Origin of the sequence: Runella aurantiaca, assembly GCF_003339505.1 — a bacterium.
Lineage (GTDB): Bacteria > Bacteroidota > Bacteroidia > Cytophagales > Spirosomataceae > Runella > Runella aurantiaca.
This window is the reverse complement of record NZ_QPIW01000003.1, coordinates 115343-173013: the sequence shown is the minus strand read 5'-3', so window position 1 is coordinate 173013 and position 57671 is coordinate 115343. Positions and strand designations below refer to the sequence as shown.

54 protein-coding genes (2 of these 54 running past the window's edge) are annotated in these 57671 nt (G+C 45.4%); 26 read left to right on the top strand and 28 right to left on the bottom strand.

Annotated features, from left to right (window positions below; translation table 11 throughout):
• The 6 genes from DVG78_RS06125 to DVG78_RS06100 form a co-directional block, all read right to left on the bottom strand.
• Nucleotides 1–1578 carry the 5' portion of a ferredoxin-like domain-containing protein gene (locus DVG78_RS06125; RefSeq protein WP_114460180.1) on the bottom strand. 597 nt of this gene lie to the left of the window's left edge, so only the first 1578 of its 2175 coding nucleotides appear in the window; it begins with the start codon at nucleotides 1576–1578; its stop codon lies off the left edge, out of view.
• A 258-nt stretch (nucleotides 1579–1836) separates the two neighbouring features.
• Complete coding sequence (locus DVG78_RS06120; RefSeq protein WP_114460179.1) at nucleotides 1837–4215, bottom strand: M43 family zinc metalloprotease; 2379 nt, start codon at nucleotides 4213–4215, stop codon at nucleotides 1837–1839.
• Nucleotide 4216: 1 nt separating this feature from the next.
• Complete coding sequence (locus tag DVG78_RS06115) at nucleotides 4217–4708, bottom strand: lipocalin family protein (RefSeq protein ID WP_114460367.1); 492 nt, start codon at nucleotides 4706–4708, stop codon at nucleotides 4217–4219.
• Between the two features lie 41 nt (nucleotides 4709–4749).
• A complete protein-coding gene (locus DVG78_RS06110; protein WP_147277004.1) occupies nucleotides 4750–5622 on the bottom strand; it encodes a hypothetical protein in 873 nt (290 codons plus the stop codon).
• Nucleotides 5623–5673: 51 nt separating this feature from the next.
• Nucleotides 5674–7074, bottom strand: coding sequence for a RagB/SusD family nutrient uptake outer membrane protein (locus DVG78_RS06105; protein WP_229598148.1), 1401 nt, complete (start codon nucleotides 7072–7074; stop codon nucleotides 5674–5676).
• A 45-nt stretch (nucleotides 7075–7119) separates the two neighbouring features.
• Nucleotides 7120–10170: a SusC/RagA family TonB-linked outer membrane protein gene (locus DVG78_RS06100; protein WP_114460176.1), complete on the bottom strand. Its 3051-nt coding sequence runs from the start codon at nucleotides 10168–10170 to the stop codon at nucleotides 7120–7122.
• Nucleotides 10171–10346: 176 nt separating this feature from the next.
• On the opposite strand from DVG78_RS06100, the gene DVG78_RS06095 reads away from it, so the two are divergent.
• The 19 genes from DVG78_RS06095 (at nucleotide 10347) to ruvA (ending at nucleotide 26621) form a co-directional block, all read left to right on the top strand.
• On the top strand, nucleotides 10347–10892 hold the full coding sequence (locus DVG78_RS06095) for a redoxin domain-containing protein (RefSeq protein WP_114460175.1): 546 nt from the start codon (nucleotides 10347–10349) through the stop codon (nucleotides 10890–10892).
• On the top strand, nucleotides 10889–12124 hold the full coding sequence (locus DVG78_RS06090; RefSeq protein ID WP_199563207.1) for a glycosyltransferase family protein: 1236 nt from the start codon (nucleotides 10889–10891) through the stop codon (nucleotides 12122–12124). Before DVG78_RS06095 ends, DVG78_RS06090 begins: the two co-directional genes overlap by 4 nt.
• A 95-nt stretch (nucleotides 12125–12219) precedes the next feature.
• A complete protein-coding gene (gene nadE / locus DVG78_RS06085) occupies nucleotides 12220–14244 on the top strand; it encodes an NAD(+) synthase (protein ID WP_114460174.1) in 2025 nt (674 codons plus the stop codon).
• A gap of 68 nt (nucleotides 14245–14312) precedes the next feature.
• Nucleotides 14313–14762, top strand: coding sequence for a methylglyoxal synthase (locus DVG78_RS06080; protein ID WP_114460173.1), 450 nt, complete (start codon nucleotides 14313–14315; stop codon nucleotides 14760–14762).
• Between the two features lie 44 nt (nucleotides 14763–14806).
• Complete coding sequence (locus tag DVG78_RS06075) at nucleotides 14807–15373, top strand: anthranilate synthase component II (protein WP_114460172.1); 567 nt, start codon at nucleotides 14807–14809, stop codon at nucleotides 15371–15373.
• Between the two features lie 85 nt (nucleotides 15374–15458).
• Nucleotides 15459–16451 carry a bifunctional heptose 7-phosphate kinase/heptose 1-phosphate adenyltransferase gene (locus DVG78_RS06070; RefSeq protein WP_114460171.1) on the top strand — a complete coding sequence of 331 codons (993 nt, stop codon included), beginning with the start codon at nucleotides 15459–15461 and terminating at the stop codon, nucleotides 16449–16451.
• A 26-nt stretch (nucleotides 16452–16477) separates the two neighbouring features.
• Nucleotides 16478–17401 (top strand): hydroxymethylbilane synthase, encoded by a 924-nt coding sequence (hemC, locus tag DVG78_RS06065; RefSeq protein ID WP_114460170.1) that lies wholly within the window; start codon nucleotides 16478–16480, stop codon nucleotides 17399–17401.
• A gap of 21 nt (nucleotides 17402–17422) precedes the next feature.
• Nucleotides 17423–18412: an anthranilate phosphoribosyltransferase gene (trpD, locus tag DVG78_RS06060; RefSeq protein ID WP_114460169.1), complete on the top strand. Its 990-nt coding sequence runs from the start codon at nucleotides 17423–17425 to the stop codon at nucleotides 18410–18412.
• 1 nt (nucleotide 18413) lies between these two features.
• Nucleotides 18414–19013, top strand: coding sequence for a Uma2 family endonuclease (locus DVG78_RS06055; protein ID WP_114460168.1), 600 nt, complete (start codon nucleotides 18414–18416; stop codon nucleotides 19011–19013).
• Nucleotides 19013–19816, top strand: a complete 804-nt coding sequence (gene trpC, locus DVG78_RS06050) for an indole-3-glycerol phosphate synthase TrpC (protein ID WP_114460167.1) — start codon at nucleotides 19013–19015, stop codon at nucleotides 19814–19816. Before DVG78_RS06055 ends, trpC begins: the two co-directional genes overlap by 1 nt.
• Nucleotides 19817–19835: 19 nt before the next feature.
• Complete coding sequence (locus tag DVG78_RS06045; RefSeq protein ID WP_114460366.1) at nucleotides 19836–20483, top strand: phosphoribosylanthranilate isomerase; 648 nt, start codon at nucleotides 19836–19838, stop codon at nucleotides 20481–20483.
• A gap of 57 nt (nucleotides 20484–20540) precedes the next feature.
• Nucleotides 20541–21737, top strand: a complete 1197-nt coding sequence (trpB, locus tag DVG78_RS06040) for a tryptophan synthase subunit beta (protein WP_114460166.1) — start codon at nucleotides 20541–20543, stop codon at nucleotides 21735–21737.
• A 1-nt stretch (nucleotide 21738) separates the two neighbouring features.
• A complete protein-coding gene (locus DVG78_RS06035) occupies nucleotides 21739–23013 on the top strand; it encodes an AAA family ATPase (protein WP_114460165.1) in 1275 nt (424 codons plus the stop codon).
• The gene (locus tag DVG78_RS06030) at nucleotides 23000–23665 is read left to right on the top strand and encodes a hypothetical protein (protein WP_114460164.1); all 666 of its coding nucleotides are present in this window, start codon (nucleotides 23000–23002) and stop codon (nucleotides 23663–23665) included. The genes DVG78_RS06035 and DVG78_RS06030 overlap by 14 nt, the downstream gene beginning before the upstream one ends.
• A 6-nt stretch (nucleotides 23666–23671) precedes the next feature.
• Nucleotides 23672–24325, top strand: coding sequence for a DUF2306 domain-containing protein (locus tag DVG78_RS06025; protein WP_114460163.1), 654 nt, complete (start codon nucleotides 23672–23674; stop codon nucleotides 24323–24325).
• Nucleotides 24326–24369: 44 nt separating this feature from the next.
• Nucleotides 24370–25236, top strand: a complete 867-nt coding sequence (locus tag DVG78_RS06020) for a hypothetical protein (protein ID WP_114460162.1) — start codon at nucleotides 24370–24372, stop codon at nucleotides 25234–25236.
• Between the two features lie 74 nt (nucleotides 25237–25310).
• Nucleotides 25311–25511 carry a hypothetical protein gene (locus DVG78_RS06015; RefSeq protein WP_114068849.1) on the top strand — a complete coding sequence of 67 codons (201 nt, stop codon included), beginning with the start codon at nucleotides 25311–25313 and terminating at the stop codon, nucleotides 25509–25511.
• A gap of 51 nt (nucleotides 25512–25562) precedes the next feature.
• Nucleotides 25563–25937, top strand: a complete 375-nt coding sequence (locus DVG78_RS06010; protein ID WP_114460161.1) for a Dabb family protein — start codon at nucleotides 25563–25565, stop codon at nucleotides 25935–25937.
• Nucleotides 25938–26030: 93 nt separating this feature from the next.
• Nucleotides 26031–26621 carry a Holliday junction branch migration protein RuvA gene (ruvA, locus tag DVG78_RS06005; protein ID WP_114460160.1) on the top strand — a complete coding sequence of 197 codons (591 nt, stop codon included), beginning with the start codon at nucleotides 26031–26033 and terminating at the stop codon, nucleotides 26619–26621.
• Between the two features lie 23 nt (nucleotides 26622–26644).
• Here the strand turns inward: ruvA and DVG78_RS06000 are convergent, their stop codons facing one another.
• The 5 genes from DVG78_RS06000 to DVG78_RS05980 all read right to left on the bottom strand — a co-directional run bounded on the left by DVG78_RS06000 (nucleotide 26645) and on the right by DVG78_RS05980 (nucleotide 32393).
• Nucleotides 26645–27217 (bottom strand): Uma2 family endonuclease, encoded by a 573-nt coding sequence (locus tag DVG78_RS06000; RefSeq protein WP_114460159.1) that lies wholly within the window; start codon nucleotides 27215–27217, stop codon nucleotides 26645–26647.
• 36 nt (nucleotides 27218–27253) lie between these two features.
• The gene (locus DVG78_RS05995; protein ID WP_114460158.1) at nucleotides 27254–29587 is read right to left on the bottom strand and encodes an ATP-dependent helicase; all 2334 of its coding nucleotides are present in this window, start codon (nucleotides 29585–29587) and stop codon (nucleotides 27254–27256) included.
• 127 nt (nucleotides 29588–29714) lie between these two features.
• Complete coding sequence (gene recG / locus DVG78_RS05990) at nucleotides 29715–31826, bottom strand: ATP-dependent DNA helicase RecG (RefSeq protein WP_114460157.1); 2112 nt, start codon at nucleotides 31824–31826, stop codon at nucleotides 29715–29717.
• Between the two features lie 16 nt (nucleotides 31827–31842).
• Nucleotides 31843–32166 carry a type II toxin-antitoxin system RelE/ParE family toxin gene (locus DVG78_RS05985; RefSeq protein ID WP_114460156.1) on the bottom strand — a complete coding sequence of 108 codons (324 nt, stop codon included), beginning with the start codon at nucleotides 32164–32166 and terminating at the stop codon, nucleotides 31843–31845.
• On the bottom strand, nucleotides 32157–32393 hold the full coding sequence (locus DVG78_RS05980; protein ID WP_114460155.1) for a hypothetical protein: 237 nt from the start codon (nucleotides 32391–32393) through the stop codon (nucleotides 32157–32159). The genes DVG78_RS05985 and DVG78_RS05980 overlap by 10 nt, the downstream gene beginning before the upstream one ends.
• 98 nt (nucleotides 32394–32491) lie before the next feature.
• On the opposite strand from DVG78_RS05980, the gene DVG78_RS05975 reads away from it, so the two are divergent.
• From DVG78_RS05975 to DVG78_RS05965, 3 genes are all read left to right on the top strand, one after another.
• Entirely contained in the window at nucleotides 32492–33349 is an 858-nt protein-coding gene (locus tag DVG78_RS05975; protein WP_114460154.1) for a sugar phosphate isomerase/epimerase family protein, read from the top strand.
• Complete coding sequence (locus DVG78_RS05970; protein WP_229598147.1) at nucleotides 33318–34322, top strand: sugar phosphate isomerase/epimerase family protein; 1005 nt, start codon at nucleotides 33318–33320, stop codon at nucleotides 34320–34322. Before DVG78_RS05975 ends, DVG78_RS05970 begins: the two co-directional genes overlap by 32 nt.
• Nucleotides 34323–34399: 77 nt before the next feature.
• Nucleotides 34400–35026 carry an ABC transporter ATP-binding protein gene (locus DVG78_RS05965; protein ID WP_114460153.1) on the top strand — a complete coding sequence of 209 codons (627 nt, stop codon included), beginning with the start codon at nucleotides 34400–34402 and terminating at the stop codon, nucleotides 35024–35026.
• Nucleotides 35027–35105: 79 nt separating this feature from the next.
• Here the strand turns inward: DVG78_RS05965 and rhaT are convergent, their stop codons facing one another.
• The gene (gene rhaT, locus DVG78_RS05960) at nucleotides 35106–36158 is read right to left on the bottom strand and encodes an L-rhamnose/proton symporter RhaT (protein ID WP_114460152.1); all 1053 of its coding nucleotides are present in this window, start codon (nucleotides 36156–36158) and stop codon (nucleotides 35106–35108) included.
• A gap of 151 nt (nucleotides 36159–36309) precedes the next feature.
• On the opposite strand from rhaT, the gene DVG78_RS05955 reads away from it, so the two are divergent.
• Nucleotides 36310–37743 carry a Gfo/Idh/MocA family oxidoreductase gene (locus tag DVG78_RS05955; RefSeq protein WP_114460151.1) on the top strand — a complete coding sequence of 478 codons (1434 nt, stop codon included), beginning with the start codon at nucleotides 36310–36312 and terminating at the stop codon, nucleotides 37741–37743.
• A 95-nt stretch (nucleotides 37744–37838) separates the two neighbouring features.
• On the opposite strand, the gene DVG78_RS05950 is transcribed toward DVG78_RS05955, so the two are convergent.
• From DVG78_RS05950 to DVG78_RS05910, 9 genes are all read right to left on the bottom strand, one after another.
• Nucleotides 37839–38588, bottom strand: coding sequence for a LytR/AlgR family response regulator transcription factor (locus tag DVG78_RS05950; RefSeq protein ID WP_114460150.1), 750 nt, complete (start codon nucleotides 38586–38588; stop codon nucleotides 37839–37841).
• 3 nt (nucleotides 38589–38591) lie between these two features.
• The gene (locus DVG78_RS05945) at nucleotides 38592–40391 is read right to left on the bottom strand and encodes a sensor histidine kinase (protein WP_158549977.1); all 1800 of its coding nucleotides are present in this window, start codon (nucleotides 40389–40391) and stop codon (nucleotides 38592–38594) included.
• A gap of 253 nt (nucleotides 40392–40644) precedes the next feature.
• A complete protein-coding gene (locus DVG78_RS05940) occupies nucleotides 40645–41868 on the bottom strand; it encodes a peroxiredoxin family protein (protein WP_114460148.1) in 1224 nt (407 codons plus the stop codon).
• Nucleotides 41869–42075: 207 nt separating this feature from the next.
• Complete coding sequence (locus DVG78_RS05935) at nucleotides 42076–42753, bottom strand: carbonic anhydrase (RefSeq protein WP_114460147.1); 678 nt, start codon at nucleotides 42751–42753, stop codon at nucleotides 42076–42078.
• Nucleotides 42719–44293, bottom strand: coding sequence for a SulP family inorganic anion transporter (locus DVG78_RS05930; protein ID WP_114460146.1), 1575 nt, complete (start codon nucleotides 44291–44293; stop codon nucleotides 42719–42721). Before DVG78_RS05930 ends, DVG78_RS05935 begins: the two co-directional genes overlap by 35 nt.
• 59 nt (nucleotides 44294–44352) lie before the next feature.
• The gene (locus tag DVG78_RS05925) at nucleotides 44353–45036 is read right to left on the bottom strand and encodes a carbonic anhydrase family protein (RefSeq protein WP_114460145.1); all 684 of its coding nucleotides are present in this window, start codon (nucleotides 45034–45036) and stop codon (nucleotides 44353–44355) included.
• A gap of 78 nt (nucleotides 45037–45114) precedes the next feature.
• Nucleotides 45115–46668, bottom strand: a complete 1554-nt coding sequence (locus DVG78_RS05920) for a SulP family inorganic anion transporter (protein ID WP_114460144.1) — start codon at nucleotides 46666–46668, stop codon at nucleotides 45115–45117.
• A gap of 239 nt (nucleotides 46669–46907) precedes the next feature.
• The gene (locus DVG78_RS05915) at nucleotides 46908–47225 is read right to left on the bottom strand and encodes a hypothetical protein (protein ID WP_114460143.1); all 318 of its coding nucleotides are present in this window, start codon (nucleotides 47223–47225) and stop codon (nucleotides 46908–46910) included.
• Nucleotides 47226–47392: 167 nt separating this feature from the next.
• A complete protein-coding gene (locus DVG78_RS05910) occupies nucleotides 47393–48130 on the bottom strand; it encodes a lysophospholipid acyltransferase family protein (RefSeq protein WP_114460142.1) in 738 nt (245 codons plus the stop codon).
• A 135-nt stretch (nucleotides 48131–48265) separates the two neighbouring features.
• Between DVG78_RS05910 and DVG78_RS05905 the strand changes: the two genes are divergently transcribed.
• A complete protein-coding gene (locus DVG78_RS05905) occupies nucleotides 48266–49249 on the top strand; it encodes an acyl-ACP desaturase (RefSeq protein WP_199563206.1) in 984 nt (327 codons plus the stop codon).
• An 89-nt stretch (nucleotides 49250–49338) separates the two neighbouring features.
• Here DVG78_RS05905 and DVG78_RS05900 read toward each other — a convergent pair whose 3' ends face one another.
• Nucleotides 49339–50961, bottom strand: coding sequence for a SulP family inorganic anion transporter (locus DVG78_RS05900; RefSeq protein ID WP_114460141.1), 1623 nt, complete (start codon nucleotides 50959–50961; stop codon nucleotides 49339–49341).
• 168 nt (nucleotides 50962–51129) lie between these two features.
• On the opposite strand from DVG78_RS05900, the gene DVG78_RS05895 reads away from it, so the two are divergent.
• Together DVG78_RS05895 and DVG78_RS05890 are read left to right on the top strand one after the other, a co-directional pair.
• Entirely contained in the window at nucleotides 51130–52341 is a 1212-nt protein-coding gene (locus tag DVG78_RS05895; protein ID WP_114460140.1) for a DUF1343 domain-containing protein, read from the top strand.
• An 81-nt stretch (nucleotides 52342–52422) separates the two neighbouring features.
• Nucleotides 52423–53313 (top strand): SAM hydrolase/SAM-dependent halogenase family protein, encoded by an 891-nt coding sequence (locus DVG78_RS05890; protein ID WP_114460139.1) that lies wholly within the window; start codon nucleotides 52423–52425, stop codon nucleotides 53311–53313.
• A 3-nt stretch (nucleotides 53314–53316) separates the two neighbouring features.
• Here the strand turns inward: DVG78_RS05890 and DVG78_RS05885 are convergent, their stop codons facing one another.
• The 6 genes in view from DVG78_RS05885 to DVG78_RS05860 are tightly spaced (at most 33 nt apart) and all read right to left on the bottom strand, a layout consistent with a single transcriptional unit that may run on beyond the window.
• The gene (locus DVG78_RS05885; protein WP_114460138.1) at nucleotides 53317–54039 is read right to left on the bottom strand and encodes an outer membrane beta-barrel protein; all 723 of its coding nucleotides are present in this window, start codon (nucleotides 54037–54039) and stop codon (nucleotides 53317–53319) included.
• Nucleotides 54036–54791, bottom strand: coding sequence for a hypothetical protein (locus DVG78_RS05880; protein WP_114460137.1), 756 nt, complete (start codon nucleotides 54789–54791; stop codon nucleotides 54036–54038). The genes DVG78_RS05885 and DVG78_RS05880 overlap by 4 nt, the downstream gene beginning before the upstream one ends.
• Nucleotides 54792–54821: 30 nt before the next feature.
• Entirely contained in the window at nucleotides 54822–55763 is a 942-nt protein-coding gene (locus DVG78_RS05875; RefSeq protein ID WP_114460136.1) for a DUF4097 family beta strand repeat-containing protein, read from the bottom strand.
• 11 nt (nucleotides 55764–55774) lie between these two features.
• Nucleotides 55775–56362 (bottom strand): hypothetical protein, encoded by a 588-nt coding sequence (locus tag DVG78_RS05870; RefSeq protein WP_114460135.1) that lies wholly within the window; start codon nucleotides 56360–56362, stop codon nucleotides 55775–55777.
• 33 nt (nucleotides 56363–56395) lie between these two features.
• A complete protein-coding gene (locus tag DVG78_RS05865; RefSeq protein WP_229598146.1) occupies nucleotides 56396–56983 on the bottom strand; it encodes an RNA polymerase sigma factor in 588 nt (195 codons plus the stop codon).
• 3 nt (nucleotides 56984–56986) lie between these two features.
• A protein-coding gene (locus DVG78_RS05860) for a glycoside hydrolase family 10-like protein (protein ID WP_114460134.1) crosses the window boundary here: on the bottom strand, nucleotides 56987–57671 show its 3' end. Its footprint extends 881 nt past the window's final position; the window shows 685 of its 1566 coding nt (coding positions 882–1566); its start codon lies beyond the right edge, outside the window; the stop codon is at nucleotides 56987–56989.

Sequence of the window (57671 nt, the reverse complement as noted above, 5' to 3'; positions counted from 1 at the left end):
ATAATCGTTCAACAACGTCCGTAAAGCCGCAGGGCCACGTTTAGTGGGAAGTTTGATGACTTTGTCGCCCATCATTCCTTCACCCGCGCCGTTGAAGCCTCCACCCAGCAAAACCTGCAATGCGGGCAAAACGAGTTTGCCGTTTTTGATGGAACTGCCATGAAAACCAATGTTGCAGGCACTGTGTTGACCACAGCCATTCATACAACCGCTGATTTTGATTTTGATGTCGTTGTTGTAAATAATATCAGGAAACTCTTCCTTCATCATGGTTTCCAACACCCGGGTAATACCGTAGCTGCTCGAAATCGCCAGATTACAAGTATCGGTGCCCGGGCAGGTGGTAATGTCGGCCGTGGTATCAAAACCAGGTTCAGCCAAGCCCAATTCATTGAGTTTTGCATAAATAGCGGGCAAATCTTCGGCTTTCACAAAACGAAGAATATATCCCTGATTGACCGTCACCCGAATGTCATCGGCGGCGTAATCACGTACGATGTCTGCCAATTTACGCGCGGTGGATGAGTGCATATCACCCAACAACACCCGCAATTGTACCGCGTACCAGCCTTTTTGTTTTTGTTCAAAAACGTTGGTTTTAAGCCAATGCACGTAAGGGGCATTTTGTTCGGACTCGGCCGCAATCAAATCTTCGCGGGTTAGCTTGCTTTCATTTGCCTTCAATAAATCATTTGCCGCAAAGGCCAAAGGCTCAATGGCATATTCTTTGTTTTTAAGGGCCTTTTGCTCCTCTTCTACCCGTTTCAAAAACTCCTCCAAACCAATATCAGCCAACAAAAACTTCATGCGTGCTTTGTGACGACGCACGCGCTCACCATAACGGTCAAATACCCGAATCACCGATTCGATAAACGGAATCACGAATTGCTCCTCCAAAAACTCATGGGCAACCTTGGCCAAAAGCGGTTGCGCGCCTAATCCACCGCCTACCAACACTTTAAAGCCGTTGATTTGGGTACCATCTTCGGCAAACTTGGCTACTGGAATCAAGCCTACATCGTGCATAAATGCATAGGCCGAATCTTTCGCAGATGATGAGAGCGCAATTTTAAACTTACGACCCATGTCCTGACAAATCGGATTCCGCAAGAAATACTCAAAAATAGCATGGGCGTGGGGCGTAACATCAAACGGCTCTTCGGGGTCAACCCCCGCCCGTGCAGAGGCTGTTACGTTACGAACGGTATTGCCGCAGGCTTCGCGCAAAGTAATATTGGCATCTTCCAACTCAGCCCAAAGGGCGGGGGAATCGGCCAGTTTCACAAAGTGAAGTTGAATGTCCTGACGCGTGGTGGCGTGCAGGTTTCCAGTAGCATATTTATCGGAGCAATCAGCAATGCGCACCAGCTGGTCGGCCGTAATGCGCCCGTAGGGCAGTTTGATGCGAATCATCTGCACCCCCGGCTGACGCTGTCCGTATACCCCACGGGCTAGACGAAACTTACGAAACGCTTCTTCGGGTACTTCACCGCTGCGAAATACACTAATTTTACTTTCCAGCTCCAATATATCGCGACGGGCGGCTTCGCTAACGTTTGGTGAGAATGGGATTGTCATAGTACCTATATTCTATCGACTTAATATTTTTATTTTTAAACGTAAAAAGGCTTTTGGAGCCTTTGGAGTGATAGTTTTGAAGATTCCCTATAGTTATATTTTAAAATTATAGGTAACTCAATCCTATTGAATTACTATTGTTATGCAAATTTGGTTGATGCTCAGCTAAAATCCTAATCAAGAATCATAAAAAAAAGAATAGGCCATAACCGAAAGTTATATCTTTTCGTTATGGCCTATTCTACAAGGTGCTATTCTTTAATACTTCACAAGCCGTTTTCGGTCAACGAAGTCCCCTAATTGCAGGTCAATAAAGTAAGAACCTGCGGGGTACGTGCGAACATTGATAGACTGTCGGAATAAATCGCTGGTTTTTTCAAATTCGCCCCGCCAAACTTCCTGCCCAGTGATGCTACGCAGTCGAAGCGTAACCTTTCCTCTCAACCCATTGGTAAAACTGACCTCGGCTACTCCATCTGTAGGATTGGGGCTGATGACAAAATCTTTTTCGGGCAATGTCTCATTAGATAAAATCTGGACATTGCGCACGTAGATAGTTGCACTGGCTGAATCCAAGCACACGTCAGAGCCTGTTCCTTTAACTAGATACGTAAGCGTACGATTTGGACGGGCAGTCACCTGTGGCCCGAGCGTAGCACTAAGCCCTTCCGAAGGCGACCAATTAATGACTGATGCGCCCCGGGCTTGCAGAGTTACGGCTTCGCCGGGATTGATAAACTGCGCCGAAGCCTGTATTTGAACCGAAGCTTTCATTCCTACTTCAGCCGTAATGTTATGCGCCACGTTGAGACCCGTACGGACAATGTAGCGATCCCAGTTTCCACTTGAATTCCGCTCCCACGAGGTGGCATTGAGCGACTCCCCATTGAGGGTAGTCGTGAGGGCAACGGTATCTCCCGCTACGTAATCCAATTCAATACCAATCAAGAATGACAGGTTGTTTTGACGCGACAAATCAATGTTTTGGTCAAACACCACGGTGGTAGCACGGTTGTTTCGAACATCGTCCAAAATCCGTCGAAGCGGAACCTCCTTGGTCGTTAGTTCAGAACCTGGTCCTCCCTGAAAACCGCGTGCGTTCCATACTTTCACCCGCACAACCGCTTCCGTTTCATTTCCTCTGGCGGCTTTTGCCACGCCAAATTTAAGCGAAGCCCCCCGCAAATTGGTATAGCCAAGCGTATTGGGAAACAGTTCGGCCACGGCCTGTGTCCGTCTACTATTGTGCCCCGATACATATCCCGTGCCCGTCGATTGTCGAATGACCGTGCCTGCACCCGTAAAATTGGTAGCAGTAGCGCATAACCCTGCATTTACAACTTCAATGTACTGCGTTTTTGTCAATGGAGCAGAAGCCCCCGACGCATTGGAAACCGTCAGCGTCACCCTAAACTTGCCCGCAGTTCGGTACGTTACTGTTGGATTTTGCTCAGTAGCAACCGCTGGGTCTCCACCTTCAAACTCCCACTGCCAAGCCGTTGGGAAGTTGGTAGACAAGTCCGTAAATTTAACTTGTGCCCCCAACAATACGACCCGGTTCTCTGCTTCAAAATTTGGCGTAGGCCGTCCCACCACCAACTGACCGCACACATTAGAAGTCAATAAACTGGCGCGGCGGGGGCTTATTTCCATCACTGCCCGCATACGCGTTTTTTGATCTCTGGTAAAGATATTAAAACACGCATCATCTGAATAATCCATGTAGTTTTCCACCATATTGGCGCTTCCGCAACTCATCCGACCTTTCTGACAACCACGGCTTTCGGAAGCCTGCGAGGGTGTATCCGCACAAAAATCATCTCCACAGTTGGAATCTCCCCAAATATGACGCAGACCTAACCAGTGTCCAGTTTCGTGCGTGAGCGTACGCCCTAAATTATAGGGTGCTCGCAGAAGGGAGAAATTCCCTTTTTGGGCATTTCCAAAATTAGCATAATTAACCACTACCCCATCGGTACTGGCAGCGCCACCGCTTCCCGGAATCCCCGAAAGGTTGGAATTGCTCGGAAACTGGGCATAACCGAGGAGGTTGTCATCCTGAGCGGCAAAGTCCAGAACCCAAATGTTGTAGTACTTGTTGGGGTCCCAAGAAGTGGTTGGTTTCAGCGAACCTTCAATATCATTCCGCACCCAGTTTGCACGATTGCCGTTTACGCGGTCAATGCCCGGCTCGGCCATGCGCTGCCCCTGAGGGTTAAATTGAGCCAAGCAAAACTCAATTTCAATATCTGCTCCGCGCGAGTCGCTGTTAAAACCATTGGTATTGACCCGACGTCGAAAATCCTCGTTAAGGGTTTCTATTTGGGCCTGTACCTGCGCCTGACTTATATTTCGACCCGTCCCGATGGCTTCCCCGCTGTGAATCACGTGCACAACAATCGGAATGGTAATAATCTCAGCCGCTCCCCTTCCAGAAGCCATACGGGCTTTGATTTGAACCATTTTTCGCTGCAAATCCCGCTCAAACTCATCTAGCGAGCCTTCCGAAGGATTCCGCAGTCGCAGCAAACTGTCCATTTCCATCGTAGCGCAGGGTTCTGTTCGGCGCTGCGCTTGGGCAAAAAAAGATAAAAGCACAAACAGGCTTAAAAAGGCGCGAGTACATATTTTCAACATGCTACTTACTGCTTGAAGTGAATGAGAAACGGTAACTGGCATCAATATCTCCAAAATAATACTCCAGTACCAGTGAATTTTCGGTCAACGTTTTGATAACAAAAGGCAGTTTAAATCCGCCGAATATACGCGGTATCCCTATCTCAAGGGTAGCGTTGGCATTGGTCAATTGCCATACATCCGTGATTAAAATTTCGGGCTCAGTCGTGCGGCACTTGGTGGCACCGTTGCTGTATTCCATTTTTTTCTCCTCGTTGGCATAAAAAATAAATTGGTCATCCAACTCGCACGGATCCAACACTTGATTCCCAGGCAACTCAAACGGGTCTTTTTCATCAATGATGGTGAGCGAGCTCAGCACCCAAGCTTTCTTTTCGGTTCCTGTCAGCAATTGCGAATACGTCAACGGCTTAGGTTCTATTTTTTCAGAACAACTACTGCTCAACACAGCCAGCAGGCCAAAAATGGCAGTATAGCGAATATAGGTTTTCATTTTTTTGCGATTTTCAGAGAACAATTCAGTTAAAATCCACACTATTGCGGCACATAAATCAATGGTAGATTAACGATACTGTCTCGGCCATTGCTTAATTTATAGATTTTCATTCTAATGCTGAGGCTGATTTGCTTATTGACTGGATTCCACACACCCGTTCCAGAGAGTGTATCGTAGCCACTCGCAAACTGCGGAATCACTTGTTGCGGAATGGTAAGTGTGTTGTTTCCATTGTCAATAAAATCTAGCGTAGGGCGCTCCGCTTGAAACCCAACGGGGCTGTCCCAATTGAAAAACTGCGGGAAGCCCAACAAACCTACGTTGATATTGGAAATCGTGTACCGCTTGCAATCTGCGCTAGAAATTTCAATATCTGCCAACTGAAAGGCCTGATTTCCCACGGGCAGTCGGCCCGTATAAATGCCATCCATAATACAGGCATCACGAATGGTAAAAACCATCTTACTCCCTAAACCTCCCTCGCCAAATCCAACCTTGATTTTATCGCTGGGCGAAACTCCCGCAATGGTAAACTCAATGGTGCTGGATTCCAGAATATTATTGGCATTGTTGAGAAGGTACAGCGTAATCTCGCCAAAACTCTGATTTACGGGAATAATCACGGTGCCTTTGTTTCCTTCAATGCGATAATCGCGGCCTTCGCGCGCGGTTCCACCGATGGTATATTGAACATTGATGGACTCGTTAAGTACTTTGCCCCCGTTATGCACTCGAACTTTGATTGCCTTAGAATAGCTCTCCTTAAAACTCAATGTGGAATCCGTAAACCGTACGAAATTTGCTCCTTCGTAAATGATTCTTTGTTCTTCACAGCCCGATAGCCAAAGCCCCGCCAAAAGAGTCACTACCAACGCCGCTAAATGAGAAAATGTGTATTTAGTATTTTTCATATTCAATTTTTTTTCCGAAAACGTCATATCAAATCAAGCCTTCTGTTTGGCTTAATAGCCAGGATTTTGCTGTCCTACCAACGAAGGGTTGCGTTGGATTTCGGTCTGAGGAATAGGCCACAGTTCGTATTTTGAGGTCCAGTTTGGCGAAAAGGCCGACATAACCACCTGCGCACGCCCAGTACGTACCAAGTCATACCAGCGGTGGCCTTCAAAAGCCAATTCGTACAATCGCTCCCGCTCAACCAATAAAAGCGCTTCTGCCTGCGTAGCCGTTGTAAGTAGCGTAGGCTTATCGGCGGTGGCGGCGGTATTTTTACCGGCTCTCGTCCTTAAAACATTCAGGTCACTGAGGGCACCTGTTGCCCCCGTAATTCTCCCCTGTTGTGCTCTTGCTTCGGCACGAATAAGGTACATTTCGCCCAGTCGGAAAATCACAATATTGTTGTTATCTTCGTCGGGAGTGCCGTATTTACGAACACTCCAGCCGTTGTCTCCCCCTCCCTGCTCGTTAAAATCAAAATCTACGGTTGCTTCTCTTTCGCCCGCATCGCGTGAGATGATTTGGGTAATAAACTGGTTGGAAGGAATTACTTCCCGGCGCCCCACCAACAGATTGTTGAGGCCAAAAGCACTCGTACCAGGGTCGTCGGAAGCGGTATAGCCTACTTCAAAAATAGATTCATTGTTAAAGTCTTCAGAGACAACATCCGAATAATTGACCAATTCATAAGCAGTGGAATTAATCAGGGTCGTAGCCGAGGCCTCCGCCTGAACCCAGTTTTTTTGGTACAGATAAAAACGCGCCAAAGCGGCCCGTGCCGCATTTTTAGTAGCATAACCTGCAAAAACAGGACGTCCATCAGTGGGACTGCCATCGGGCAAATCGGTCAGGGCGGCCTGAAAATCAGCCAAAACACTTTCCATGATGGTCTCCTTACTTGCTTTCGAAACAATTTTATTGGCGTCGATGTCGGTAGAAGTGACATTCGGAATTCCCCCAAAAGTTGTAGCCCCAATAAAATTAGCCATGCCACGCAAAAAACGGGCTTCGGCCGTAACCGTTTTACGCTCTGCTTCGCGCACGCCGGGCACAGTAGGCAGTTTTTCAAGCAAAAAATTACAGACGTAAATCGTGTTAAAAACACCGCCCCACAGCGCCCCAGCTACACCATTGGCAGAGGTAATCTGCTTGTTGCCCAACTCCTGATAATCCGTAAACGTACCGTTGTGCTGAATATAATCTGCGGTAAAATCTCCTACAATTACTTTTGGCGCGGCGGTTCCTCTAAAGGCTGCATACGCTCCCAAACGTACCGTAGCAACATCACTGGCTTGGTTTAGCACAAACTGGTCGGCCAAGATGTCTATCGGTCGCGGCTCCAGAACTTCCCTGCAACTGCTTAACCATAAACCCACCGCCATAACCAAAGAAATATGATATTTATTCATTTTTGACACCATTGAAACATTGTGTGAAGAAATCGGATGTGTGTTTTAGAAACCAATTGTTAACCCTACCGTTATGTTGCGGGTTTGGGGTAACGTAAAAAAGTCAATACCCTGCGCTGAAGTAGAGCCATCCAGCGTACTTACTTCAGGATCGGCACCCGAGTAAGCCGTTAAGGTCCAAAGATTGATGGCCGAAGCGTACAAGCGGGCCGTTCTGACTTTGACTTTATTCAGCCACCGCGAAGGGAAATTATACCCCACCGCCACATTTTTGAGGCGTAGATAAGACCCGTCTTCCAGAAAACGACTGCTGTGAAAGTTATTGTAAGTATTGCCCAACTCGTAGCGCGGCACGTCCGTCACATCGCCGGGTTTTTGCCATCGTCTCAGGGCCGCTCTTACCTGATTGTTTTCGAGGTTGGCTCCGTTGTCGAGCAGCGTTACATTAGAAAAATTCAGGATTTTATTGCCGTACATAAATTGGAGAAATACGCTCAAATCAAAATTTCCCCACGTAACGCGGTTGGTAAGCCCTCCCACCAGCAGGGGCTGGGCGTTGCCAATCACCTGAGCGTCGTCAGGGCTGATTTTTCCATCCTTATTAAAGTCTTCGTAGAGGGCGTCGCCGGTGGCTACATCTACCCCCTGAAATTTAAGTCCCCAGAAAGTTCCGAGCGGCTGGCCAGGCAAAATCACGTTGGTTGCACTGACTCCGTTGGCGGTATATCCCCGGAAGAGTGGTTGATCATCGACCAGTTCCAATACTTTGTTTTGGTTATGCGAGATGTTAAAGTCGGTATTCCAACGAAGTCCTTGGTTGGCACTACGGTCGATGTTGACCGTCGAAATCGTCAGCTCTAATCCACGGTTAGAGATAGAGCCGATGTTTCCCTGAAAGCCGCCAAAACCAGTGGTAAGCGGTAGCGGCTGATTGAACAAAAGATTGTCCGTAACGTTATCATAAGCTTCCATAATCACACTCAATCGACCACTCCACAGCGAAACATCCAAGCCTACGTTGGCTTCGCGGGTACGTTCCCATTGCAAAAGCGGGTTGTTGAGGTTGTTGGGACTCACCCCCGTGGCACCACTGTATGTAGATGCCGCCCAAGTACCAAGGTAAGTAAAGTTTCCAATGCGTTCGTTACCCGTGTATCCATAGCTTCCTCTCAGCTTTAAATCCTGAATAAATTCCAATGATTTCATCCAAGGCTCTTCCGAAACCCGCCATCCGAGCGAAAGAGAAGGAAAATATCCGAAACGACGATTAGGCCCAAAACGCGATGAACCATCGTAACGAGAGGTAAACGTAAACAAGTACTTTTCCATGTAATCGTACCGAACTTCGCCAAAACCCGAGATAAGGCCATTTTGGGCAAAGCCAGAGCCCGCCGCATCCTGTACCCCCGATGAATTGATATAGGTAAAATCGTCGCTTGGAAAAATACGACCAGAAGCAAAAGAACTCCGATTTTTAGTCTGGAGAATTTCCGTTCCGAGCATGGTATTGAAGTGGTGCTTACCCCCCAAATCAAAAAGATAGGTAAGCGTGTTGGAGTTCAAAATCGTAAAAAGCGTATTGGTAATATACACACCATATCCCTGACCGCCGATGGCGGGCAAAAAGCCTCCGATAGCCGTAGCAGATGACTCGTACTGGTCTTCTTCAGAGTTGTTATAATCCAAACTCAGCTTACTATTGAGTTTTAAGTTTTTGATAATTTCGTATTGCCCGCTGACCCCCGCGAGGATTTTGGTGCCGTAGGTGCGGAAACGCGGCAACAACGCCTGCGCAACTGGATTAAAATTAGGAAACCCTGCATAATTTGGGCTGCCCGGTGTATAAAGTTTTCCTTGCTCATTGTAAGGTGCGAAGAAAGGCAAACTTTTGATAGCTCCCGAATAAACACCGTCCAAGAAATTGTCCCCTTTTACCCGGTCATTGGTCGTAAAGCCCAACGACATATTGGTGCTGATGGTTAATTTTTGGCTGGCTTTGTGGTCTACATTGAGCGCACCTGAGTAGCGGGTAAAACGGTTGTTGAGCTGAACGCCTTCTTCATCCCGTAGACCGCCGCTAAGATAAAAACGCGTTTTGTCGTTTCCTCCCGTGGCCGAAATTTGATACTGCTGATAAATTCCACGGCGCAAGATGGCATCCAACCAATCAGTGTTAACACCGTCGGTAACGCCCGAAATCAGCCCGCGTTGGTCGGGGTCTTGACCCGCATTGATAACGGCTTCCCGCTGCAACTGCAACAACTCAGACGAATTCAGCAAGTCCACTTTCTTTATAATATCTACCACCCCGCGCTGGGCGTCGAGCGTAATGGTGGTCCGTGAGTTGGCTTTTCCGCGCTTAGTCGTAATCAATACCACTCCGTTGGCGGCCCGTGAACCATAAATCGCTTTGGCGGAGGCATCTTTCAGGACTTGAATTGATTCGATATCGTTGGGATTCACAAAAGTAAGGGTGTTGTCATTTTGGCCCCCAAAACTTCTTCCCGACACCGACTCATCCATCACTGGAATTCCATCCACCACAAACAAAGGTCGGTTGGAGGCAGAAATGGACGTATTTCCCCGGATTCTGACCGCTACCCCTCCCCCGGGAGTACCCGACGATTGGGTCACCTGTACACCAGCGGCCTGTCCTTGCAATGCCTGATCAAATCCTGCAATCGGAATATCCTTAAATTTGGCGGCGGAAATGGAGGTAATAGACCCCAGAATATCTTTCTTTTGGGTAGAATTATAGCCCGTTACGACTACTTCATTGAGTTGAGTAGGGTTTTCGGCGAGTTCGACATTGATGGTTGTGCGGTTATTGACGTTGACCTCCTGGCTCAGCATTCCAATAAATGAAAATACCAACGTAACTTTGCCGGCAGGAATACTGATACGGTAGCTGCCGTCCGCGTCTGTATTGGCCCCCGAAGGTGCCCCTTTGAGCGTAACATTTACGCCGGGCATGGGCTGGCCGTCTGTTGCCGAAGTAACTTTTCCAGTCACGGTACGATTCTGGGCAAACACCCCCGCACCGAGTAGAAAAAGGCAAAAAACAATAAGTAAAGACTTGCGTAACAAATGGTTCATGTAAAAGTATTTTGAAATATAGGAATTTTCGGACGGGTTACTGGTTTGCTGTAGATATAAGGCCAAAATTTAGATAAAAAATTTGGGTCAAAACACGCTTCACCAAATTATTTATAATTTTAAAAACGAAACATCAGGGCGAATGTTTTACAACTTCATTCATCTAATTTTGAATCATGGAAAAATACAATAAAATGTTGATTGGGATATTTCTTGTGTTCATTGCGGGCTTTGGTTTACTGCATAATGAAGTACGGGCGCAAAGTTCTCTTTATATTTTTTATGACACCGAATGCCCGATTTGCCAAAAATCCAGCAAGCGACTACAGGAGATGTACGTTAAATTCGGCCAAAACGTTGCGTTTAAGGCAGTTTTTCCCACTAAATCTATCAAGAAATCAGCGATTCGCCAATTTAACAAAGAATATAGTTTTACCATTCCTTACGTCATCGACAAAAACCATACGCTTGTTGAGCGCTATGACGCAAAAACAACCCCTGAGGTGGTACTGCTTGATAAAAATGGCGTGGAAGTTTACCGAGGTGCCATAGACAATCAGTTTTTTGGTTTAGGCAAATATCGCCCCAAAACCACCGAATTTTACCTCCAAGAAGCGCTCGAAGCATTGGCCGCCAATCAGCCCGTGTCGCCCAACCGCACCGAAGCCGTGGGCTGTCTGATTAACCGCAAAAAAAGAGAAAGCGTAAGCCAATCATTATGAATTCAACAAAAAAAACACCGCTTTCCCTCACTATTATCAATCGGCATTATCCTCCCAACCCTGGTATCACGGGTGAATCGGCGTGGGATTTGACCAAATACCTGATTGAAAATCACGGCATTGACGTCCGAATCGTCCACGTAAAACGCAGTGATTTAGGCGGTGGGCAAGTTCGTTTACCGATCGGAAAAACGTTTCAAATCTCTACCCTTTATAAAGGAAGCAAAGGAATTCTAAAGTTAGCTGCTGGTTTTTTTGACGGCTTATTCTTGCTTCTCAAAACACTACGCGTGCGCCAGGGACCCGTGCTGTGCATGACCAGCCCGCCATTGTTGCCTTTTTGGGCTTCTTGGTTGCTACCTTTATTCGGAATTCGGTGGGCATTGTGGTCCATGGATTTATTTCCCGAAGGCTTTGTCGCCGATGGCGTCATCAAAAAAACGAACCCTATTTATCGTTTTGTTGAGTGGGTAACCTACCGATTTGCGCCTGCTCAACTTTTTGCACTGGGGCCAAATCAGGCCGCCTACATCCAAAAAAAATACCGTAAATCACTCCCTACCACAATTCTCCCCTGCGGCGTATTGCTCGACCAACCCCGCGACCCAACGCCGCCCGAATGGCGCAAAGCAGACGGAAAAATTTACTTTGGATACGCTGGAAACCTCGGAGATGCGCACTCGGCTGATTTCCTGTTGGCTTTTATAAATCACTTTGACCCTCAAAAACACCACCTTATTTTAGCCGTTTATGGTACTAAATCTGCCGACATCTTGACCGTTGCAGGTACAAAAAAAGGCATTACGATTCTCAAAAATGTACCAAGGAGCCAATTACCCTACATTGATATTCATTTAGTTAGTTTGCTCACAAAATGGACCCATATTGCGGTACCCTCCAAGGCAATCAGCTCGGTATGCGCGGGTGGAGCCATTTTATTTTGCGGAAATAAAGAAGCCGATACGTGGGCATTATTGCAACGAGCAGGTTGGCACATTGACGAAGAAAATGCCATTATTCCGCAAATAACCCACTTTTTAGCACAACTCACCCCAGAAGAAGTAACCCTCAAAAAGAACGAGGCGGCTTCTCTTACTACAGCATTGAAGCAGATGCTGGTATCCGCATACGAAGACATAGCCGTTTTTAGTGGTCTCTTATTCAATGCGAAAAAAAAAATTACCCCAAAGAGTGACTTATATATCAATACATCGTCTAAGCCGCAAAAATGACACGAGATTGTCAAAACACTTTCGGTTTTCTTCGTTTCCCATTGGCTTTCTCGTTCGGAAACCTCATTTTTGCATAAATCAATAACCTATTCAACATGCCACTTCTTAAAGTAGCCGCCGGAACCATCAACACCACCCCCTTGGCGTGGGAAGAGAATAAAAAACACATTATAGAATCTATAGAAGAGGCTAGAAACCAACATATTAGTTTATTATGTCTTCCTGAGCTTTGTATTACGGGTTATGGCTGCGAAGACGCCTTTTACAGCCCCAATACCCTCGCCCAAGCCATCGAAAGTCTTCATGAAATCGTGGCGCACACTTCGGGCATTGCGGTGTCGGTAGGATTGCCAATGCAATTCAACAGCAAAATCTACAATACGGCCTGTCTTATTGTCAACAAACGGATTCTAGGCTTTGTGGCCAAACAGCATTTACCCAACTACGGTGTTTTCTACGAAGACCGTTGGTTTCACCGCTGGCCCGCCAACGCACGCGATGAAATCAAAGTCGGGGATTTCAGCTATCCTTTCGGAGATTTGGTCTTTGATGTATCTGGTATCCGAATTGGCTTTGAAATCTGCGAAGACGCTTGGGTGGCACAACGCCCCGGACGCAATCATTTTGACCGCGGAGTCGATGTTATTCTGAATCCCAGCGCCAGCCCGTTCGCCTTTCACAAATTCATCACCAGAGAGCGTTTTGTCATTGACGGTTCTCGTTCCTATTCATGCAGTTATGTATACACTAACCTGTTAGGAAACGAATCGGGACGGCTTATTTTTGACGGTGATGCCATGATTGCTTCCAACGGAACCCTGTTAGCCTCCAGTCCGCGTTTTGGGTACCACGATTACTACATTACGTCGGCGGTGATTGATACTGATGTAACCCGACTGTCGCATTCTCAAATCAAATCAGCACTGCCAACGGGCAATTGGAAAGTTGTGGATACGTTTGAATGGCATGAAGCTGCACCCGCTTATCAAGTGGCTGAATTAGAACCTTTTGAGCGAGAAGGCTATTTAAAAGAAGAAGAATTTGCGCGGGCCGTATCGTTGGCACTGTTTGATTATCTTCGCAAATCGCGCTCGCAGGGCTTTACGGTTTCACTCTCCGGCGGTGCCGATTCGTGCGCTTGTGTGGCATTATGTGGTCTGATGATTCGATTGGCCGATGAAAGTATCGGTCTGACCGCTTTTAAACAAAAGCTGAGTTATATCAAAAAAATCCAGCAAGAGACCACCGAAGAAGGCATTGCCAAACACCTGATTCACAGCATTTATCAAGGTACAGAAAATAGTTCCACCGACACTTTGGAATCGGCCCAAAGTCTCGCGGATTCAATTGGTTCTACCTTTTATAACGTCAATATTAACGGGCTGGTTGAATCCTATAAAGATTTAATCGAACAACAGATAGGACGCGACTTGACCTGGGAACAGGATGATATTCCGCTCCAAAATATTCAGGCACGGGTGCGTGCCCCGGGCGTGTGGCTGTTGACCAACCTATACGGGCATCTTTTATTGGCCACTTCCAACCGGTCTGAAGTCGCGGTTGGCTACTGTACCATGGACGGCGACACTGCCGGCAGCATCAGTCCGATTGCAGGAATTGACAAATTCTGGCTTCGCCAATGGCTCGTTTGGCTCGAAACCATTGGTTGCCACGTAAAAGGTAAAAACATCAAAATTGAAGGGCTCAAAAAAGTAAACAGCCTACAACCCACCGCCGAACTCCGCCCGCAACACAAAATGCAAACGGACGAAAAAGATTTGATGCCTTATGAGGTCTTGGATGCCATCGAAAAGGTGGCGATTCGCGATAAAAAATCGCCGATTGACTGCTTCCGATTCATGGAAGTACGCTTTGCCGAGCGGTACTCTCGTGACGTCTTGTTTACGTCGGTCGAGCGCTTTTTCAAACTTTGGAGTCGGAATCAGTGGAAACGCGAACGCTATGCACCAAGCTTTCATTTAGACGACCTCAACCTTGACCCTCGTTCGTGGTGCCGTTTCCCCATTCTATCCGGTGGGTTTGAAAAAGAATTGGAGGAATTAAGCGCCTATTATGAAGGCAAAAATCACAAAGGACGCAAAGGAAAAATTGGGTTTTAAGGATTGACACGATTTCAAGATGGGCTGGAGCCAATCCTGAAATCGTGTTTTAAAATGATAATTAAAAGATGCCAAATCGCACCCTCAACGCTCGCAAACGTATTGCCTTGGTGGCCCACGACCACAAAAAAGCCGATCTGATTCAATGGGCTTCTGCTAACAAAGAACGGTTGGTTTCACACGAGTTATATGCCACTGGCACCACTGGAAAATTGCTTCAAGTGGCCTTAGAAACGTCCGTCACCTGCCTCTTGAGCGGCCCTCTGGGCGGAGACCAACAGATTGGCGCGATGATTGCCGAAGGAAAAATTGATGTGTTGATTTTCTTCTGGGACCCCATGTCGGCCCAGCCGCACGACCCCGACATCAAGGCTTTGTTGCGCTTGGTGGCGGTGTGGGACATTCCCATGGCCTGCGACCGTGCCACCGCCGATTTTATCATAGCGTCTCCCCTCATGAGCCAGCCCTACGAGAGCATTTTGCCTGATTATGACGCTTATCTGAAACGGAAGGTTTGAGGTACAAATAGAATTGGGTAGTTTTGCGGGAAATATCATCCGCAATGAAGATTCTTGTTCTCGACAATTACGATTCGTTTACGTATAACCTCGTTTACATCTTACGCGAACTGCACGACGACGTGGAGGTTCATCGTAACGACAAAATCGCGCTCGAAGACGTAGCGCAGTACGACAAAATTCTGCTTTCACCCGGGCCTGGCATTCCGTCGGAAGCGGGAATTATGCAGGATTTGATCCGTACCTATGCTCCCACCAAAAGCATTATGGGCGTGTGTTTGGGCCATCAGGGTATTGGCGAAGTGTTTGGCGCTACGCTCAACAACATGGCGGATGTACTACATGGCATCAGCGATAAAGCCATCGTTATCGACCCCACCGAGCCGTTGTTTAAAGGTTTGCCCCAATCCTTTCAGGTAGGTCGTTACCACTCATGGACGGTGGTAGGCGAAACCGTACCCGACACCATGACCATCACCGCCGTGGACGAACACGGTGAAGTAATGGCACTGCACCACAATACTTACGACGTGCGGGGCGTACAGTTTCACCCCGAATCGGTCCTGACCGAGCACGGCAAAGAAATGTTACAAAACTGGCTTTCTATTTAATACTAACAACAGACAGTGGATAAGTCCAGCGGCCGTTGAAAACAACAAAGCCAACATCCTGTATTCATTGTCAACCCTACAATTCATGACTATTGACCAATTGTTTGATTCTTTTAGCACATTACGCGTCCTGATTGTGGGCGATGTAATGTTGGATGCCTATATCTGGGGGAAAGTAGATAGAATTTCGCCCGAAGCACCTGTTCCTGTAGTGGTAGCGCAGCGTCGTGAATACCGCTTGGGCGGCGCAGGAAACGTAATTCTTAACGTTCATGCATTAGGGGCCGAGCCCATCATTTGCTCCGTCATCGGACAGGATACCGAAGGAAAAAATTTACTGGGTGAACTAGAGAAACGAGGCCTACGTACCGACGGCATTTTGCAAAGTCCCGACCGCATCACGACCGTCAAAGAACGCATCATTGCGGGGTCTCAGCAAGTGGTGAGGGTAGATACCGAAACCGACAAAGTAATTACGCTTGAAGAACAGTTTCAACTGATTGACAAAGCCAAAGCCCTCATTCCTGACTGTCACGTGGTTCTTTTTCAGGACTATGACAAAGGAGTTTTGTGCCCAAATGTCATCAAGGAAATCACAGATTTTGCCAATTTACACGGCATCCCGACGGTGGTTGACCCTAAAAAACGCAACTTTTTGGCCTACCAAAACGTGACCCTCTTCAAACCCAATTTGAAAGAACTGAAAGAAGGTTTGAAAGTAGAGTTTGATGTAAAGAAAGAAGATGAGCTCCGGGCCGTAGTGAAGAAATTACGCTATGAACTCAACGCCAAAGGCGCGTTTGTAACGTTATCAGAACAAGGCGTTTACATTGATTTCTTAGACCAACAACACCGCATTCCTGCCCACGAACGGGAGATTGCCGACGTATCAGGTGCGGGCGATACGGTCATCAGCATTGCGGCTTGTGCGGTAGCGCTGGGGCTTGCGCCAAACATCGTTGCTGAGCTGTCGAACCTTGGCGGTGGTTTGGTCTGCGAACACGTAGGAGTAGTGCCTATTGACAAAGAAACGCTAAAAGCAGAGGCGAGAAAATCGTTATTGCTTACCCAATCGTAAGGGTAACTAAAAAATTAAATGCACCAATGCACATAAAAATCGGAACGCGCGGTAGTCGCTTAGCCCTTTGGCAGGCTTATTACGTCGAAAATCTATTACAAAAAGGAGGACTTACGACCGAAATCGTCCTCATTGATACCAAAGGCGACCAAATTTTGGACCGTTCACTCTCCAAAATCGGGAGTAAGGGCGTGTTTACTCAAGAATTGGAAGACCAACTTCGCGACGGTCGCATCGACATTGCCGTGCACAGCGCCAAAGATCTACAATCCGAACTCGACGACGACCTGCAACTCATCGCCTTTACCGAGCGTGAGCGTGTCAACGACGTCTTGGTCAGTCACAACCAAAGCTTATCTTTGGGGAGCGGCGAGCCCTTTGTGGTCGGGACTTCTTCAACGCGACGCGTGGCGATGCTCAAGCATTTTTATCCGCACATTCGCACCGTTGATATGCGCGGCAACCTTCAAACCCGCCTCCGTAAGTTGGAAGAGGGCCAATGCGACGCCATTTTGTTGGCTTATGCGGGCGTTCACCGCATGGAGTACGACGGGCTGATTGCCGAGCACCTTTCGCTAAACGAATTTACTCCCGCCGTTGGGCAAGGAAGTGTGGCAATTGAGTGCAGTCAAAACATAGACGAAGAAAAACGCGACAATGTACGTTCGTTGCTCAACCATCCCGCAACCGAAACCTGCCTCTTGGCCGAACGGGCCTTTTTGCGCCGATTACAAGGCGGATGCAGCGTTCCAGTCTTTGGTTTGGCATCGTTGGAAAATGACACCGTTACGATGACGGGCGGCGTGGTTAGTTTGGACGGAAGTCAAATCCTGAAACAAACCCGCAGCGGTGCAGCCGCTTCTCCCGAAGACATCGGCATCCAATTGGCGGAACTGCTTTTGAGCGACGGTGCCGCCGAAATTTTGGCGGCTATTAAACAAAATTCCTAATTTGCCTTTTCGATACGCTGCATGAAAAACACGCTAACCCACTTACTAAACTACCAAACCCTCGACCGCCAAACCGCACACCAAACGCTGCTCGGAATAGGTCAAGGAGAATATAACACTTCCCAAATTGCCAGTTTTCTGACGATTTTTGCCCTGCGTGGCATCACCGTAGAGGAGCTAACAGGTTTTCGGGATGCCATGCTTCAACTATGCCTTTCGATTGATTTACAAGCCTTTGACCCGATGGATGTTTGCGGTACCGGCGGCGACGGCAAAGATACTTTCAATATTTCTACGTTATCGGCTTTTGTGGTGGCTGGAGCAGGGCAACGGGTGGCCAAACACGGCAATCATGGCGTATCGAGCTTGGTGGGCTCTTCTACGGTACTTGAACACCTCGGAATTAAATTTTCCAATGATGCCGACTACCTAAAACGTAAAATCGAAACCGCAAATATCTGTTACCTCCACGCTCCGCTGTTTCATCCGGCCATGAAATACATTGCCCCCATCCGTAAAGAGTTGGGTATTCGGACGTTTTTTAACATGCTAGGCCCACTGACAAACCCTGCGTTCACCAAAAAACAGCTTGTAGGCGTATTTAGTCTTGAATTAGCGCGGCTTTATGCCTATCTTTACCAAGGCTCTGGCCATCATTATCTGATTGTTCACGCATTAGACGGTTACGATGAAGTGTCTTTGACAGGTGATTTTAAAATAATAACCGCTCAAAACGAGCAAATTCTGTCGCCTATTCACCTCGGCTTAGATGTTCTTGCGCCTGCCCAACTCTCGGGCGGTGACACCTTGGCCGACTCCGCAAAAATTTTCTTAAACGTACTGAACGATGAAGCCACTTCTGCCCAAAAACAGGCGGTATTGGCCAATGCGGGTTTGGCCCTCTACGCCGCCAACCCCTCCCTTTCGTTGACCGACGCCGTAGCCACGGCCCGCGAATCGCTGGAAAGCAAACGGGCATTGGCCTGCTTTAAAAAGTTAATCGAAGATTGATATGAGCACACTCAACTTCACCGATTTAGATCCAAACGGCATTTATACATACGCCGACTACTTGAAATGGACCTTTGACGAGCGCCTAGAGCTCATCAAAGGAAAAATTTTCAATATGTCGCCTGCGCCCGCCAGAAGGCATCAAAAAATTTCGGGAAAGTTATTTACACCCATTAGTAATTTTCTTGAAGGTAAACTTTGTGAAGTGTATTCCGCCCCTTTTGATGTAAGACTCACTCCGTTGAAAGGAAAAAAGCGCAAAGACGACCAAATTTATACGGTGGTACAACCTGACATCTGCGTTATTTGTGATGTAGATAAACTCGACGACCGAGGCTGTATCGGTGCTCCCGATTTGATTATAGAAATCTTATCGCCCGGAAATACGAAAAAGGAAATGAGCGACAAATTTCAGGTCTATGAAGAAAACGGGGTAACGGAATATTGGTTAGTCGAACCCAACGACAACGTAATTTTTGTTTACGTACTGAATGATGAAGGAAAATACATTGGCCTAAAGCCGTATACAGAAGATGACATACTTACTTCAAGCGTTCTTCCGGGGCTTGAAATATCTCTCAGCAGAATTTTTGAACCATAATGAACATTTTAGATAAAATAGTAGCCCACAAACGCATCGAAGTAGCCGAAGCTAAATCAAAAGTAAGCATCGCCGACCTCGAAAAAGCGCCTTTATTCGGTCGTAAAACATTATCGCTAAAACAAGCACTGACCGCCGAAGGAGCTTCGGGGGTTATTTCGGAATTTAAACGTAAATCTCCTTCCAAAGGCATCATTAACGATGCTGTGTTGCCCGAAATCGTCACCAAAGGCTACGTAGAAGCGGGTGCCTGCGGCTTATCGGTGCTGACCGATACCGAATTTTTCGGGGGCACTTTTGACGATTTCGCCAAGGCGCGTGCCGCCAATCCTTCGACGCCCATGCTTCGCAAAGACTTCATGATTGATGAATACCAGCTGTGGGAAGCCAAAGCCATCGGAGCCGACGTGATTTTGCTCATTGCGGCCTGCCTAACGCCCGCCGAAGTTCGGCAGCTAGGTCGTAAAGCACAAGAACTGGGCTTGGAGGTATTGCTCGAAGTACACGACCGTGATGAATTGGAACAAAGTGTGTGCGAATACGTTGATATGGTAGGCGTAAATAATCGAAACCTGAAGACATTTGTCACTTCGATTGAAACTTCTTTGGAATTGGCGCAACTTATTCCCAATAATTTCGTCAAAATATCAGAAAGTGGGTTGAAAAATGCCGAGACGATTTTACAATTGCGGGAGGTGGGTTATCAGGGTTTCCTGATTGGTGAATCTTTTATGGTTACCCAAAACCCCGGATTGGCGTTGAAAGAACTGATTGGCCGCTTTCAACTCACAAGTAATCAATAACTAACCGACTAGCCGGATGATGAAAATTAAAGTGTGTGGAATGCGGGACACGGCCAACTTGGCTGAATTAGTGGAATTGAAGCCTGATTTTATCGGATTCATTTTTTATGATAAATCGCCCCGGTTCGTGGGGGAAAACCTCGACGAGGAATTCATAAAAAGCATTCCAAAACCCATCAAAAAAGTAGGCGTTTTTGTCAATGCAAACCCGGACTATATTCTTCGGATGGCAAAAAAATATGATTTGCAGTACGTGCAACTCCACGGCCACGAAACCCCAGATTTTTGCCGTACCATCAAAATGCGCGGCGTTAATATCATCAAGGCGTTTTCAATCGAATCAGATTTTAATTTTGCAACGCTCAATAACTATAAGCCCCATTGCGACTATTTCCTTTTTGACGCCAAAGGAGCCAATCCAGGCGGCAACGGAATCACGTTTGACTGGAGTGTTTTGAATCGTTACGACAACGACCGCCCATTTTTCTTGAGCGGCGGACTTTCTTTGGACAATATCGTTCAGGTCAATGAATTAAAGGCGAAAATCTATGGTTTGGATGTAAACAGCAAATTTGAAACCGCTCCTGCGGTGAAAGATATTGACGCACTGCGCCAACTGTTTGAGTTGATTCGTCCGATTGAAGAAGAGGAAGAAATAGAAGCGTAAACATACTTTTGAATAACGTTCAGCTCCCGCGAGTTGAGCCAAGCACTATTCGCACACATGACCGCACTACAAAATCAATCCGCCTATCAAGTCAATGAGCGCGGATATTACGGACAATTCGGTGGCGCTTACATCCCCGAAATGCTGTACCCAAACGTTGAAGAACTCCGCGATAATTACCTGAAAATCATCGCTCAGTCTAACTTTCAGGAGGAATTTCAAGGGCTCCTCCGCGACTACGTGGGCCGCCCAACGCCGCTCTATTTAGCGCAGCGTCTTTCCGAAAAATACAACACCACCATTTATCTCAAACGCGAGGACCTTTGCCATACTGGAGCGCACAAAATCAACAATACCATTGGGCAAATCCTGCTCGCGAAGCGACTCGGTAAGCAGAAAATCGTGGCCGAAACAGGCGCTGGTCAACACGGCGTAGCCACGGCCACCGTGTGCGCGCTGATGGGCATGGAGTGCATCGTGTACATGGGAGAAATCGACATTCAGCGTCAGGCACCCAACGTGGCCCGCATGAAGATGCTCGGCGCGGAGGTTCGTCCCGCAAACAGCGGTTCCAAAACCCTCAAAGACGCCACCAACGAGGCCATGCGTCACTGGATTAATAATCCTACCGATACGCACTACATCATCGGCTCGGTGGTAGGTCCGCACCCTTATCCCGACATGGTAGCACGCTTTCAGTCCGTTATTTCGGAAGAAATCAAAAAACAATTGTTGGAAAAAACAGGCTCCGAGCTCCCAGATTACGTCATTGCGTGCGTAGGAGGCGGCTCCAACGCCGCGGGTGCTTTTTATCATTTCTTGGATGATGAGTCCGTAAAACTCGTTGCCGCCGAAGCAGGCGGGCACGGAATCACGTCGGGGTTGTCGGCTGCTACCACATTTTTGGGCAAAATTGGCGTTTTACACGGCAGCAAAAGCATCCTGATGCAAACCGAAGACGGACAGGTGGTAGAGCCACATTCTATTTCGGCGGGGTTGGATTATCCAGGTATTGGGCCAATGCACGCGCATTTACACGACAGTCACCGGGCGTTGTTTTATGCCATTACCGACGACGAATCCATCGCCTCTGCCATGGAACTTTCCAAGTTGGAAGGAATCATCCCTGCGCTTGAAAGCGCCCACGCCTTGGCGGTACTGCCTTACCTAAAAGCAACCCCTAACGAAACTGTTGTGATTAACCTATCTGGTCGCGGAGATAAGGATTTGGCTACTTATATGAAGTATTTGTAACATGAAAGTTGCTCATCTCCAACTCAATAATTATAACCAATTCAAAAACTTTGAATTGGACTTAACTTATCCAACGGGTCATGCCAAAGCAGGGCAGCCGTTGGATAAAGTTTGTATTATTGGTCAAAGTGGAACGGGGAAGACGAGTTTGCTATTATTTTTAAAAAACCTTTGGGGCTTTTTAATTGAAGCAGAATTCTATTCTGATAATGAGGAACTTCGCCTTCGCAAATACGCAAATTTTTTACCAAAAGAATTTCGGGCATCATTTTTAAATACAAAAAAAATAGAAATTCTATTAAGTCAGACGAGTTCTTCTGACTTAATAGAATCAATTCGGTTTTTAAAAAAGGAGGATTTAGATGCTAATATTTTATATTTTTCAACAGAAGTAGAATTACAAACCTGGGGAGCTACTCAATTAACTTTCACTGATTTTTGGTTTAGAATTGCGCAAGACATTCAAAAATATCAGGAACTTGAAATACAAAAACGTATAGAATTATCCAAAATTATTGAAGGTGACAGTAGCAATGAACTATTACAACAAGGCAGAAATGATTTTGCGAAATGGAAACAAAATAATCCAAACCCATTGGATGATATTGCTGATAAATTATTAGATACTGTTTTGAACCGTTTTAATTTACAGGTTAAAAGAGATCTAAGTTTTAAAAAGGATGATATTGGCACTATCAGAATTGAGACTTTACAGGGCGAGGAAGTTCCATTCAATTGTTGGAGCACGGGAACAAAGCAATTAATTACGAGGGTATTACCTTTGTATGCCATGCGCCCTGAGAATTATCTGCTTCTTTTTGATGAACCTGAACAATCGCTTTATCCCGACATCCAGACTGAAATTATAGATATATTAACCAGCTCTAGATTATCCACCGATTGTCAATTCTTTTTCGCGACGCACTCCCCCTTAATTGCCTCTTGCTTTGAGCCATGGGAAATCGTTGAACTCAAATTTAATCCCGACGGCAGTGTGTATAGAGAATTATATTACGACATTAAAAAGGGAAATCATATTGACAACTATACCATTGACCCTCGCTATCTGCGCTGGGATTCGATCTTGACCCGGCTTTTTGATTTAGACAAAGACAGCAACGAAGCGCGTACTCGTAAATTAATGGAATTAGCCACGTTACGCAGTAAACTCCAAAAAGCCAACGGCAAACTTCCTCCCGAAGAAAAAGTACAGCTTCAATCCCAATTTGAAAAATTGGCTGAATTATTAGATTGGGAATACAATGCAGAAAATTGATAAAACTCTACTTCTTTCTTCTGAATATAAAAAATGGGAAGAAAGCATGGGAGAACTACATAACCCCTACAACTCTTCCAATAACAGATACTATTACGATGTGGTAATGAACCTGTTACATTGCCAAAGAGGGGTGTGTGCCTATACTGAAATATGCCTCTGTGATGAAGAGTATTACCAAACAGGATACTGGAAAGGCGGTAAGTACCGATTTGAAAAACCTGAGTTCAGTAGTGCATTAGATCATTTCAATCCTTTATTAAAAAAAGATAAAGGCTGGCTTTGGGAAAACTTCTTTGTCGTCCAGAAAGATATCAATGATAAGCATAAAAGAAATAAAATCGTAGATGACATTCTAAAACCCGACACACCTTCTTATAACCCTTTAGCATTACTGGAATATGATGAGTTATCTCACATCTTTATCGCAAATACAGATTTAGATAAATCATCTCAAAAGCGTATCAATGATATGATTGAGGTTCTAGGCATCAACCTCTCATGGGTGAGAAAAAATCGCAAAACGCATTTGCAAAAAATCATTCAGATAATCGAATCAGGAGGAGAGTGGGAACATGAAGCCCTTCGCAATCATCAATTTTTTACAGCCTTTGAAATGTGTCGAAAAAAATTACAAACGCAGGAAAATTAGATATGTATGCGTACGAGCAATCTCATACAAATCCTTTTTCTTCTCTCCGTTGCGGCTTTTACGCTACTGATGCTGACCAAAGTCGTGCCGTATCTGAGTTTTGAGCCAGAAATCGACTTTCTGACCACCAAAACCGACCGCGTTTTGACCCGTCAAGATTTCCAGTTTTCCTTTTATATCCACATCGTAAGCAGCTTGTGGACCATGTGCATTGGAATAACCCAATTCATTCCTTCTTTCGTAAAAAAATATCCTAATTTACACAAAACGCTAGGGAAAATTTACGTATTTTCGATACTGTTTTTGGCGGCTCCTTCGGGGTTGGGTTTGGCTATTTACGCCAACGGCGGCCTACCCGCTAAAGTAGGTTTTTCGTTGCAATGCGTAGTATGGTGGCTCACCACGTGGGTGGCATGGCGTGAGATTCAAAAAAAGCGTTGGCAAACACACATCGAATGGATGCTGAGAAGCTACGCCGTTACCCTTGCCGCCATGAGTTTGCGCGTTGGGAGTTACGCCATGGTCTATTTTTTTCATACCAAGCCCATCGAAACCTACCTGACGGTCACGTGGTTATCATGGGTTGGAAATTTGGTCATTGTGGAAGGATTAATTTATGCAGGAATGAGCGAACGGTTATTAAAAAAGCTACAAAAGTGAGTAAGTTTGGCCCTGTGGCCTTTTTTATACAGACAAGACAATCAATGAATCATTTCCTTTCCCTGTTTTTTTTAGTCTTTGTGGGTCTTTCCTGCACCCGCAAAGCCAACGACAATTCAAAACCAACCGCCGTTCCTATCAAGCTTATCACGCACAAAGAGGCGATTGATTCGCTACGCAAAGACACTACCGCGCCCTTACAACCCCTCAAAATCACAGAGCTGTCGGGCGAAACGGCCACCGCTTTTTTCACAGACAATGACTTGTCCCCGCTGTTGTTTGATGCAAGCCCAGAGGGTGGCTACTCCAATCGTTTTGACGGTTTTTATGGCGACGACCACCACCGAATTGAATTTTATTTTTCAGAAGTAAAACGTGATTCGATTCTGTCAAACGTCTATCATGTAGCTGGCAAGGACCGTTTTAAGAAAAATATTACCCCTTTCACGGGCACCATTACCTTCACAAAATTGGCTACTTTCAGCGATCCAAACCTTAACGACGACCTATACCAACACGAGGCATTTGAACTCAAAGAAGCGTATATTTCAGAGGCTACTTTTGAGCTGAAGGAGAACGCCCTCACCAAAGGGTCGGGGATTTTTTCGGGTAAAATGCTGATGGATTTTTACAAAAACCAAGGCGGAGAAATTGCCCTTTGGTATTTTTCTGCCAACACACCCGCGCAAGCCAGTGGGTTTAAATTTGAAGGCACTTGGAGCAATTATAAAAACACTTTGACTAAACCAGTCGTATGGGCCAGGGACTTATTTGCGTTTGCTAACAACATTCTAACTGATTTTTCCATCGGAGAACGGGAAGTTGAAGTCAATAAAAAATACCGTCACCTTGGGTGGGACAACTACTGGGAAAACGACGAATGGTGGCACGACGGCCCCGCAATTCAGTAGCTTTTCCAGAACTTTTTTAGTAATTTTCGCATTAACAAAACACTGTATTTCCTTTTAAACACAAACAGACAACTATGGCGACATTAACACTCATGGAAGTTTCCGAAATGCGCGTGAAACTCAAAGCCCTTGAAAAACAAATCGCTTCGGGCGAATTATCATTATTTGACCGCTGCGAAGTGGAAGACGAAATTCTGGAATTGAAAGAAAATCTAGGAGAATTTGAGCGCAGCGTACGCGACGACAGCGGTGAGTGTATCAACTGTTCAGGCTAGTTTTTTAGTTTCTATACTTATATCAATTCATTTTGTGTTAATTCTGCTTACATGAAAACTAAATTCTTAGCTCTTTTTTTAACCCTTTTTGTGTTTGGTGCTATGGCCCAAAAATCTGACAAAGTACTGCGTCACGTGGTAATGTTTAAATTTAAAGACACCGCCACCCCTGCACAAATCAAATCGGTAGAAGATGCATTTCGCAAGCTTCCTACCCAAATCAAAGAAATTAAAGGTTATGAGTGGGGAACCAACAACAGCCCCGAAGGTCTGGCACAGGGCTTTACCCATTGCTTTTTCCTGACTTTCAATTCAGAAGCCGACCGCGCAATATATTTGCCACACCCTGACCACAAAGCGTTTGGGAAAGTGTTGGGGCCTTATCTCGACAAAGTCTTGGTGGTTGATTACTGGACACAAAAATAGTAAGCAGTTTACAGTATGCAGTAAAAGATTAAATCTTACTGCCGTACGTACGGCTCCGCTACTGTAAACTGACTACTGCCAACTGACTAAAAAATGATTGCATACTTAAACGGCAAACTTGCTCATAAAGACCCCGCTTATATCATCATGGATGTAGGCGGGGTTGGTTATGAAGTAAAAATCTCTCTGCAAACCTACGCAGCCCTGCCCAACCCTGGGGAGGTGTGTAAGGTAATCACCTATCAGCAAATCAGGGAAGATTCTCACGTACTTTATGGTTTTGCCGAGCCCACCGAGAAGATTCTATTTTTGGATTTAATCAGTGTGTCGGGGGTAGGTTCGGCCACCGCACTGATTATGCTGTCGTCTTTATCGGCCGCCGAAATCAAAACGGCCATCGTCAACGAAGATGTAAAACTAATTCAAACCATTAAAGGAATTGGTGGCAAAACAGCGCAACGGGTCATTATTGACTTGAAAGATAAAATCAAGAAAGAAGGCATTATTGCTACCCAGCCCAATATCTTTATTACGGCCAATAGTCAAGTAAGGAGCGAAGCGATTGCGGCCTTAACGATGCTCGGTATTCCCAAACCTACCGCCGAAAAGAGCGTAGATACAATCCTCAAACGAGAAGGCGACCAAATTACGGTTGAGCAGTTGATTAAACTGGCCTTGAGGTAAATCACCTATTGAGGAATAAGCATTTATTCTCCTTTTTTCTCAAAAATGACGCCCTCAAAAATGTCATTAAGGGCTATTTCAGTTTCAAAAAAAGGGAGCCGAACAACTTCCTCCAAAGAAGTGTAAAAATCAAATTGCCAACTTTTTCCGTTACGGCTATAAATCTCAACGATGGGCTCATCTTGGTGAATCGTTAGATAATACTGTAGAGAAGCTAAGCCAAAATATTCTAAGCGTTTTTTGTCTCTATCTATATTCTCAGTACTTTCGGAAAGTACTTCCACAATCAAGACAGGATCTGTAACGTACTTTTTATGATCGCCTTTTTGGTGGATTACTACTAAATCGGGGTAACGATATACTCTATTGTTCATTACCATCAATTTTACATCATGAGCAAAAAAAGCATAGCCTTTCAACTGTCTAAAAAGGGCTTTGAAGAAGAATGCAATATTCAAAGCAATTAAGTTAGCTGTAGTAGTTTCTCCCGGCATTTCAATTAATTCTCCATAATAAAATTCGTGGCGAACTTCAGATTTTTCCTCTAAAGTAAAGTATTCATCCACACTGTATAGTTTTTCAACTACTGTTCCCATATTTTTATGTGAGCTATGTCTTAATCTTCTTACAAGTTACCGCAAAATCCGCAGTTTAGCAAAGCTCAATAACAGCGTTTTTTCGCCGACGGTATCAAACTGAATCACCGCTTTGCGGTCGGTGCCGTTGATGTCCATTTTCTTCACGGTTCCTTTGCCAAACTTAGGGTGTTCTACCCGATTGCCTTCTTCCAACGTTGATGTATCGCTCGCTACAAAGTCGGTAGAAGCTGACTGCGGTACGCTCGTTGCTTGCGTAGAAGGGCGTTGTCCACTTGCCAATCGACTGGCGGGTGTGGTCGGGCTTCCTTCACTGGCGGGCTTTTGTACACTGCCAGGAGTTGGTGAAGGTTTCCGAATAAAATTCATGGCCGTCGGCTCAACGTTGTTGCGATATTCGTCAAAGCCTCCTGAACGGCGACCTTTGGACGTAGTCAAAAAACGTTGGTCTACTTCGTATAAAAAACGGCTTGGTTCGCACATGTTCAAACGCCCCCAATTGTAGCGGCTTTCAGCGTAGGAAAAGGTCAGTTTATTTTCGGCCCGGGTGATGGCCACGTAAAACAATCGGCGTTCTTCTTCCAGGTCTTCGCGTTTTTCGAGCATCATTTGACTCGGAAAAAGTCCTTCTTCCAATCCTACCACGTACACATTCTTAAACTCTAAGCCTTTGGCCCCGTGAATCGTCATGAGCGTTACGCGGTCCGTATCGCCATCGTCAGATTCATCGGCATTGGTCAGCAATGAAACCGTTTGCAGAAACGAACTGATGGTTTTGTCCTCGTTTTCAGCATTATCCACAAACTCCTTAATAGCATTCAGCAATTCCTGCACGTTTTCGTAGCGGCTCAGGCCCTCCACAGTTTTGTCTTCGTACAATTCCTTCAAAATGCCCGACGTCTTGGCCACGTGTGCCGCAACGGTATAAGCGTCTTTGCCTTCTTCAATCAGCAGTTTAAAACTCTTGATCAGAATCGCAAAGCTTTCAATCGGCAGGGTAGCCCGCCCCGAAATGTACTTGGTGATGTTGGAAACCACCTCCCACACGGGCAGCTGGTTTTCGGCGGCCGTCACCGCGATTTTAGCCACGGTCGTGTCGCCAATCCCGCGCTTGGGCAAATTGATGATTCGCTTAAAGGCTTCTTCGTCGCTTTGATTCACCACAAACCGCAAATATGCCAGCAAATCCTTGATTTCTTTTCGTTGATAAAAGGAAAGCCCGCCAATGATGCGGTACTTGATATTCTGTCGACGCAACGCCTCCTCAAACGACCGTGATTGGGCATTGGTGCGGTACAAAATGGCAAAATCGGTATTGCGCAGCCCTTTGTTTACTTTTTCTTCAAAAATCGCCGACGCAATCAAACGCCCTTCTTCATTGTCAGAACTCGCTTTTACTACCTCAATCAAGCCCCCTTCTTCATTGGCCGTAAAAACGTTTTTCTTCAACTGCGCTTTATTGCGGGCAATGACCGAATTGGCGGCGTTGACGATGGTTTGGGTGGATCGGTAGTTTTGCTCCAACTTGACTACTTTTACTTCGGGGAAATCTTTCTCGAAATTCAGGATATTCTGGATATTGGCACCACGAAAGGCATAGATACTCTGGGCATCGTCTCCCACTACGGCAATATTGCGATGCACCGCCGCTAACTTTCTGGTAATGAGGTACTGGGCCACGTTAGTATCCTGAAACTCATCTACCAAAACATACTGAAATTTGTGTTGGTATTTGTTCAGCACTTCGGGAAAATCGCGAAACAATACGTTGGTATTGTACAGTAAATCGTCAAAATCCATGGCGTTGGCCTGAAAACAACGTGTAGTGTACGCCTTGTACAAGCGTCCGATTTCGGGAAGTTTGGCGGCTTCGTCGTCGGCTCTGAAAAGTTTATTGGCTAGGTAGTCATCGGCTGAAATCAGGTTATTTTTTGCCCCCGAAATACGGTTAAAGACGACGTTTGGTTTGTAGGTTTTATCGTCCAGATTCAACTCCTTGACGATGCTTTTGATAAGCGATTTTGAATCGTCGGTATCATAAATGGAGAAATCGGAAGTATAGCCCAAATAGCGGGCTTCGATGCGTAAGATTTTGGCAAAGACGGCGTGAAAGGTTCCCATCCAAATGTTACGCGCCTCAAAACCAACCACTTTCTCAATCCGGTCGCGCATTTCTCCCGCCGCTTTGTTCGTAAAAGTCAACGACAAAATCCGAAATGGGTCAACGCCGTTTTCGATAAGATGTGCAATCCTGAGTGTCAATACACGCGTTTTTCCCGAACCCGCACCCGCAATAATCATCAAAGGCCCTCCGCCGTGCGTAACGGCCTGCGCCTGTGGTTCGTTCAACCCGCTTAAATAACCTGTCATTGGAAAAGAATCAATTTTATGAAAACAAAGAACAAAGTTAGGGAAAAATGCCCTCTTTCCGGCCTGCTTTACCCATGAATCTATCGGTTTTATGGAAAGGCCGTGAATTGAAGGATAATCGCCAGTATCAACTAATCCGACTCCAGTTGGTGGATTCTTTGTGGAGAGAATCGATGTGCGACCGAATGGGCTCGTTTTTGGGAAGAATAAAGGTGGGGTCTTCGTTCAGAATACTTTCGGCAGCGGCGCGGGCTGCCTTTAAAATTTCTCCGTCTTTGGCCAAATCAGCAATCAAAAGGTCAAGCAAACCGCTTTGCTGCGTGCCAGCCAAATCGCCAGGGCCACGGAGTTTGAGGTCTACGTCCGCAATTTCAAACCCATTGTTGGTTTGGCAAAGTGTCTCAATGCGCAAGCGCGTATCTTTACTAAGCTTTACGCCCGTCATGAGTACGCAATAGCTCTGCTCTGCACCGCGCCCTACGCGACCACGCAACTGGTGCAACTGAGAAAGCCCAAAACGCTCGGCACTTTCCACTACCATCACACTGGCATTGGGTACGTTTACCCCTACTTCGATTACCGTAGTGGCCACCATAATTTGGGTTTCGCCACGCACAAAGCGCTGCATCTCATCGTCTTTCTCGTAGGCCAGCATTTTACCGTGTACGATACTCACGTGGTATTCTGGAAACGCCCGACTGACGCTCTCATAGCCGTCCATGAGGTCTTTATAATCTAGCTTTTCCGACTCTTCAATGAGCGGATACACCATGTACACCTGCCGACCTTTCTTGATTTCGTCGCGCAAAAAACCAAAAACGTTGATACGGTGCTGGTCGTAGCGATGTACGGTTTTGATGGGTTTTCGTCCTGCAGGCAGTTCATCAATGATGCTCACGTCCAAGTCTCCGTACAGCGTCATGGCCAGCGTGCGCGGAATGGGCGTGGCAGTCATGACCAATATATGCGGCGGAATTGTGGGATTTTTAGCCCATAATTTGGCCCGTTGGGCCACGCCGAAACGGTGTTGCTCATCAATGATACAAAGCCCCAGGTTTTTGAACTGAACGGGATCTTCGAGCAGGGCGTGGGTCCCGACAATGATATGAATGTTTCCTTCCGCCAAATCGGGGAATATCAGTTTACGCCCTTTTTTGGTTGTAGAACCCGTCAGCAGGGCTATTTTGAGCCCAAGCGCTTCCGCAAACCCTTTCAGGCCACGGTAATGCTGGTCGGCTAGGATTTCGGTGGGGGCCATGATACAGGTCTGTGTGCCGTTGCCGATGGCCATCAGCATCGCAATAAACGCCACGATGGTTTTGCCGCTGCCCACGTCGCCCTGCAACAAGCGGTTCATGTGTTTGCCCGTTTTAAGGTCGTCGTGGATTTCACGCAATACCCGTTTTTGGGCATTGGTCAATTCGAAAGGCATACTGCCTTCCGAATAAAATTTCTTCACCAAATCAAGATTCGTGAAAATCTGCCCCGGATACTCCGTCTTGTGAAGAATTTTATTTTTGATTAACCGTAACTGATTGTAGAACAGCTCCTCAAATTTGAGCCGCCGCAATGCCTGATTTAGTGCCGCTTCGCTCTCAGGCAAGTGGATATTCCACATGGCATCGGTTTTGGAAAACAGTCTGAACTTGCGCACCAATTCTTCGGGCAACGTTTCCCGAAAATGAGGTGTGGCTTGCTCAAGCAGCGTCCGCATTACTTTACTCAGAAAGCGGCTATCGAGGTGTTTTTTGCGAAGGGTTTCGGTCAGGTTATAAACCGGCTGAAAATACCCTCCATTCTCATTTTCGGGGTTAATGGTCTCAATTTCGGGGTGGCTAAAATTGAAGCGCTGCCCATAACGCTGGGGTTTTCCGTACGCAATGTACTCACCGCCTTCTTTAAAGTGTTTGAGGTGCCAGTCAATGCTTTGAAAATACACAAATTCCACCACCCCGGTACCGTCCGTAAATTCAACGGTCAGGCGGCGTTTAAAGCCCTCGCCTACTACCACCATACTCCGAATCCGCCCTTTGAGCTGCACCGCCGTCAGTTCTTCCGTCAGCTCATTGATGCGATGAAAACGACTGCGGTCTTCGTGCCGAAACGGGTAATATTGGATTAAATCACCAAAGGTGAAAATATTGAGTTCTTTGTTGAGCGTAACCGCCCGTTGGGGGCCTACACCTTTCAAAAACTCAATTTTTGTATCAAAAAAATTTGTAGTGGTTCGTTGGTTCATGGATGCTGTCGCACGTTTAAATCTCTTCCATGTAATCTGTTGCAGAAGGGTTACGCTTTTCGTGCAGAATATCCAAAACCACAACAATCTCATTTTCTACGTAAAAATACACTTTATAACTCTTCATGATTTTTACATAGCGGAATACCTTATTAGATTGAGTTATCTTGGCTACATTAAATAAATGGGGATTCTCGCAAACATCAGCCATTATACTAACAATATCTTTTTGAAGTTTTTGGCTGCTTTGATACGAATGCTTTAGAATAAAATCGTTGATTTCCTTAAAATGCTTACGGAACCTCTCCGTTATTTCAATCCGATAAGGAGTTACTTCCATTGACTCATCTCTCTTTTAAATTCTTCAAAAGAAATTCTTTTATCGGTCAAAGCTTCCTCCAAATGCACTTCCAATTCGTCTTCTGTCATGGGCGGTCCACCCACGGGCAACTCTAATTCTTCCCACACCTCCGATACGTCTATTTTTTCTACCTGAAGGCGTTTGGCCAATTGAAGAACTAATTCAACGTCTTCAGGCCTGATGATTTCTAACCTTACAACAGTCATAGCTTTATCATTTTAAAGTAAAAATAGCCCTTTAACAGTATTTTTCCAACAAACGCTCGTTTTATCAGAAATGAGTTTTTCACTAACTGTTTGATGCCATGAACCGTCGCGAAGCCATTTCTCAGCTTTCATTACTGACTGGCGCCCTGATAAGTACAAAAGATGCTTACAGCATGACAAACCGCAGCAATTACCAAATAGGCGCGTGCGACTGGTCATTGCGCCTTAACTGTAATCCCACAGCATTTGACTACGCCCAAAAAATAGGCTTGGAAGGCGTACAGGTAAGTTATAATTCTAAAACTGATCTCAACTACTTGTCGCGCTCCGAAAATCGGCAGGCCATTCTCGCCGCTTCTCAGCGTACAGGGGTCAAAATTGCCAGTCTAGCCATCGGAATGCTCAACGACGTACCGCTCAAATCCGAAGCAAAAACGGTGGAGTGGGTCAGCGAAAGCATCGATGCCGCTAAAGCACTGGGCACCAACGTAATCCTTCTGGCCTTCTTTGGAAACGGCGATTTACGCAAAGACGATACTGGAAAAAAAGTAGTCATCGAACGGCTGAAACAACTTACCCCCAAAGCCGAAAAACAGGGCATTATCTTAGGTATTGAGTCTTATTTAAGCGCGGAAGAACACATTGAAATCATTGAAGCCGTAGGCTCTTCCAATCTACAGGTCTATTATGACCCGCGCAATTCGGCCGATGCTGGTTACGATATTTACAAAGAAATCCCCCTGCTGGGAAAGCGCAAACTGATTTGCGAAATCCACCTGAAAGACAACGAGTTTTTGCTCGGACAAGGCTCCATGGACTGGCCTCGCATCAAAAGTTTACTTGATGAATCAGGTTACAAAGGCTGGGCGCAGATCGAGTGGTCGCAGCCCAAAGGCAAAAGCGTAGACGAAACCTATCCGCAAAATGTCAGCTACGCAAAAAAGATTTTCGGTTAATTATTCTCAATCATTGACTCACCCAAAAACAGGCATTACCCTTATGAACCGTCGTGAATTTATTGGGACAACCCTCGCGGGCAGCGCGGCGTTTACCCTGCAAGCCAAGCCGCCCGTGGCCGCAGGTACGCCCCAAATCTATGTTTTTTCCAAAATGTTTCAGTGGATTGAAGGATACGACCAACTCGCCGAAACCATTGCTGGACTGGGCTTCAATGGCATTGACCTGACGGTTCGCCCAGGTGGGCACGTGTTGCCCGAGCGCGTGGAAGAGGATTTGCCCAAAGCCGTAGCTGCTTTCAAAAAACATGGCCTTGCAGCGCCAATGATGGTAACGTCAATTTTGGACGCTGACGCCCAAAGCGAACGAATTTTAAAAACGGCACAATCACTCGGCATCAAGCATTACCGCATGGGTTGGTATCCCTACAATATGAAGCAGGATATTGCGCCCCAAAGCACCGCGTTTGGACAGCGGATGAAGGCTGTGGCAGCCTTGAACGAAAAATACGGTATGGTTGGGCATTACCAAAACCACTCAGGCAACTACCACGGAGCGTCTATCTGGGATGTGTATGAACAGTTTCAAGCCATTAAATCCAACGCCATAGGATGTCAGTACGACATCAACCACGCCACCGCCGAAGCGGGTGGCTCGTGGGAAACGGGCTTTCGGCTCATTGCACCGCACGTCAAATCCATTGCCATCAAAGATTTTTTCTGGACCAAGAAAAACAACAAATGGGGCAAACAAGGCTGCCCGCTGGGTGAAGGAGTGGTCAATTGGCCCAAATACATGGAATTGCTGAAACAATATAATATTCAATTGCCCATCACGATGCACTACGAATATCCGTTGGGCGGGGCCGAAAACGGCGCTAAAAAACTCAGCATCAGCTCTCAGGAATTGCTGACGGCGATGAAAAAAGATTTAGTGTTATTTAAGCAATGGTGGACCGAAGCAAAACTTTAGTTGATAACTTTGTCGAAAATTCAGCATTGATGTTGAAAAATTAGTTTTCAACATCAATGCTTTTGACAAAGTGATGTATGCAAATTATCATTGACGGACTTGGAAAGCGTTTTAACCGCGAATGGATTTTTAGAAATGTAATGATTGAACTCAACGCCGGCAACAGCTATACGTTTGTAGGCCCCAACGGCAGCGGAAAATCCACCTTACTCCAAGTCATTTCGGGCGTAATGCCCCTGACCGAAGGAAAAATAACCTATCTGCTTGGCCAAAAAGCCCTCGATGAAGATGATTGGTATCGTCAAATCGTCCTTGCCGCTCCTTATCTTGAGCTAATCGAAGAATTCAGTCTGGTCGAATTGCTCAATTTTCACGCGGGATTTAAGCCTTTTAAAGCAGGAATTACCAACCAAGAAATACTCCAACGTCTTGAATTGGACGCCTCAAAAGACAAAGCCATCAAATATTTTTCGTCAGGAATGAAGCAACGCCTCAAATTGGCATTGGCCTTTTATTCCGATGTTCCCGTTGTAATGCTGGATGAACCCACCTCTAATCTCGACGCCAAATGGTCGGCGTGGTACCGCCAAGAAGTACAGCGTTTAGCCCCCACTCAACTATTGTTACTCTGCTCCAACGTTCCTGCCGAATACGATTTTTGTGACAAAGTCATCAACGTTGGCGATTACAAGCCTGCCCAATAAACGCAGACGTTGGCCGATAGACGCTTACAAATCCAGCGTTTATCGGCCAACGTCTAATATTACTTTTCCAATACTTCTACTACCAGTAATTCCCGATTCCGACAATGAAAACCGATAAAATAACGGTAACGATGCCCAAAATAATGGTGCGGTAGGTCTTGGCATTTACGCCTTTCCATTCCTTGAAGTAGATTCCCCACACGTTGGAAACGATGATGATGCAGGCCATGTGCAGAATCCACGAACTGGCTCCGTTCCCGAGTTTACTTTCGCCCATTCCGTAGAAAAAGAACTGCAAAAACCAAGTCGTACCAGCGATGGCCGAGAACATATAGTTGGTTTTGAGTGGAGCTTTAGCGTTGGTATAATCGCCGAAAGTGCGATTGCGGGTATTCAAAATCATACACCAGATAAAATTGGTAGTAAGCCCCCCCCACAGCAGTGGCACAAAAATGACGTTGTTCTGAAATAAAGGGTTGCTACCGTTGACCAGCGCGGCCTCGGCCATTACTTTACCCGCTTCGATGCCAAAATTAAAACAAGCACTCAAAACGCCCGAAATGGTCGCCACAATGAGGCCTTTCCAAAAATCAAATTCTTTGACGCTTTCTTTCTTTTCTGCATCCGAAAGTTCATTTTCTTTCATTACACCCGCTTTACCGCAGATGTAAATCCCTGCCAAACAAACCGCTACGCCCAACAACACGATTTGTCCACCCGTACTTGCCAGCATACTCGAAAAGGTGCCCGTGGTAGAATCTGTAAACAAATCGCGGTAAATCGGCGGAATCAAGGCTCCGAAGGCCGAACAAAAGCCCAATACAATAGCCATGCCAAGCGACATACCCAGGTAACGCATGGTCAAGCCAAAGGTCAAACCGCCAATGCCCCAAAGTACGCCCAGCACATACGTCCAAAACAGCGTAGTACTGTCAGTGTTACGGATAATGTCCATGAAGTTGGGCACCGTCAGATAGGCGGCAATAAACGGCGCCAATAGCCACGAAAACAGCCCGCCTACAATCCAATAACTCTCCCACGACCAATCACGTACTTTTTTGTAAGGAATATAAAAACTACCGGAAGCAAAACCGCCGATGAAGTGATAAATAACACCAAATAATACCTGCATGATGAAAGGGTTTAGTACTACGTCTTTTTTGTCGAAAGATACAGCAAGCGTTTTTCTACCTTCACCCTGTACTCTCCTGTTTGCAAACCAGTTGCGAGTAAAAACCGCTTACAGGCTGCTTTTTTCTAACAAATTCTTTCTTCACAAACCTATGAATTCCAAAAACAAAAAAATGGTTAACCGTCGCGGCTTTCTGAAAGGAAGCGCCGTAACCGCCGCAGGGTTTATGATTGTACCCCGTCATGTACTCGGCAAGGGTTTCGTGGCTCCCAGCGACAAGCTTAACATCGCCGCCGTGGGATGCGGCGGCAAAGCGGGGGTCAATATTCCATTAGCCCACAACAATGGCTCAGACAACATTGTGGCACTTTGCGACGTAGACGACCGCCAAGCTGTGAAGTTTCGCAAGCAGTTTCCCAATGCACCCTACTATAGAGATTACCGCAAGATGTTGGAAAAAGAAGCCAAAAACATCGACGCGGTCATTGTCACTACCCCTGACCACATGCATTACGTCATCGGCAGTGCTGCCATGCAATTGGGCAAACATATTTACCTCGAAAAACCCCTCACGCACGATATTTGGGAAGCCCGAATGCTGACCCAACTCGCCAAAGAAAAGAAACTTGTGACCCAAATGGGCAACCAAGGCTCTAGCGGCAAAGGCACCCGCCAAACCGAGGCCATTGTCCAGTCGGGCATGATTGGAGAAGTACATACCGTGGAGGTTTGGACCGACCGCCCCGTGTGGCCGCAGGGGGTAAAATCGCCCAGAGATAAAAAAGAAACCATGCCTATTCCCGCCGAAGTAGACTGGGATTTGTGGCTCGGTACTGCTCCTTACCGCGAGTACCACGAAGCCTACATGCCCACGCGTTGGCGCGGTTATTGGGATTTTGGTACGGGTGCCCTCGGCGACATGGGGTGCCACTTCATGGATGTACCGTTTCGTACCCTCAAATTGGGGTATCCTACCTCCGTTGAGTGTTCGGCAAGTTCGGTCTATGCCGACTTTTTCAAAGAGGCTTTCTTTGGCGATATTGGCCCACAAGCCACGTCAATCCACTTTAAATTTCCCAACCCAAGTTCTAAGAAATATCCCGAATTAAGTCTTTCGTGGTACGACGGCGGCATCCGACCCAAAATCCCCGAAGGTTGTGATTACGAAAAAATATTTGCCAGTGTTGACGGCGGCGTGATGTTTATCGGAACCAAAGGAGTACTCGCCTGTGAGCTGTTTGGCAACAATCCCAAGTTGTTTGTCAAAGGACAATTACAGGACGTAAAATTCCCCGCTCCCACCCGCCCGTTGGTTGAAGGAGACACCACAGGCCACCAACAGCAATGGGTAAAAGCCTGCAAAGCAGGATTTGGCACCTACACTAGCTCTTCGTTTGATGAAGCTGGGCCCTTGGCCGAAATCGTATTGATGGGCAACTTGGCCGTTCGTAGCTATTTACACCGCGAAAACGGCAAATTCACTGGCCGTAAAAAACTTCTTTGGGATGGTGCCAACATGAAAATCACCAATTTTGATGAAGCCAATGCATTTGTAAAGCGGCAATACCGCGAAGGTTGGACGTAAACCCTTAGCGCTGAAAGTAGCTATTTGTTCTCCCTCAAAAAAGCCAAAACTTAGGAATAAGTTTTGGCTTTTTTGATAAAAATAACGGTCAAAATTTAGCGAAACATAAACTGCCGCATAAACTCATCCTTAAAAGAACGCCCCAACGGAAAAGCTTGACCATTGATGGTTACTTCGTGCTCATTGAAAGATTCAATTCGATGGATATTGACCGCGTACGAACGATGAATACGAACCAAGTGCTTGATTGGCAGCCGCTCCAACACTCCGCCTACGGTCTGACGAATGACGTATTTCTTCTGAGAAGTGACGATATTGGTGTACATACTCTCGGCTTCAAGGTAGAGAATATCGTCTAACCTGAATTTGACAAATTGGTAGTTTTGCTTGATAAAAATACATTCATTTACCTGCAAAATAGCTTCTTTTCGGGCTACATCCGTTTTTGTGTCTTTCAAGATTTTCATCGGATGAACCCGCATGGCAAAATTATTAATCGCCATTTCGATTGCCATCCTGAGGTTAACGATGTGATACGGTTTGGGAATATACGCCGCTGGGTAGGTCTCTTTGGCGCGTTCGAGGGTTTCGGTGTCGGTAAAAGCGGTTAAATAAATAATCGGGGATTGACGAAAATCAATGAGTCGTTTTACGGTTTCTATCCCGTCCCAATCACCATTGATGTGAATGTCGCACAGCACCAAATCCACTTCATTTTTTTGATAAAATTCAAGCGCTTCGGGGCCATTGTCGGCTACAAATACGACCTCATAGCCTTCCGCTTCGAGGGTATCACTCAAATCGGTGGCTAGAATAAATTCGTCCTCAATGATTAATATCTTCATTTGTTATGCCACCAATTTCATTTTTTCGGGAGAAATATACAACCGACAATAGGTTCCGTTTTGGTTTTCAATCGTGAAGCTACCCCCGATCTGTTTTGTAAGTCCTGAAATCAGTTTTTTACCAAAAGAATCCTTGGCCCGGTTCCAGCGCTCCATGTCTAATCCGGGTCCGTTATCCTGTATTTCCAACGACAGCCCCACTTTATTTTTCAACGTAATTTTCAATGTTGGATGGGCGGCTTCTGCGTAAGCATACTTGAAAGAATTGGTTATCAACTCGTTGATTATCAACCCCAAAGAAATAGCCAAATCTACGTCCATTTCTTCTTGCTCAACACTTAGTTGCACCTCAAAATTATCGACCTCGTGCCCATACGCATTCATCAGGCTATCTACCAAATCGCTGATGTATTCTTTGATATTGATGGTGGAAACTTTATCATTCTGGTACAACCGCTGATGAATCAACGACATGGCTTCTACGCGTTGTTGCCCTTGCCGAACGGCCAAAACGGCCTTTTCATCTTCCATTTTACTCGATTGTATTTTCAACAGACTACTTACAATCGCTAGGTTATTTTTTACGCGATGGTGAAGTTCCTTCATCATCAATTTCAAATCATCGGATTGCTTTTGAATCTGCGACCGATTTTCTTTTATCTTTTTATATTGCCAATACAGCGTCCCCAATAGACCCATTAAAACCAACAATCCCAAGCCCGCAAACGCCAGTTGATTCCGTTGCAGCGCGTTTTTTTCATTCAGGCTTTTTATTTCAAGCTCCTTTTTCTCAGTTTGGTATTTACTTTCAATCTCGGCAATGTTCTTGGTTTTATCGACCCGCAAGGTAGAATCTTCCAATTGTTTAGCTATTTTCAGACTTGCCAATGCCTCTTTGTACAAACCAGCATCTTCTTGAATCCCATAAAGTATTCCGTAGGCATTAAAGAGCCGATGAATGTCTTTGAGCGAGTGCGCAATCGCCACCGACTTTTGAGCGTAAGCAATGGCTTTTTTATATTCTTTTTTCATCTGAAACGCCTTCCCCAAACTCCGATAAGCGTGTTCAATTCCCTGTTGGTCGTTGTGATTTGCGTGAATCACCAGTGATTTCTCCAATTCAATAATTGCCTTATCGTACTCTTTTTCGAAATCAATGTAAATCTGCCCCAAATTGGCGTGCAAAACGCCCGCATCCCGGTCAACTTTGTACTTTTCGGCATTCTTTAATCCCAGCTTATAGGCATCTTCCGCCTTTCTAAATTCCTTCAAATCCCGGTAAGCAATCCCTGCATTGTTGTACCCAGAAATCAAGCCGTTGGTATCCTCAACCACCTTGGCCATGTCTATCGCTTTCAAAGAAAACATGAGTGCTTTTCGCGTAAAAGCGGCAACTTTTTGGGAGTCGCCCATTTTTTTATACGTCAGGCCAATGCTGTTATAGACCCTTCCAAGCCCTCTTTTGTAGTCAATTGCTTCGTACAAATCAATGGTTTTCTGGCTTGCCTGAAGACTTTTTTCGAATTCATTTTGAGCACGAAAAAAATTAGCCGCCAAATGATACGAACGGCCTTCCAGTTTTTTGTCCATTGATTTTTTGGAAAAATCCTGCGCTATTTCAAGGTATTTTTTAGCCGAATCTGGTTGATTTCTACTGTAAGCTTCGCAAATATCCTGCACGATTTTTGTCTTTCTTTGGATGTCCGACGTCGCCGCTAAAATCTTTTTCAGGGAGTCTATTTGGGATGGTTTTTGGGCAAAACCAGTAAAGGCAATAAAGTACAGAATCGAGAAGTTTTTCATGGCAGCCTTAGCGCTACTGGGGAGCCAACATAGCAAGTATAATTTTCTAACGCTTAATTTCAACCAATTGCCCATTTGTAAGTGCGAGCTCTAATCAGTGGCTCCTGCTTAGAGTCATTATTCTAGCACGACCATATACTCAGAAAGATAAGCGCGATACCCGCAGAACCTACTAAAAAAATTAAACCATCCAAGGTATTTAAGTTCATTAATAAAAACCTTAAATACCTTGGATGGTTCCTCAAAAAATCACTTACTCACTCAGTAGTTTCGTAATAAGTGCGTTGAAATCTTCAATAAACTGATCGTAGTATTTGCCAGTACCCGGGCCAGAGAAGCCCGTGTGAATTTCGCGTACGCGTCCTTTTTTGTCAATAAAAATGGTGGTTGGGTACCCCGCCACTTTGTTGAGCGCAGGGAGCGATTTTCCCGCGTTGGCATCGTTGGTACCCGCCAAAAGCAACGGATAGGGCACGCCGAAACGCTTGCCCATAAAATCAATTTTCGGTCCTGATATTTTCATATCGGGCGAACGCTCAAACATCAAACCCACGATTTCTACTCCACGTTTGGCATTTTTTTCGTACCAAGGCACCATAAAACGGGTTTCATCCATGCAGTTGGGACACCACGTTCCCGACAGCTGCAAAACCACGACTTTGCCTTTGTAGCGTTCGTCTTTCAACGACACAACGTTTCCTTTGGTATCGGGAAAAGCAAAATCAAGCGTTTCAAAACCGGGCTTCAAATAGGTCAATGCCGTTGGTGGAGGCAATTCCGCTTTTTCGTCGCGGTAAGCTACAAAGTGTTGGAAGCCAGAAATACCTGACCATAATCCGCCTCGAATCGTACCGTTGGAAGCAATGGCAGCTCTGAACAAAAACGCGTGTGAACCGTCGTAGCAAGACATAAAAAGACTATCGCCGATCACATCGCCCGCCAAATACCGATAATCTCCCGTGGGAGTCAGTACCGTTCCTGCTAGTTTTGCACCTTTTTGTTCCAAAATCCCGACGGCAAAAGTGGAATCTTTTCCCTGAGGACGCAAAAAATAAGTGGCGTATTTACCTGTTACGTTTTTTGTTGTTTTGGCAGGGGTTTTGGCAAAAAGATGCACTTCTCCTTTTTCTGCTTTGAAAGGAAGCACCGATACCCAAACACCATTTCTGTTTTTCTTCCAAGACCCCGTCATTGTATTGCCTGATACTTTGGCAACCAAATCAGAATCAAAAATCAGCATCGGAATATGAAGCGAATCGCCTACCATGTAGGCTTCATCCATGGCCAAGCGCTCCGAGCCATTTAGAACAAAAACCTCATATTTTCCATTGGCTTTTGGATTGATTTCCAGCCCGAAAGGCAAATCATGCGCTTCCCGTTGGAGAGCGGCCCGCCAAGTACTCTTGGGGATATTAGTTTGGCTGAAACCAACAAAAAAACTGCTCAATGCGAGCAAAGTAGCGACTGTTTTTTTCATACTAGTTTGTTAAGATGGGTAATTTGTATTGAACAACCGTTTTTTTAGAAAAGTTGGCCTCACCACATTTTATTCCCCATTTTACCGCGTTTCTTTATGATTTTAAAACTATTTAATCCATTGAATCAGTTACTCTTGTAAATTTCATGTAGAAATTGGTTGCCCAACTCGATTAATACGCTTTCCCAAGGGAGATTAGAGGCCTTGTCAATGATTATAATTTTGTGTTAAATCTTCCTCTTTTTTGGGTTCATCTTCAAAATCATACCGATAAATAGACTCAACGGGCGAACCCGGTGGGATTTCCATGATGGAATTAATTAAACCCGTATGTAAATCAAACACCCAACCATGCAGATGTGGATAATTTCGCTTTTTCCAAGCTTTTTGCACTATCGTGGTTTTAGCTAGGTTCTTTGTCTGCTCAATAACATTGAACTCAACCAAACGATCAAAACGCGCCTGACCATCGGGCACCGCCTCAAGCTCATCATAATGCTTTGAATAGACATCTTTGATATTCCGCAACCACTTATTGATTAAACCAAAATCCTTGTTGGTCATGGCGGCTTTTACGCCACCACAGCCATAGTGTCCTACCACCAAAATGTGCTTTACTTCCAACACCTCTACCGCGTACTGCAATACACTGAGCATATTTATATCGGTATGAATCACCAAGTTGGCCACGTTTCGGTGAACAAAAATTTCTCCAGGAGCCGTGCCTGTCACCTCATTGGCGGGCACGCGACTGTCGGCACAGCCAATCCACAAGAACTCAGGCTTTTGATCGGACGCCAATTCGTCGAAATAACTTTCGTCGAGCATAAGCTTTTCAGCAGCCCATGATTTATTCGCCAGTAATAGTTTTTTGTATGATTGCATTGGATTTTTGTTTTGTGATTTTACGTCTCGTAATCCCCTTAAATTCCACTTGAATTCCTCTTAACGGGGCATCGGCCTCAAATTCTTCTAGGGTTGTAAAAATATCGTGGTCGATAAATTGCGCCCTCAGGCCATCCACAAACACATAGTCTCCTGGTTTTAAGGCCGCTAACACTTCTTTCAGATGGGCCTTGTTTAAAAATGACACATCCTTTTTAAACCAAATCAGTACCGTTTCCTTGTCTCGTCCTACACTTATTGCCGACAGATTATTGGTATAAACAATGTAAATCATGCCCACAATCAGCCCAATAGCCAGTCCAATCAATAAGTCGGTAAACACAATGGCAAGGACCGTAATGATGAAGGGGATAAATTGGTCGGGGCCTTCACGGTACATTTTTTTAAAAATCTCGACCTTCGCTAATTTGTAACCAACGGAAATGAGCAACGCCGCTAAACAAGCCAATGGGATATAATTGAGTAATTGCGGAATAGCCAACACCGCCAACAGCATCAAAAGGCCGTGAATGAAAGACGAAAGGCGCGTTTGTGCGCCGCTGTACACATTGACCGAAGTACGAATCGCTACCAACGTGAGCGGCAATCCTCCAATCAGGCCCGAAACTACATTTCCGATTCCCTGCGCCTTCAATTCCTGATTAGGAGAGGATATACGGCGTCTTGTATCCAACTTATCGGCGGCTTCCAAGCTAAAAAGCGATTCAATACTACCCACAATCGCCAGCGTAAGGGCCGAAATGTACACTTGTGGATTGGCTAAGATTTCGAACGCGGGAAAATTGAACGCGGCTTTTGCATCGGTCCAATCACGAATAAGCGGAACGCGCACCAAGTGGCTCTCCTCTTTCAAACTCATTGCTGGAAACCATAACGCCAGCAACTGATTAAGGACGACCCCCACTAAAACCACCACCACACCCCCGGGGATTGTTTTGAAGAATTTTATCCCCTTTTTTGCAGAATAATCCCACCAAGCAATCAGCCCTAAACAGAACACACTTATCAAAATAGCTCCCGCATTGGGATGACTCAAGGCTTCTATAATTTCTGAGAATGTGTTGCGCTGATCGGCTTGCTCAAATTCAAATTCGCCTTCGTAGTCGGCATCCCATCCCAAGGCATGAGGAATTTGTTTCAGGATAATCACAATTCCAATAGCCACCAACATGCCACTAATAACGCTGGAAGGAACAAAACTGCTTAATCGTCCTGCTTTTAGCCATCCCAACAAGAATTGTATTACGCCAGCCAACACCACGGCCATCAGAAAATTGGGATAGCTACCCAGCCGTTGAATACTATCAAAAACAATAACAGTAAGCCCCGCAGCAGGCCCACTGACACTGACTTCGGACCCCGAAAATACAGTAACGACAATGCCCCCCACAATGCTGGCCAGTAATCCCGAGAAAAGAGGCGCCCCCGAAGCTAAAGCGATACCAAGGCACAACGGCAGCGTTACTAAAAACACCGCTACCCCCGCTGAGAAATCTTTATTCAAATATTTTAACGTCATTCAAGTTGGGGTTTATTGACCTGCTATCCCTCATAAATTCGGGGGCGAGTTTCGCCAAATTAATGGCGTAAACTTTCTACGCTAAATTCAGCATTTTCAGGATCACGAATAAACATGACATCGTCATAAAACTCCACTTCACCCGTCTCTACGTTATACATTGCACCTACAACCCCAATTTCGCCATTTTCAACCATTTGTTCCAAAATAAAACTACGCTCAATAATGTTTTTCACATTACGCTTAACGTTTATTGTGGCGACATTTTCAACAAACGTTTTATTTTTAGAATTGCGCTCTGTTTTGGTTTCATTTTCCTGATAAACAGCTGGTTGAAGTTTCGCCAGGAGTTCCGTTAAATTCCCCATTTCTACATGGTCGCAAGCCCCTTTTACGGCACCGCATTTTGTATGTCCCAAGACAACAATCAATTTTGACCCTGCCAATTTACATGCAAACTCCATACTGCCCAAAATATCGGTATTTACGATATTACCCGCAATCCTTACTGAAAAAATATCCCCTAGTCCTTGGTCAAAAATAAGCTCGGCAGATGTTCTGCTATCGATGCAGCTTAGTACAATGGCAAATGGCCATTGACCTTCACGAGTATCATTTACTTGTTCTAATAAATCTCGTTGAACTTTTAAATTGTGAATAAATCTCTCGTTACCTTCCTTTAAAATTTGTAACGCCTTTCTTGGCGTCAGATTGGATTGTGTTTCTTTTGAATGTGCTTTCATTTTTTAAGTTTTTTTTTGTGGCTCAATGTCCACAGGATTAATTTTAAATCAGTAGTAGGCAATTTTTGCAGATTTGGTTTAATGTCCTGCCACGCCCTTAAATGCAGGAATTCCCTTCAACTCTAGTTTAATTCCCCTTAAAACGGCGGTCTCTCTAAAATTATGGATGATTTCGAGGACGTCTAAATCAATGTTGTGGGATTTGGTCCCGTCAATGATGACGTTCGAATTTAAAGGCAGTTTATCCAAGGTAAGCGTAATGACTCCTTTGTTGATAAACGTCACGTCTTCTACCAGCTGAATCGTAATCGTTTCGCCCTCATGGCGCTTTTCTTTCATAAAATAATACGCTCTTTTGTAATTGTTGCGTAAGATAAAGAAAATGGAAACGGCCATTCCGATGCCAATTCCTTTCAATAAATCAGAAAACAAAATCGCAACAATGGTCACCACAAAAGGCACAAATTGCTCCCAACCCAAGGCATACATCGACTTAAAGAGGGATAATTTGGCCAGCTTGTAGCCCACCATCAACAAAACAGCCGCCAAACAAGCCAACGGTATTTTGTTTAATAAGGAGGCAAAACCAACCACGCTGATTAATAAAAAGAACCCATGAATGATGGCCGATTTTTTGGTTTTAGCTCCCGAATTGATGTTGGCTGAACTGCGCACTATAACAGCCGTGAGAGGAAGGCCGCCAATCAATCCAGAAATAATATTACCCAATCCTTGGGCTTTTAATTCACGGTTGGTAGGGGTATTACGCTTATAGGGGTCAAGTTTATCGGCTGCCTCTACGCTCAGCAGCGACTCCAAACTTGCCACAATGGCAATGGTAAATGCAATAATATAAACGTTGTAATTGCTAAACCCTGAAAAGTCAGGAAGGGTAAATTGACCAATAAATTCATTGACAGAACTTGCCACTGGGAGCTTAACAAGGTGGTCATTTTCCAAAGCGAGTGCGGGAAACGCAACTTTAAAGAACTCATTTAGCCCAACCCCCAAGGCCACAACGACCAATGCGCCAGGAACAAACTTGAAAAAGGTGTATCTTTTGAAGAATGGCTTATCCCAAGCAATAAGAATGAGGAGCGAAAGGGTAGCAATAATGATGGCCCCAGGCTGAAGAAAATTGAGCGCATTGAGGATTTCAGAAAATGTATTTTCGCCGTCTACCTGCACAAATACAAAATCACCTTCGCTGTCTTTGTCGTAGCCCAAAGCATGAGGAATTTGTTTGAAAACAAGAATTAAACCAATTGCCGCCAACATACCTTTGATGACGCTCGAAGGGAAATAATGACCGATAATTCCTGCTTTCATGTATCCTAAAACTACCTGCATTATACCAGCTATTACCACCGCCAACAAAAACAGCTCATACGAGCCTAATTGTTGGATAGAGTTCAGCACAATAACGGTGAGACCAGCCGCAGGCCCACTCACACTCACGGGCGAACCGCTCGCCATTGCGACCACAATCCCGCCAATGATCCCTGCAATAACCCCAGAAAAAAGAGGCGCCCCCGACGCCAAAGCAATACCTAAACAGAGGGGTAAAGCCACTAAGAACACCACTAATCCGGCGGGTAAATCTTGTTTTAAATCATTCAGTAGGTCCTTCATTTTATTATATTAAGTGGAATCTGTTTTTAGATTATTTTTTATTAGAATTGAGAAGATGATTCGTAGCAGTAACTGCCAACGATTAGCTACTACACATCACAGCGCAGTCGATTATTTTTACGTCTGTCAAGCAAAACAAAATCCATTGACAAACTGGGCCAAGTAGGGCAACAAGTTTGTTAACCAAGCAAATACGCGACAGAATGAATCGGAAAGAGTGAATAAAGGACAGGAAAGCACTAAAGGCTTTCGGGGGGAGGAATACAAATCGACGTAAAATGCTCAGGAGCAGGCATTAAATACGTGAAATTAAGATGCGATTTTGTCAGCGCCGAGACGTTAAAGACGGGATAAGATAAGGACTCAAATTCATCCCATCCTTCCTCGCCAGTTTCTTCGTCAAAAGGGCAATTGGTCTCAGAATCAGGGCAGGAAGAGTCTGCCATTTTTTCATTCGCAGCTTGTTTCTTAATATCCTTAAAAGTAGGCCTAAGGACTGACACCAGTCCTATAAGAAGACTAAAAAGAATCAACAAGAATACTTTTGCGTAATTCATTGACCAGCTCTATGTTAGATACAATTACGGCTGTAATTCTATGCAAAAATGAAATTATATTTTTAAATTCCCAACTATTATCTCAGTGATAAATCTACCTATTTCACCTTGATGAGAAACGCAGACTGGGTAAATTTACACTTATTTGTGCAAATTTAAATCAACTATTAAGCGGTTTCCAGCTCTTTTTGAATGGCTAACTTCACCAACTCCACCAATTCTTCGGCACTTTTGCCTTTTGGCTCGATGGGTGTTAGGCTTATCCACGACAACCGCTCTAAACTGTTAAGCGGAAAAATCCCTTTTGGGTTCAATTTACCCGTGTTTTTAATGGCGACAGGTACCACCAACGCATGAGGGGCTTTTTTGACGAGTATGGCCACACCACCCGTAGCAAATTGCTTCAGTTCTCCCGTTCTTGAACGAGTTCCTTCGGGAAAAATCGCCGCTGAAAACTTCGTTTCTTCAATCAACTTACCCAAACGCGCTATTTCAACGATGGCTTGCTTTCCGTCTTTTCGGTCAATGAGCGCCGCGCCGCTTTTACGCAAATTATAAGAAATGCTGGGAATACCTTTTGCCAATTCGATTTTGGAAACAAAAATCGGGTAGTTTTTGCGCATGTACCAAATCATCCCCACGATGTCAAACATGCTCTGGTGATTTGCCACAAAGATAATGGGACGGTCAGTGGGTAACTCTATTTTTGCCTCATGGTGCAGGCGGGTCCCCAATATCCACAATCCATGCAATAGAAATCCATTGAGCCAATGAACCGATTTTTGGTGCGTTCGGCTACCAAAAAGATGAAAACAAACGACTTGTATAACGTGAAATATCACCAGTGTCAAACCAAAATAAATCATGTAAACACTGCTGAGGAGATAATCTAGTATTTTTTTCATGCAATTGTGGGAAATAAATCTATCCAGAGGCAAAATTAATCAAACATTCCTAAAACCACACAGCAACAATTTTCCTAAAATAATGCGTACCTTCGGCCCAATTTCGTGATAGTTAAGTTAAACGTTTTACACAATATGCAACTCCCCGCCACCCGCATAGAGGTAATGAAATTCATTGGGCAGAAGATTGATTCTGTCTTTTATGAATTTCTCAAACCCATAGAAGAGCTCTGGCAACCCTCCGATTTTTTGCCAGATTCTGCCAACGAAAACTTTTTGTCGGACGTAAAGCTTCTTCAAGAAGCCGCCCGTGAACTGCCCTACGACTATATCGCGGTATTGGTTGGTGATACCATCACCGAAGAGGCCCTTCCAACCTACGAATCGTGGCTCATGACCGTTGAAGGCGTCAATCAGCAGGACCCACAACAAGGCTGGACCAAATGGATTCGCGCTTGGACCGCCGAAGAAAATCGCCACGGTGATTTGCTCAACAAATATTTATACCTTTCAGGGCGGGTAAACATGCGCGCCATGGAAGTATCCACTCAGTACTTGATTGCGGATGGATTTGACATAGAAACGGGCACGGACCCCTACCGCAACTTTGTCTATACTTCTTTTCAGGAGTTGGCCACCAACATCTCGCACCGCCGCACGGCTACTTTGGCCAAACAATACGGAAACACGTTGCTGTCAAAAATGTGCGGAGTCATTGCCGCCGATGAAATGCGCCACGCCAAGGCCTACAAAGCGTTTGTGGAGCGGATTTTTGAGGTTGATTCTTCCGAAATGATGCTGGCGTTTGAAGACATGATGCGCAAAAAAATCGTCATGCCTGCGCACTTCTTGCGTGAAACGGGCGTCAAAATAGGCGAAACTTTCAGCCATTATTCCGACGCAGCCCAACGAATCGGTGTCTACACCACGTACGATTACATCGAAATAATGGACTCGTTGCTCAAAGAATGGAAAATTGACAAAGTTAGTGGTCTCAACGAAGCTGGCGAAAAGGCTCGCGACTATTTGATGGCCTTGCCAACTCGCCTAAAACGCGTAGCAGAACGCACCAAAGCACCCAATCTGGACTATAATTTTAGCTGGATTTCAGCGTATTAGACTTAGTCTTTAATCCATAATTACGAACAAAAAAGCAGCGAATGTGTTCGCTGCTTTTTTGTTCGTAAATCGCCTTGTTTTTTGAAAATTTAAGCGATTTCAACCGTATTTTTGCGCAAATGCTTAGGCAAACGGCGCGCTGCCAGAGGGTGTTCGGACAGACTTTCGTGTAAATCTAATCCCCGCAGGGTGAGCGAACCGCCCTTTGATTCAAAATCACGGCGGAAGTTGTTGAGGTTATCGGCAACGGTATGGTCGACATACGCGGCTTTTGAAAAATCAATCACCAACGAGCTTCCCGCAGGGACTTTCATCAATAGGCTTTTCAATTTTAAGTAATTGGCAAACACCGCCGCGTTGTTTACATTCAATTGATACACACCCAATTCTTTTTCCTGAAGCTCAAAACGCGACTTGACAATGTCGCTCAGTTTTACACCAAATGCTATCTGGATGATAAACTTGGTCAAGATACCCGCTGCAATACCAATCAATAAGTCGGTAGCAATGGTGGTAATAATGGTAATCAGAAATATAGTAAGTTGCTCTTTACCAATGTGGTAAATGTGCGCAAATTCTTTGGGAGAGGCCAGGCGAAAGCCTACAAAAATGAGCATAGCCGCCAACGAAGCCACTGGAACCATTTTGATAAGGGGCACCATCATTACGACAAACAAAAGCAGAAAAATACCGTGGAAGAAATTGGCCCAGCGGCTTTTGGCACCGTTGTTTATGTTTGCCGAACTACGTGCCACTTCTGAAATCATCGGCAAACCTCCTAACAAACCAGAAATTGTATTTCCAATTCCCACCGCAGTAAGGTCTTTACTCAAATCTGACTTGCGTTTTTCGGGGTCAATCAAATCAATGGCCCGCCCCGTCAACAATGACTCAAGGCTTCCGATAAGCACAAACATCAAAAGGTATTTAAAGAAAATCGGAAGCAGTTCTGGCGTAGTAAGCGCTCCGAAATTAACGTTCAGGTTGAAGGAGAAGTCGCCCGGAGTTACGAGGGGCTTAAAATTTTTGTAGGTAGGTTCGGTCAGGTGAAAATATTGTCCTAAAAGCACGCCAACAATCAATACGATAAGGGCGGGCGGTACTTTTTTCAAAGCCTTGATATTCAGGTATTGCCATCCAAACAAAATAACTAAACTGATAGCTCCGATGATGGCAATGTGGTATTCCATGTGCGCCAGACTGTGAGGCACCATTTCGAGCAACTCAATCGGCTCTTTTCCTTTCATTTCTGAAGGCGGGATACCTACCGCTAAATGCAATTGCTTCGACATAATGATAATCCCGATGGCAGCCAACATACCATGAACGGCCGAAAGAGGAAAGAAATCGGCGAGTTTGGCTACTTTCAACACCCCTAAAAGAACTTGAATTAAGCCAGCCACCACAATCACCCCCAACGCCAGTTTCCAGCCTAAATCCATGTCGCCTTTGCCGAGTTCATCTACAGCACCCGCCACGATGACAATCAAACCCGCCGCTGGACCTTTGATGGTCAATTCGGAACCCGCAAAGAAAGCAACAACAATGCCCCCAATGACGGCAGTCATTACCCCCATAATGGGCGGAAAATTACTGGCCCCCGCAATTCCTAAACAAAGCGGTAAGGCAATCAACGACACTAAAAAACCCGACAATAAATCTTTGCTCCAATAGGATTGTAAACTGTCAAAAATGCTTTCTTTTGATTTCATGATGCAGAGTGCTTGATTTTAACATCACAAAATTCCTCTTCTGGCATTAAACGGGTATTAAGGGCAGATTAAAAGGCGATTAAAAGAAACTTATCGCTATTTTAGCCACCCAAAAACAATCCAAACAAACGTTTTGATAGTACCTTTTTCCTCCATTAATAACCACAAATGAATCCTTCTGTATCTCTTTCGATGCTTCTTGATTCTCTCCATCGGCAAGGTGCCGCCCATGTAGGATTATTTTGTAATCAAACCGCTTTTGTATTTGAAAAAAGAAAATATTTCCTCGAACTGTTGAGTGAGTCAAAGGCTTTAAAAACGGTATTTGTGCCCGAACACGGCCTTTTTTCAGAGCTTCAAGATCAAGAACCCGTCGAAACATTAGAACTCTACCGCACGCTGGCCGAGCAGGTACAGTTTGTGTCATTATACGGCCAATCCGAAGAGAGTGTACGCGTACCTGTGCATGCATTGGCTTCCCTTAGCGATATTGTTGTGGATATTCAGGACGTGGGCTGTCGGTATTTTACATACACAACTTCGTTGGCTTATTTGATTTCAACGCTTGCCTCTATGCCTACACCGCCCCGGTTGTGGGTCGTTGACCGAGCCAATCCTGCGGGACGGCAGGTAGAAGGTTCGGCACTGCCTGTGCACTTTAGTTCATTTATCGGTCATCAGGGACTACCGCATAGACACGGCCTGTCAATGGGAGAATTGGCTATTTGGTTGAAGCGTTTTTATCAGGGTACTTTCGAATTAAGACTTGTGTCGCCAACGTCGGAAGATTTTTTCTTTCAAATCTTTCCTTCACCCAATTTCCCTTCTTTACAAACTGCCCAATTGTACAGCGGACAATGCCTATTTGAAGCCACCAACCTCAGCGAAGGTCGCGGCACTACTCGTCCCTTTGAAATTGTGGGGGCTCCGTTCTTATCGTGGGAGAAGTTACGAAGCATTAAACACGATTTTGAATTACAAACAGATGATTTACCTTGGGTCAATTATGTATTGCGGCCGTTGCAGTTTATCCCGACTTTCCATAAGTTTGCTTCTGAGCTTTGTGGTGGTTTTCAAATTCATTTGGCGGCTCAGTTGCCCAATCACGCGTTATTGAGCAGTTTAATTTTACTCCAGATTATGAACGAACACGTTCCTAATCTCTGGCGCGAAGGCCCCTACGAAAAAGGAAATACTCGAACAGCCCTAGAAATTTTAGTCGGGGATAAAACGTTGCTCAATTTTGTAAACGGAGAAGAATCACTGAAAGCGACCATTGATTATCTCAAACATCAAGAAAATGAATGGATTCAATCGGTGGAAGGGGTGACGAAAGAACGGCTTTTTTCGGTATTTTTTCACTCAAATTTGTCACCCTGAAAGGGTCTAAAAAACCTATTAATAAGCAATTTAATATACCTCTGCACAGCCAAGCGCGGGCATAACAAAACAATCAACCCCATGAAAACCCTCTCTACCTTTCTCTTCTTCTTTGTATACTCATTCCCCCTCTTGGCCCAGCCCAAAACGGTGATTTTTCAAACTGATTTTGGTCTGAAAGATGGGGCAGTTTCGGCTATGAAAGGGGTTGCTATGGGTGTCAATCCCAACTTACGACTCTTTGATCTTACGCACGAAATTCCTGCCTATAACATTTGGGAAGCGGCCTATCGGTTAGAACAAACCGCTCCATATTGGCCGAAAGGCACCGTTTTTGTGTCGGTAGTTGACCCAGGCGTGGGCACAGAACGCAAGTCGGTAGTACTTAAAACCAAAAGCGGGCATTACTTTGTCGGGCCCGACAACGGCAGTTTTACGCTAATCGCCGAGTCGTTGGGTATTCAGGAAGTTCATGAAATCGACGAGGCCCTCAACCGTCGCCGCAACTCACAGTCTTCCTATACCTTTCACGGGCGTGATGTTTACGCTTACACGGCGGCGCGGTTGGCAGCGGGGGTGATTACCTTAGCGCAAGTCGGGAAGCGACTTCCCAACGAAGTGGTGAAAATCCCCTTTCAAAAACCCGTTCTTGAGGGCAACGCCATTGTGGGAAATATTCCAATTTTAGACGTTCAATACGGCAATGTCTGGACCAATATTTCTGCCGATTTGTTCAAAAAGCTAAACATCGCCGCAGGACAAAAAGTAAAGATAACGGTTTGGCAAAACGACAAACTCATTTTTAATGGAGAAATGCCTTTTGCCAATACCTTCGGCGAAGTACCCGAAGGGCAACCAATGGCTTATCTTAACAGCCTGATGAACCTCTCATTTGCCCTAAACATGGGTGATTTTTCCACAAAATACGGCGTTAAAAGCGGGCCAGATTGGAAAGTAAGGGTGGAAAAGTGAGACTTAAAAACGAAACCTAAGGCTTAAGCCCGCATTCCATCCGCTACCATTGGTGTAACTTTGGGTGGTTTGAAAAGCCTCTTGCCCTTTTCGGTAGCGCACATTGGTTTCATAAAACCGACCAAGTCCCTGTGTATAATTGGCCTGTAACGCGGCCTCAAAATGCTTTGAGACTCTGAACGACGCTTCCAATCCTCCCTGCAACGACAACTGATGCTTACGTAATTGGTGGGACGTTACCTCATAGAAATAGTCTCCTTCCTGCGTTGAATATTGGTTGCCATTAACAATGGAATTGGTGGCATAATCAAACCGAAACACAGCGGGCTTTTCCAAATGCCGGTATACGATGCCACCACGAGCCGAAAGAGTAAACCTTCCTCGATTGAAAAAATCATAGCGCAGCCCAATTGGAATGACAAAATTTTGCAGAGATGAAAATACGTTGTTTCGATAAGCGCCAGGCCACACCCGAAAAACAGTGACCGAACGGGTAAAAAAGAAACCCGATTCCAGATGCAGACCGGGACTCACTTCATACCCTAATCTCAGGCCCACCATCGGCATTTTGGTGACACTAGAGTGCTTAGGAAAACCTTCAACCTGAACGCCTTCGTCGCGGGCCAAGGCTTCGAGTCCTAGACTCCATTTTTCCTGCGCGTTTGCGCTCATAAACAGGCTCAAACACAAAAAACTGAAAGTGATAAGGGTGTATTTTGTTTTCATAATCCGATTCCAATTCTAAAGTTGATGTAAGGAGCAATGCCTGAAAAAGAACTTTCGGGGTCTTTGGTAAACCAGTTGAGGTGCCAATGTCCGCTTGGCAGAGTAGTTGTTACGCCGGCACCGGCATCAAAGTATCCCCACTTGCCGAGCCGCCGCTGAATGCCCCAGCCCAGCCGAAAACGAACAAACGAAGGCATTCCTTCTCTAATTTGCGGGACACCATGCGGTTCTCTGTATTCTTCGCCATTTTTCCGGATTCCATGGGCAATTCCCTGAAGATGCTGATACCCATACAGCGGTTTTTCCACCTGAAATTGCAGGTAATTATTGGATAAATTATTAGCGCTTTTTCCCAAGGCCATTCGTTTTTTGATGGAATAATAATATCTCGTCCCCAGCATTAACCCCGCATAATAGCCGTACGAATAGAGATGATTACGTCGATAAATTTGGTTAATACCACCCATCACCGACCACTGTGGTTTGAGCTTGTGTTCAATACTCAGCTCGCCATAACCGACACCAGTCATTCCTGATCCTTTAGACCAGCCAAACGTTGGTAAAATGCCGATTTTAATCAGTGTTTTTTCCTCAATGTTGGCGTGCGTCAAATACCGAAAGGCTTCTTTCTTCTTGAAATCGGATTGCTCAATGCTTTCTTCAGCGTACTCGACCCGCACCGAATCTTTTTGCTGCGCCCAACTCAGAAGGGGAAACAGGACTGTTAACAAATAAAATAATGTAGTTTTCATGGGATAAATAAGTAGCTGTTTTTGGGCGTATCAGTCACGTTTGGCGGCGGCGTTGCGCGTAGGTTCAATCAAAATCGGGCTGTAACTGTTGCGAATCACAATTGTACCACGTCGGTTTTTGGCCTGAAAATCAAAAACATATTTGTTAAGTATTTTTTTCAATCGGTCTTGATGAGTATTTGGCACATTGATTTTAGAAAATACAGTTTCGACATCAAACGTAAAGTCATCCATGCTGCGAGGCTCAACCACAATCTCGGTGCGGGCAGCATTAATTTTGAGCTGATTGAGGTCGTTGTTTGGCACAATACGCAGCCTACCGTATTTACTTTGAAGCTGTGCATTTCCTCCTAAATCAATTAAATTTACATTGGCATTTTCGAGGCGTCCGTTCAGCGTTACATTGAGTTTATCGCCCTCTATATCTGCATAATGACTTTCAATATCCAACCGTCCCGTCAAATTTTCAAGCGTTATTTTTCCAAATTCTGAGGATACTTTCAGTGAAGCCTGCAACTGTGCCGCAAATGTTTCTCCAAAAGTATTTGTAATGATTACCGGGCACCGAAAAGGCACAAACACTTCGTAGTACGCCTTCAGATTGCTTTCCACTTCACCGTACGACTGTGGCACCTTAAACCGATTTTGGGCTTCAAATTGCAGGTTTGTTTTGATGGTATAAAGCATAAAAACGAGCTCTTTTTCGGCCACTTTGCGTTCAGGATGTTTTGCAACCAGACGCAGTTTGAAACTTACCACTGGACGGTTCCAACCCGTAACGCGTACATCGGCTTTTTGGGCGCTGATGTTCAGGCTCATACCTTCTCGATAATCTATTTCTTTTTCAATGGTTTTGCTTACTACCTGAATTTTAGTTTGGGCATGTACTGTACTCAACACAACTGAAATTAAGGGAATAATTATGTAAAATTTTATGCTTAGTCGCGGGGCATATTTTCGTAGCTGTTTCATAACAATTTAGGTCAAATCATTAACTTTTGTACTAATTCTTTGGTAATCTCCGCCCGTTGATTTTCAATTTTAATTTGCGCCCTTACCAAATCAGGCTGTTCCCCAAACATTTTAATTTCATACTCAATACGCGCTTTCTGCGAATTCAATTCGTCCAACTCCCCTTTTAAATCCCGAAAGTCAGGCGTAGTACAGATAGCGGACTTCCGTTGACAGCTTTCTACAATAAACGCCTCTGCTTCACTGGGTTGACTTATTTCAACATCGGTCGTTTTCCAATCAGCCATTAACTCAGTGCTGTAAGCAACGGTGACTTTTTGTGTCGATTGCCCATTCCACCAAACGCCTAAACCGGCCGCAAAAATCACAGAAGCTGCTGCCGCCCAAGAGGGCCACAGTTGATACCATAACGGCTTCACTACATCGAGTTGGGGTTCAATCCGACGCCATAAATCATCGTTAGGTTCTAGCTCAAGAAGGCTATTTACCTGCTCAACAAGTTGATCTTCAAACGCCAACCTTGCCGACAGCTCTTCCCAAGCAGTTGCGCGAGGCTCAACCTCTTCGAGTTGACTTACAGCTTCTTTCCAAGTTTTCATTCTTTCAAAAGCAGGTAATTTTATACAGTAATTCTAATATCTTGTCAGCCAAGTTCTCAATTTCTTTTTGGCATAGTTCAATTGCGACTTTGCTGTTCCTTCGCTGATACCAAGCAGCTCCGCAATCTCGTTGTGTCGATATCCTTCCACCTCGGCCAGCAGAAATACGGCGCGGCATCCATCGGGCAGCTTTCGGATGGCCGCCTCCAATTCTTCGGCAGTAAAATGATCGGGCGGCTCAATCGGGTGGTCGTGGCGTTGTTCGTCGAGAGTTTCCCAACGACGTTCTGCTTTCAGCCTGCGCAGCGCATGATGCAGAACAATCGTCTTAATCCAAGCACCCAACGTGCTTTCAAATCGAAAACGGGGCAAATCTCGAAAAACTTCCACAAACGCATCTTGCAACACATCATGGGCGTGGTCGGCGTCGTTCAGAATCCGAAAGGCTTTGGTATACATGGCTCGTTTGTACCGCTCAAACAACAGGCGTTGGGCTTGACGGTCTCGGCGGAGACATCCTTCAACAAGTTGTGCTTCAGTTACATCGACAGGCAAGGGCACGGCTGTTTGGTTTTCGATACAATGGGTAACGAAACAGGAAGAAGGTTGGAAAGTATCCAAAAATTATTTTTTGGAAGCACGAACAGTCGACCGCACCATGATGCTGGCAAGTACGGCTTCGCTTTCATTATGCAGACGGTCGAGAGCCGTGATGGCATACGTATACCGCCGATTACGGAGAGCAGTGCGGTCAAGCGCGCGGGTTTGACCTTCATAACAGGCCGCCAATAGCCGTGGTTTTTCGTTGTCAGAATAGCGGTAAACGGCATAATAATGCGCTTTGTCGCCATCACGGGCAGGCTCTGATGCATTCCAGCGCAACTCTACACCGTTACGGGTGTCGGATACCTGCAAGTTACTGGGTGTTTGCGGTGACACCCGGTCTTTCCACGGCATCGTAGGCGGAAAAGCAGGTTCTTTATAGAAATTAGTACGCAACGAATCAGCGTGCCCCAATTTATTGTTAATCAAAGATTTAGAACTAAAAAATACACTTCCCGTAATCTCGGGATTAAGCCGAATAAACCGCATTTGGTTGGAGAATTCAGAAGCGTTGGTCCAAGCCCTGTCTTTCTCCTGCACCCCTACTTTATACGCGCCTTGTCCGATGTACAGGTGACGCCCGTAGGTGTGCTTCAACCACCATGAAGTCAGGATTTTAAAAGGGACTTTATCGTGCTTAGTAGAAAAATAAATTTGCGGCACCATGTAATCAACCCATCCCGCCTTCATCCATTTTTTAGTGTCA

What these genes read in the sequence shown, in the direction of transcription:
- DVG78_RS05925 (WP_114460145.1), bottom strand. Translation starts at nt 45,036, where the DNA reads ATGAAAGCACATTCAAAAGAAACACAATCCAATCTGACGCCAAGAAAG.
- DVG78_RS06000 (WP_114460159.1), bottom strand. Translation starts at nt 27,217, where the DNA reads ATGGGAACAGTAGTTGAAAAACTATACAGTGTGGATGAATACTTTACT.
- DVG78_RS06015 (WP_114068849.1), top strand. Translation starts at nt 25,311, where the DNA reads ATGGCGACATTAACACTCATGGAAGTTTCCGAAATGCGCGTGAAACTC.
- DVG78_RS06075 (WP_114460172.1), top strand. Translation starts at nt 14,807, where the DNA reads ATGAAGATTCTTGTTCTCGACAATTACGATTCGTTTACGTATAACCTC.
- DVG78_RS05895 (WP_114460140.1), top strand. Translation starts at nt 51,130, where the DNA reads ATGAATCCTTCTGTATCTCTTTCGATGCTTCTTGATTCTCTCCATCGG.
- DVG78_RS05875 (WP_114460136.1), bottom strand. Translation starts at nt 55,763, where the DNA reads ATGAAACAGCTACGAAAATATGCCCCGCGACTAAGCATAAAATTTTAC.
- DVG78_RS05940 (WP_114460148.1), bottom strand. Translation starts at nt 41,868, where the DNA reads ATGAAAAAAACAGTCGCTACTTTGCTCGCATTGAGCAGTTTTTTTGTT.
- DVG78_RS05980 (WP_114460155.1), bottom strand. Translation starts at nt 32,393, where the DNA reads ATGACTGTTGTAAGGTTAGAAATCATCAGGCCTGAAGACGTTGAATTA.
- nadE (WP_114460174.1), top strand. Translation starts at nt 12,220, where the DNA reads ATGCCACTTCTTAAAGTAGCCGCCGGAACCATCAACACCACCCCCTTG.
- DVG78_RS05985 (WP_114460156.1), bottom strand. Translation starts at nt 32,166, where the DNA reads ATGGAAGTAACTCCTTATCGGATTGAAATAACGGAGAGGTTCCGTAAG.
- DVG78_RS06035 (WP_114460165.1), top strand. Translation starts at nt 21,739, where the DNA reads ATGAAAGTTGCTCATCTCCAACTCAATAATTATAACCAATTCAAAAAC.
- DVG78_RS05945 (WP_158549977.1), bottom strand. Translation starts at nt 40,391, where the DNA reads ATGAAAAACTTCTCGATTCTGTACTTTATTGCCTTTACTGGTTTTGCC.
- DVG78_RS06110 (WP_147277004.1), bottom strand. Translation starts at nt 5,622, where the DNA reads ATGAAAAATACTAAATACACATTTTCTCATTTAGCGGCGTTGGTAGTG.
- trpC (WP_114460167.1), top strand. Translation starts at nt 19,013, where the DNA reads ATGAACATTTTAGATAAAATAGTAGCCCACAAACGCATCGAAGTAGCC.
- DVG78_RS05905 (WP_199563206.1), top strand. Translation starts at nt 48,266, where the DNA reads ATGCAACTCCCCGCCACCCGCATAGAGGTAATGAAATTCATTGGGCAG.
- DVG78_RS05930 (WP_114460146.1), bottom strand. Translation starts at nt 44,293, where the DNA reads ATGACGTTAAAATATTTGAATAAAGATTTCTCAGCGGGGGTAGCGGTG.
- DVG78_RS05910 (WP_114460142.1), bottom strand. Translation starts at nt 48,130, where the DNA reads ATGAAAAAAATACTAGATTATCTCCTCAGCAGTGTTTACATGATTTAT.
- ruvA (WP_114460160.1), top strand. Translation starts at nt 26,031, where the DNA reads ATGATTGCATACTTAAACGGCAAACTTGCTCATAAAGACCCCGCTTAT.
- DVG78_RS06095 (WP_114460175.1), top strand. Translation starts at nt 10,347, where the DNA reads ATGGAAAAATACAATAAAATGTTGATTGGGATATTTCTTGTGTTCATT.
- DVG78_RS05995 (WP_114460158.1), bottom strand. Translation starts at nt 29,587, where the DNA reads ATGACAGGTTATTTAAGCGGGTTGAACGAACCACAGGCGCAGGCCGTT.
- DVG78_RS05890 (WP_114460139.1), top strand. Translation starts at nt 52,423, where the DNA reads ATGAAAACCCTCTCTACCTTTCTCTTCTTCTTTGTATACTCATTCCCC.
- DVG78_RS05935 (WP_114460147.1), bottom strand. Translation starts at nt 42,753, where the DNA reads ATGCAATCATACAAAAAACTATTACTGGCGAATAAATCATGGGCTGCT.
- DVG78_RS06070 (WP_114460171.1), top strand. Translation starts at nt 15,459, where the DNA reads ATGACTATTGACCAATTGTTTGATTCTTTTAGCACATTACGCGTCCTG.
- DVG78_RS05880 (WP_114460137.1), bottom strand. Translation starts at nt 54,791, where the DNA reads ATGAAAACTACATTATTTTATTTGTTAACAGTCCTGTTTCCCCTTCTG.
- DVG78_RS05965 (WP_114460153.1), top strand. Translation starts at nt 34,400, where the DNA reads ATGCAAATTATCATTGACGGACTTGGAAAGCGTTTTAACCGCGAATGG.
- hemC (WP_114460170.1), top strand. Translation starts at nt 16,478, where the DNA reads ATGCACATAAAAATCGGAACGCGCGGTAGTCGCTTAGCCCTTTGGCAG.
- DVG78_RS05900 (WP_114460141.1), bottom strand. Translation starts at nt 50,961, where the DNA reads ATGAAATCAAAAGAAAGCATTTTTGACAGTTTACAATCCTATTGGAGC.
- DVG78_RS06020 (WP_114460162.1), top strand. Translation starts at nt 24,370, where the DNA reads ATGAATCATTTCCTTTCCCTGTTTTTTTTAGTCTTTGTGGGTCTTTCC.
- DVG78_RS06105 (WP_229598148.1), bottom strand. Translation starts at nt 7,074, where the DNA reads ATGAATAAATATCATATTTCTTTGGTTATGGCGGTGGGTTTATGGTTA.
- DVG78_RS06100 (WP_114460176.1), bottom strand. Translation starts at nt 10,170, where the DNA reads ATGAACCATTTGTTACGCAAGTCTTTACTTATTGTTTTTTGCCTTTTT.
- trpB (WP_114460166.1), top strand. Translation starts at nt 20,541, where the DNA reads ATGACCGCACTACAAAATCAATCCGCCTATCAAGTCAATGAGCGCGGA.
- DVG78_RS06055 (WP_114460168.1), top strand. Translation starts at nt 18,414, where the DNA reads ATGAGCACACTCAACTTCACCGATTTAGATCCAAACGGCATTTATACA.
- DVG78_RS05920 (WP_114460144.1), bottom strand. Translation starts at nt 46,668, where the DNA reads ATGAAGGACCTACTGAATGATTTAAAACAAGATTTACCCGCCGGATTA.
- trpD (WP_114460169.1), top strand. Translation starts at nt 17,423, where the DNA reads ATGAAAAACACGCTAACCCACTTACTAAACTACCAAACCCTCGACCGC.
- DVG78_RS05950 (WP_114460150.1), bottom strand. Translation starts at nt 38,588, where the DNA reads ATGAAGATATTAATCATTGAGGACGAATTTATTCTAGCCACCGATTTG.
- DVG78_RS06080 (WP_114460173.1), top strand. Translation starts at nt 14,313, where the DNA reads ATGCCAAATCGCACCCTCAACGCTCGCAAACGTATTGCCTTGGTGGCC.
- DVG78_RS05915 (WP_114460143.1), bottom strand. Translation starts at nt 47,225, where the DNA reads ATGAATTACGCAAAAGTATTCTTGTTGATTCTTTTTAGTCTTCTTATA.
- DVG78_RS06010 (WP_114460161.1), top strand. Translation starts at nt 25,563, where the DNA reads ATGAAAACTAAATTCTTAGCTCTTTTTTTAACCCTTTTTGTGTTTGGT.
- DVG78_RS05975 (WP_114460154.1), top strand. Translation starts at nt 32,492, where the DNA reads ATGAACCGTCGCGAAGCCATTTCTCAGCTTTCATTACTGACTGGCGCC.
- DVG78_RS06115 (WP_114460367.1), bottom strand. Translation starts at nt 4,708, where the DNA reads ATGAAAACCTATATTCGCTATACTGCCATTTTTGGCCTGCTGGCTGTG.
- DVG78_RS06120 (WP_114460179.1), bottom strand. Translation starts at nt 4,215, where the DNA reads ATGTTGAAAATATGTACTCGCGCCTTTTTAAGCCTGTTTGTGCTTTTA.
- DVG78_RS06030 (WP_114460164.1), top strand. Translation starts at nt 23,000, where the DNA reads ATGCAGAAAATTGATAAAACTCTACTTCTTTCTTCTGAATATAAAAAA.
- DVG78_RS05870 (WP_114460135.1), bottom strand. Translation starts at nt 56,362, where the DNA reads ATGAAAACTTGGAAAGAAGCTGTAAGTCAACTCGAAGAGGTTGAGCCT.
- DVG78_RS05970 (WP_229598147.1), top strand. Translation starts at nt 33,318, where the DNA reads ATGTCAGCTACGCAAAAAAGATTTTCGGTTAATTATTCTCAATCATTG.
- DVG78_RS06045 (WP_114460366.1), top strand. Translation starts at nt 19,836, where the DNA reads ATGAAAATTAAAGTGTGTGGAATGCGGGACACGGCCAACTTGGCTGAA.
- DVG78_RS06025 (WP_114460163.1), top strand. Translation starts at nt 23,672, where the DNA reads ATGCGTACGAGCAATCTCATACAAATCCTTTTTCTTCTCTCCGTTGCG.
- DVG78_RS05885 (WP_114460138.1), bottom strand. Translation starts at nt 54,039, where the DNA reads ATGAAAACAAAATACACCCTTATCACTTTCAGTTTTTTGTGTTTGAGC.
- recG (WP_114460157.1), bottom strand. Translation starts at nt 31,826, where the DNA reads ATGAACCAACGAACCACTACAAATTTTTTTGATACAAAAATTGAGTTT.
- rhaT (WP_114460152.1), bottom strand. Translation starts at nt 36,158, where the DNA reads ATGCAGGTATTATTTGGTGTTATTTATCACTTCATCGGCGGTTTTGCT.
- DVG78_RS05955 (WP_114460151.1), top strand. Translation starts at nt 36,310, where the DNA reads ATGAATTCCAAAAACAAAAAAATGGTTAACCGTCGCGGCTTTCTGAAA.
- DVG78_RS06090 (WP_199563207.1), top strand. Translation starts at nt 10,889, where the DNA reads ATGAATTCAACAAAAAAAACACCGCTTTCCCTCACTATTATCAATCGG.